Source organism: Methylococcus sp. ANG, from assembly GCF_040730495.1.
In the GTDB taxonomy this organism is placed as follows: domain Bacteria; phylum Pseudomonadota; class Gammaproteobacteria; order Methylococcales; family Methylococcaceae; genus Methylococcus.
Genome location: NZ_CP160399.1, coordinates 456,928 through 513,017, shown reverse-complemented (window position 1 = coordinate 513,017; position 56,090 = coordinate 456,928). Strand labels below are relative to the sequence as shown.

Annotated in this window: 55 protein-coding genes and 1 pseudogene (2 of these 56 only partly in view); 28 read left to right on the top strand and 28 right to left on the bottom strand. The window is 65.1% G+C overall.

Features of this window, described 5'->3' with window-relative positions; translation table 11 throughout:
• Positions 1-1,235 carry the 3' portion of a cation:proton antiporter gene (locus ABZN20_RS02435; protein WP_218806540.1) on the top strand. It extends 505 nt beyond the left edge of the window, so 1,235 of the gene's 1,740 nt are visible here — the last part of the coding sequence; its start codon lies off the left edge, out of view; it ends in the stop codon at positions 1,233-1,235.
• Positions 1,236-1,368: 133 nt separating this feature from the next.
• Positions 1,369-1,740 (top strand): annotated as a pseudogene (locus ABZN20_RS02430) (GIY-YIG nuclease family protein); the annotation flags it as partial.
• A gap of 28 nt (positions 1,741-1,768) precedes the next feature.
• On the opposite strand, the gene pta reads toward ABZN20_RS02430, so the two are convergent.
• Both pta and ABZN20_RS02420 read right to left on the bottom strand, forming a co-directional pair.
• Entirely contained in the window at positions 1,769-3,871 is a 2,103-nt protein-coding gene (pta, locus tag ABZN20_RS02425; protein ID WP_367026638.1) for a phosphate acetyltransferase, read from the bottom strand.
• A 2-nt stretch (positions 3,872-3,873) separates the two neighbouring features.
• Complete coding sequence (locus ABZN20_RS02420) at positions 3,874-4,842, bottom strand: hypothetical protein (protein ID WP_367026637.1); 969 nt, start codon at positions 4,840-4,842, stop codon at positions 3,874-3,876.
• A 402-nt stretch (positions 4,843-5,244) separates the two neighbouring features.
• On the opposite strand from ABZN20_RS02420, the gene ABZN20_RS02415 reads away from it, so the two are divergent.
• The 12 genes from ABZN20_RS02415 to ABZN20_RS02360 all read left to right on the top strand — a co-directional run bounded on the left by ABZN20_RS02415 (position 5,245) and on the right by ABZN20_RS02360 (position 13,527).
• Positions 5,245-5,991, top strand: coding sequence for a 4'-phosphopantetheinyl transferase family protein (locus tag ABZN20_RS02415; protein ID WP_255556388.1), 747 nt, complete (start codon positions 5,245-5,247; stop codon positions 5,989-5,991).
• A gap of 89 nt (positions 5,992-6,080) precedes the next feature.
• A complete protein-coding gene (locus tag ABZN20_RS02410) occupies positions 6,081-6,290 on the top strand; it encodes a cold-shock protein (protein WP_218806536.1) in 210 nt (69 codons plus the stop codon).
• Positions 6,291-6,503: 213 nt separating this feature from the next.
• Positions 6,504-6,836 (top strand): hypothetical protein, encoded by a 333-nt coding sequence (locus ABZN20_RS02405; protein ID WP_218806535.1) that lies wholly within the window; start codon positions 6,504-6,506, stop codon positions 6,834-6,836.
• 86 nt (positions 6,837-6,922) lie between these two features.
• A complete protein-coding gene (locus tag ABZN20_RS02400; RefSeq protein WP_218806534.1) occupies positions 6,923-7,951 on the top strand; it encodes an AAA family ATPase in 1,029 nt (342 codons plus the stop codon).
• A complete protein-coding gene (locus ABZN20_RS02395; RefSeq protein ID WP_218806533.1) occupies positions 7,948-8,787 on the top strand; it encodes a DUF58 domain-containing protein in 840 nt (279 codons plus the stop codon). Before ABZN20_RS02400 ends, ABZN20_RS02395 begins: the two co-directional genes overlap by 4 nt.
• 9 nt (positions 8,788-8,796) lie before the next feature.
• The gene (locus tag ABZN20_RS02390; protein WP_218806532.1) at positions 8,797-9,690 is read left to right on the top strand and encodes a hypothetical protein; all 894 of its coding nucleotides are present in this window, start codon (positions 8,797-8,799) and stop codon (positions 9,688-9,690) included.
• Positions 9,687-10,664 carry a vWA domain-containing protein gene (locus ABZN20_RS02385; RefSeq protein ID WP_218806531.1) on the top strand — a complete coding sequence of 326 codons (978 nt, stop codon included), beginning with the start codon at positions 9,687-9,689 and terminating at the stop codon, positions 10,662-10,664. The genes ABZN20_RS02390 and ABZN20_RS02385 overlap by 4 nt, the downstream gene beginning before the upstream one ends.
• Positions 10,658-11,212, top strand: coding sequence for an MxaK protein (locus ABZN20_RS02380; RefSeq protein WP_218806530.1), 555 nt, complete (start codon positions 10,658-10,660; stop codon positions 11,210-11,212). Before ABZN20_RS02385 ends, ABZN20_RS02380 begins: the two co-directional genes overlap by 7 nt.
• A complete protein-coding gene (locus tag ABZN20_RS02375; RefSeq protein WP_218806529.1) occupies positions 11,209-12,135 on the top strand; it encodes a vWA domain-containing protein in 927 nt (308 codons plus the stop codon). The genes ABZN20_RS02380 and ABZN20_RS02375 overlap by 4 nt, the downstream gene beginning before the upstream one ends.
• Positions 12,122-12,337 (top strand): DUF2905 domain-containing protein, encoded by a 216-nt coding sequence (locus ABZN20_RS02370; protein WP_218806528.1) that lies wholly within the window; start codon positions 12,122-12,124, stop codon positions 12,335-12,337. The genes ABZN20_RS02375 and ABZN20_RS02370 overlap by 14 nt, the downstream gene beginning before the upstream one ends.
• Positions 12,338-12,433: 96 nt before the next feature.
• Complete coding sequence (gene trmB / locus ABZN20_RS02365) at positions 12,434-13,174, top strand: tRNA (guanosine(46)-N7)-methyltransferase TrmB (protein WP_218806527.1); 741 nt, start codon at positions 12,434-12,436, stop codon at positions 13,172-13,174.
• Between the two features lie 68 nt (positions 13,175-13,242).
• A complete protein-coding gene (locus ABZN20_RS02360) occupies positions 13,243-13,527 on the top strand; it encodes a HigA family addiction module antitoxin (RefSeq protein ID WP_218806526.1) in 285 nt (94 codons plus the stop codon).
• A gap of 7 nt (positions 13,528-13,534) precedes the next feature.
• Here the strand turns inward: ABZN20_RS02360 and ABZN20_RS02355 are convergent, their stop codons facing one another.
• From ABZN20_RS02355 to ABZN20_RS02340, 4 genes are all read right to left on the bottom strand, one after another.
• Complete coding sequence (locus tag ABZN20_RS02355; protein ID WP_218806525.1) at positions 13,535-16,429, bottom strand: EAL domain-containing protein; 2,895 nt, start codon at positions 16,427-16,429, stop codon at positions 13,535-13,537.
• 136 nt (positions 16,430-16,565) lie between these two features.
• The gene (locus tag ABZN20_RS02350) at positions 16,566-17,144 is read right to left on the bottom strand and encodes a YggT family protein (RefSeq protein WP_218806524.1); all 579 of its coding nucleotides are present in this window, start codon (positions 17,142-17,144) and stop codon (positions 16,566-16,568) included.
• A gap of 3 nt (positions 17,145-17,147) precedes the next feature.
• Complete coding sequence (gene proC, locus ABZN20_RS02345) at positions 17,148-17,972, bottom strand: pyrroline-5-carboxylate reductase (protein ID WP_218806523.1); 825 nt, start codon at positions 17,970-17,972, stop codon at positions 17,148-17,150.
• A 70-nt stretch (positions 17,973-18,042) separates the two neighbouring features.
• Entirely contained in the window at positions 18,043-18,732 is a 690-nt protein-coding gene (locus tag ABZN20_RS02340; RefSeq protein WP_218806522.1) for a YggS family pyridoxal phosphate-dependent enzyme, read from the bottom strand.
• 53 nt (positions 18,733-18,785) lie between these two features.
• Here ABZN20_RS02340 and ABZN20_RS02335 point away from each other — a divergent pair, with 53 nt between their 5' ends.
• Both ABZN20_RS02335 and ABZN20_RS02330 read left to right on the top strand, forming a co-directional pair.
• Complete coding sequence (locus ABZN20_RS02335) at positions 18,786-19,820, top strand: type IV pilus twitching motility protein PilT (protein WP_218806521.1); 1,035 nt, start codon at positions 18,786-18,788, stop codon at positions 19,818-19,820.
• Between the two features lie 14 nt (positions 19,821-19,834).
• Positions 19,835-20,956 carry a PilT/PilU family type 4a pilus ATPase gene (locus tag ABZN20_RS02330; protein WP_218806520.1) on the top strand — a complete coding sequence of 374 codons (1,122 nt, stop codon included), beginning with the start codon at positions 19,835-19,837 and terminating at the stop codon, positions 20,954-20,956.
• Positions 20,957-20,989: 33 nt separating this feature from the next.
• Here ABZN20_RS02330 and ABZN20_RS02325 read toward each other — a convergent pair whose 3' ends face one another.
• The 7 genes from ABZN20_RS02325 to metH all read right to left on the bottom strand — a co-directional run bounded on the left by ABZN20_RS02325 (position 20,990) and on the right by metH (position 29,849).
• Positions 20,990-22,771, bottom strand: a complete 1,782-nt coding sequence (locus ABZN20_RS02325) for a VWA domain-containing protein (protein WP_218806519.1) — start codon at positions 22,769-22,771, stop codon at positions 20,990-20,992.
• A gap of 10 nt (positions 22,772-22,781) precedes the next feature.
• Entirely contained in the window at positions 22,782-23,204 is a 423-nt protein-coding gene (locus tag ABZN20_RS02320) for a protein YgfX (RefSeq protein WP_367026636.1), read from the bottom strand.
• Entirely contained in the window at positions 23,198-23,455 is a 258-nt protein-coding gene (locus tag ABZN20_RS02315) for a succinate dehydrogenase assembly factor 2 (RefSeq protein WP_218806517.1), read from the bottom strand. The genes ABZN20_RS02320 and ABZN20_RS02315 overlap by 7 nt, the downstream gene beginning before the upstream one ends.
• Positions 23,452-24,234, bottom strand: a complete 783-nt coding sequence (locus tag ABZN20_RS02310) for a succinate dehydrogenase iron-sulfur subunit (RefSeq protein WP_367027526.1) — start codon at positions 24,232-24,234, stop codon at positions 23,452-23,454. Before ABZN20_RS02310 ends, ABZN20_RS02315 begins: the two co-directional genes overlap by 4 nt.
• Positions 24,235-24,266: 32 nt before the next feature.
• On the bottom strand, positions 24,267-25,676 hold the full coding sequence (locus ABZN20_RS02305) for a class II fumarate hydratase (protein WP_218806516.1): 1,410 nt from the start codon (positions 25,674-25,676) through the stop codon (positions 24,267-24,269).
• A 236-nt stretch (positions 25,677-25,912) separates the two neighbouring features.
• Complete coding sequence (locus ABZN20_RS02300; protein ID WP_218806515.1) at positions 25,913-26,146, bottom strand: glutaredoxin family protein; 234 nt, start codon at positions 26,144-26,146, stop codon at positions 25,913-25,915.
• Entirely contained in the window at positions 26,136-29,849 is a 3,714-nt protein-coding gene (gene metH, locus ABZN20_RS02295; protein WP_218806514.1) for a methionine synthase, read from the bottom strand. Before metH ends, ABZN20_RS02300 begins: the two co-directional genes overlap by 11 nt.
• A 192-nt stretch (positions 29,850-30,041) precedes the next feature.
• On the opposite strand from metH, the gene ABZN20_RS02290 reads away from it, so the two are divergent.
• The 12 genes from ABZN20_RS02290 to ABZN20_RS02235 all read left to right on the top strand — a co-directional run bounded on the left by ABZN20_RS02290 (position 30,042) and on the right by ABZN20_RS02235 (position 39,041).
• Positions 30,042-30,434: a hypothetical protein gene (locus ABZN20_RS02290; RefSeq protein ID WP_218806513.1), complete on the top strand. Its 393-nt coding sequence runs from the start codon at positions 30,042-30,044 to the stop codon at positions 30,432-30,434.
• Positions 30,435-30,444: 10 nt separating this feature from the next.
• Positions 30,445-30,885, top strand: a complete 441-nt coding sequence (locus ABZN20_RS02285; protein ID WP_218806512.1) for a hypothetical protein — start codon at positions 30,445-30,447, stop codon at positions 30,883-30,885.
• 46 nt (positions 30,886-30,931) lie between these two features.
• Positions 30,932-31,144: a DUF2970 domain-containing protein gene (locus ABZN20_RS02280; RefSeq protein WP_218806511.1), complete on the top strand. Its 213-nt coding sequence runs from the start codon at positions 30,932-30,934 to the stop codon at positions 31,142-31,144.
• Between the two features lie 81 nt (positions 31,145-31,225).
• The gene (sdhC, locus tag ABZN20_RS02275; protein ID WP_218806510.1) at positions 31,226-31,642 is read left to right on the top strand and encodes a succinate dehydrogenase, cytochrome b556 subunit; all 417 of its coding nucleotides are present in this window, start codon (positions 31,226-31,228) and stop codon (positions 31,640-31,642) included.
• A gap of 5 nt (positions 31,643-31,647) precedes the next feature.
• Positions 31,648-32,028, top strand: a complete 381-nt coding sequence (gene sdhD / locus ABZN20_RS02270) for a succinate dehydrogenase, hydrophobic membrane anchor protein (RefSeq protein WP_218806509.1) — start codon at positions 31,648-31,650, stop codon at positions 32,026-32,028.
• A gap of 5 nt (positions 32,029-32,033) precedes the next feature.
• Positions 32,034-33,821 (top strand): succinate dehydrogenase flavoprotein subunit, encoded by a 1,788-nt coding sequence (gene sdhA / locus ABZN20_RS02265; protein ID WP_218806508.1) that lies wholly within the window; start codon positions 32,034-32,036, stop codon positions 33,819-33,821.
• 123 nt (positions 33,822-33,944) lie between these two features.
• Positions 33,945-34,523 (top strand): DUF2726 domain-containing protein, encoded by a 579-nt coding sequence (locus tag ABZN20_RS02260; RefSeq protein ID WP_218806507.1) that lies wholly within the window; start codon positions 33,945-33,947, stop codon positions 34,521-34,523.
• A 2-nt stretch (positions 34,524-34,525) separates the two neighbouring features.
• A complete protein-coding gene (locus tag ABZN20_RS02255; RefSeq protein ID WP_218806506.1) occupies positions 34,526-34,867 on the top strand; it encodes an arsenate reductase in 342 nt (113 codons plus the stop codon).
• Complete coding sequence (gene dapE, locus ABZN20_RS02250) at positions 34,864-35,997, top strand: succinyl-diaminopimelate desuccinylase (protein ID WP_218806505.1); 1,134 nt, start codon at positions 34,864-34,866, stop codon at positions 35,995-35,997. The genes ABZN20_RS02255 and dapE overlap by 4 nt, the downstream gene beginning before the upstream one ends.
• 388 nt (positions 35,998-36,385) lie before the next feature.
• Complete coding sequence (gene sseA, locus ABZN20_RS02245; protein WP_218806504.1) at positions 36,386-37,240, top strand: 3-mercaptopyruvate sulfurtransferase; 855 nt, start codon at positions 36,386-36,388, stop codon at positions 37,238-37,240.
• Between the two features lie 11 nt (positions 37,241-37,251).
• The gene (gene atpD / locus ABZN20_RS02240) at positions 37,252-38,637 is read left to right on the top strand and encodes a F0F1 ATP synthase subunit beta (protein WP_218806503.1); all 1,386 of its coding nucleotides are present in this window, start codon (positions 37,252-37,254) and stop codon (positions 38,635-38,637) included.
• A complete protein-coding gene (locus ABZN20_RS02235) occupies positions 38,634-39,041 on the top strand; it encodes a F0F1 ATP synthase subunit epsilon (RefSeq protein ID WP_218806502.1) in 408 nt (135 codons plus the stop codon). The genes atpD and ABZN20_RS02235 overlap by 4 nt, the downstream gene beginning before the upstream one ends.
• Positions 39,042-39,264: 223 nt before the next feature.
• Here the strand turns inward: ABZN20_RS02235 and ABZN20_RS02230 are convergent, their stop codons facing one another.
• The 15 genes from ABZN20_RS02230 to ABZN20_RS02160 form a co-directional block, all read right to left on the bottom strand.
• Complete coding sequence (locus ABZN20_RS02230; protein WP_367026635.1) at positions 39,265-39,435, bottom strand: hypothetical protein; 171 nt, start codon at positions 39,433-39,435, stop codon at positions 39,265-39,267.
• 400 nt (positions 39,436-39,835) lie between these two features.
• Positions 39,836-41,227, bottom strand: coding sequence for an IS1380 family transposase (locus ABZN20_RS02225; protein ID WP_367025178.1), 1,392 nt, complete (start codon positions 41,225-41,227; stop codon positions 39,836-39,838).
• Positions 41,228-41,336: 109 nt separating this feature from the next.
• Positions 41,337-41,606: a hypothetical protein gene (locus ABZN20_RS02220; protein WP_367026634.1), complete on the bottom strand. Its 270-nt coding sequence runs from the start codon at positions 41,604-41,606 to the stop codon at positions 41,337-41,339.
• Complete coding sequence (locus tag ABZN20_RS02215) at positions 41,600-42,031, bottom strand: lytic transglycosylase domain-containing protein (RefSeq protein WP_367026633.1); 432 nt, start codon at positions 42,029-42,031, stop codon at positions 41,600-41,602. Before ABZN20_RS02215 ends, ABZN20_RS02220 begins: the two co-directional genes overlap by 7 nt.
• On the bottom strand, positions 42,028-42,294 hold the full coding sequence (locus ABZN20_RS02210) for a hypothetical protein (RefSeq protein WP_367026632.1): 267 nt from the start codon (positions 42,292-42,294) through the stop codon (positions 42,028-42,030). The genes ABZN20_RS02215 and ABZN20_RS02210 overlap by 4 nt, the downstream gene beginning before the upstream one ends.
• A 72-nt stretch (positions 42,295-42,366) precedes the next feature.
• Positions 42,367-42,762, bottom strand: coding sequence for a hypothetical protein (locus tag ABZN20_RS02205; RefSeq protein WP_367026631.1), 396 nt, complete (start codon positions 42,760-42,762; stop codon positions 42,367-42,369).
• Positions 42,762-43,547 carry a glycine-rich domain-containing protein gene (locus ABZN20_RS02200; protein WP_367026630.1) on the bottom strand — a complete coding sequence of 262 codons (786 nt, stop codon included), beginning with the start codon at positions 43,545-43,547 and terminating at the stop codon, positions 42,762-42,764. Before ABZN20_RS02200 ends, ABZN20_RS02205 begins: the two co-directional genes overlap by 1 nt.
• Positions 43,544-43,840, bottom strand: a complete 297-nt coding sequence (locus ABZN20_RS02195; protein ID WP_367026629.1) for a hypothetical protein — start codon at positions 43,838-43,840, stop codon at positions 43,544-43,546. Before ABZN20_RS02195 ends, ABZN20_RS02200 begins: the two co-directional genes overlap by 4 nt.
• 232 nt (positions 43,841-44,072) lie before the next feature.
• Positions 44,073-44,570, bottom strand: a complete 498-nt coding sequence (locus ABZN20_RS02190) for an HNH endonuclease (RefSeq protein ID WP_367027525.1) — start codon at positions 44,568-44,570, stop codon at positions 44,073-44,075.
• 55 nt (positions 44,571-44,625) lie between these two features.
• Positions 44,626-50,817: a hypothetical protein gene (locus ABZN20_RS02185; protein ID WP_367026628.1), complete on the bottom strand. Its 6,192-nt coding sequence runs from the start codon at positions 50,815-50,817 to the stop codon at positions 44,626-44,628.
• Complete coding sequence (locus tag ABZN20_RS02180; RefSeq protein ID WP_367026627.1) at positions 50,801-53,275, bottom strand: transglycosylase SLT domain-containing protein; 2,475 nt, start codon at positions 53,273-53,275, stop codon at positions 50,801-50,803. Before ABZN20_RS02180 ends, ABZN20_RS02185 begins: the two co-directional genes overlap by 17 nt.
• Positions 53,276-53,535: 260 nt before the next feature.
• Positions 53,536-53,859: a KilA-N domain-containing protein gene (locus tag ABZN20_RS02175; RefSeq protein WP_367026626.1), complete on the bottom strand. Its 324-nt coding sequence runs from the start codon at positions 53,857-53,859 to the stop codon at positions 53,536-53,538.
• A 225-nt stretch (positions 53,860-54,084) separates the two neighbouring features.
• Positions 54,085-54,888, bottom strand: coding sequence for a phosphoadenosine phosphosulfate reductase family protein (locus tag ABZN20_RS02170; protein ID WP_367026625.1), 804 nt, complete (start codon positions 54,886-54,888; stop codon positions 54,085-54,087).
• Positions 54,885-55,514, bottom strand: a complete 630-nt coding sequence (locus tag ABZN20_RS02165; RefSeq protein ID WP_367026624.1) for a hypothetical protein — start codon at positions 55,512-55,514, stop codon at positions 54,885-54,887. Before ABZN20_RS02165 ends, ABZN20_RS02170 begins: the two co-directional genes overlap by 4 nt.
• A gap of 45 nt (positions 55,515-55,559) precedes the next feature.
• Positions 55,560-56,090, bottom strand: the 3' portion of a protein-coding gene (locus ABZN20_RS02160) for a hypothetical protein (RefSeq protein WP_367026623.1). It continues 102 nt past the right edge of the window; 531 of the gene's 633 nt are visible here — the last part of the coding sequence; its start codon lies beyond the right edge, outside the window; it ends in the stop codon at positions 55,560-55,562.

Here is a 56,090-nt window from a genome sequence, read left to right as displayed (position 1 = left end):
TCCTGGTGCCCGCGCTGGCCGGAAACAGCGAGCACGCTCTGCACGAGCAACTGCTCCATGTCGTGGAAAAGGGGGGCATTCTGGTCGTGATACTGGTAGGCGCCGGCAAGTGGCTGCTGCCGCCCATCTTCCATGAGGTCGCCCGGAGCCGCTCGGAGGAAATCTTCGTCCTGACGGTGCTGGTCATCATCCTGCTATCGGCCTGGCTGACGCAGACCTTCGGCCTGTCCATGGCCCTGGGCGCATTCCTCACGGGGGTGATGCTCGGGGAGGGCGAATTCCGCCATCAGGTGGAAGCGGACATCCGCCCTTTCAAGGACATTCTGATGGGCGTGTTCTTCGCCAGCGTCGGCATGCAGATCGATTTCGGCCTGCTCGTGCAGGAAGGCCGCATCGTCCTGCTCGGCATCGCACTGCTGATCTTCGCCAAAGCCGCCGTCATCACCCTCGCCGCCCGGCTGATGGGCGAGTCGGCCACGACCGCGAGCAAGACCGGCATCATCCTGGCACAAGCCAGCGAATTCGGGCTGGCCCTGATCACGCTGGGGGCGCAATTGAACGTGCTCGCGCCGCGGATCGCCTCGCTGGCGCTGGCCATCATCGTCGGTAGCCTGATCCTCGCACCCTGGCTGATCCGCTACAACTTCGAGATCAGCCAATGGATCGGCCGGCTCGCCGGCCAAGATGTCTCGGGCCGCGACCGCGAGATGAGCCGGATTCCGCCGCACCTGTCCGACCACATCATCCTCGCCGGGTACGGACGGGTCGGCCAGATGATCGCCAAGTTCCTCAAGAACAACGGCATCCCCTTCATCGCCCTGGACCCGGACGGCAACCGGATCAAGGAAGGGCGCGCGGCGGGCGATCCTGTGATCTACGGCTCCTGCGCCCGAATCGACCTGCTGCGGCGCTGCCACATGGAGCGCGCCCGGCTCGCCATCCTGACCTTCAAGTCGCTGAGCGAAGCGCGCCGGATCATTACCCAGATACGCCGCCAGGGCTATACCCTGCCGATCGTCGTACGCACCCAGAACGAAGCAGACCACGCCGCACTGATCGAGGCCGGCGCCGATTACGTCATCCCGGAAATGCTGGAGTCGAGTCTGGTGATCGCGGCCGAAGTTCTGAACTTGCTGGGCTATTCCAAGACCGTGGTGCAGCCCCAGATCGACGCAGAGCGGGCGCTGCATGCACAGGTCAAGGAATCCTCCGCGCCGGATCGGGAGGATGGATAGCTACGGCGAGACCGGATTCGGTCTCCCAGTTGCATTGACCGTCGTTCCGGCAGGGAATGCCGGAACCCAGTGACAGGGAGGTTCGCACGGGCAGGCCGCACAGACGACTCAGACAAAACAACCCTGCGTCTATCTCCTCGCCAGCAAACGTAACGGCACCCTGTATGTAGGCGTGACTTCCGATCTGATCCGCCGCGTGTATCAGCATCGAAACGAACTGGCCGACGGATTTACCAAGCGATATGGCGTCCATGAACTGGTCTGGTACGAGGTTCATGAACGCATGGAGAGCGCGATTCTCCGCGAGAAACAGATCAAGAAGTGGACTCGTGGCGCGAAAATTAACCTGATTGAACGCGCCAATCCTGAGTGGCGAGATCTCTGGCCAATTCTGGCGAGTCCGTCCGTGGAACCTGGGTTCATGCCGGGCTGTCCTGCCCGGCACCCTTCGGGCCAGTGCCAATCCGCTCCCGGCGGATTGGTCCGGCACTCCCTGCCGGAATGACCTCATTACGAGCTTCGGTCGCGCCTTCCTACCTGCTGGCCATGGCGTCCTGCGCCTGAATCGCCGTAATCACCACCGTGTTGACGATGTCGGCCACGGTGCAGCCGCGGCTGAGATCGTTGACCGGCTTGGCGAGGCCTTGCAGGATGGGGCCGATGGCCAGCGCTCCGGTTTCGCGCTGCACGGCCTTGTAGGTGTTGTTGCCGGTATTGAGGTCGGGAAACACGAACACCGTGGCGTGGCCTGCCACCGGCGACCCCGGCATTTTCTGGGCGGCGACGCCGGCATCGACGGCGGCGTCGTACTGGATCGGCCCTTCCAGCAGGAGGTCCGGCCGGCGTTCGCGGGCGATACGGGTCGCTTCCCGGACCCGCTCGACGTCCGCCCCTGCCCCCGAGGCCCCGGAGGAATAGGAGAGCAGCGCCACCCTGGGCTCGATTCCGAAAGCCTTCGCGGTGTCGGCCGAGCTGATGGCGATCTCCGCCAATTGTTCGGCATTGGGGTTGGGATTGACCGCGCAGTCCCCGTACACGACCACACCGCCGTCCAGGCACATGAAGAACACCGACGACACGATCGAGCAGCCGGGCCGCGTCTTGATGATCTGCAGGGCCGGCAGGACGGTATGCTGAGTGGTATGAACGGCACCGGAAACCATGCCGTCCGCATCGCCCCGGTAGACCATCATGGTGCCGAAATAGGAGACGTCGAGCAGGCAATCGCGGGCGGCATCCAGCGTCATACCCTTGTGCCGCCTCAGTTGGAAATAGGTTTCCGCATAGGATTCGCGCCGGCCGTCGGTGGCCGGGTCGACGATGTCCAGAACCGCGGGGTCCAGGGGAATGGCGTGCCGCCTCAGCGCTTTTTCGACCTCCTGCCTGGAGCCCAGCAAGGTGAGCCGGACGGCCTCGCGCTCGATCAGGAGGGCGGCGGCGCGCAACACCCTGGAGTCGGTGGGTTCGGGCAGCACGATATGGCGTTTGTCGGCCTTGGCGCGCTGCATCAGGTTGTAGGTGAACATCCGCGGCGTGATGCCGTCGAAGCGGACGTTGCGCACCTGGGATTCCAGGCGTTCCGCGTCGACATGGTCGTTGAAGGCGGTGATGCTGCGTTCGATCTTTCCGCGGTCGCCGGCCCTGAGTTTGCTCTTGACCTGGAGCGCCCGGGTCGCGGTCGTATAGGTATCCGCGGACACTGAAATGATGGGCAGGGAATCCGGCAGGCCCTCGATCAGGTTCAGAATCGAAGGTTCGGGTCGCTGGCCGCCCGACAGCAGCAGGCCGGCCAGCGACGGATAGCGGGCCGAACGGTCCGCCTGCAACATCCCGATGATGATGTCGCCCCGGTCTCCCGGCGTGATGACCAACTGTCCTTCCCGCAGCCAGGTGAGGGCATGCTGCAACTGCATGGCCGCGACCAGATAGCCGGAGACGAGCCCGTCGAGGCGGTCTTCGCCGCTCAGGATTTCCGCTTCCAGCCGGTCCGCGATTTCCCGCACGGTGGGATTCCCGAGCCTGGCGTCGAAAGGAAGGACCGCCTTCAGCCCGACCCTGTCGCCGAAATGTCCGGCCAGCGCTTCGCGGCAAGCCTCAAGCGCTGCCGGATCGGCCTTGTTCAGGAATGCCCCGGCCACCCGCCCGCCACGCTCGCGACAGGCGTCCACCGCGATCGCCAACGGATGCACCGCCTCGTCCAGCGTTCTTCCCAGGGCGCTGCCGACCATGAGGATCGGCGCGCCCAGATTGCGCGCGATCTCGCAATTGAGCTCGAACTCGAGGGAAGCCATCTCGCCGAGATAGTCCGTGCCCATGCAGACGATGAAGTCGCAGCCCGCTTCGAGCTTCTTGTAGGCCGCGATGATCCGTTCCAGCAGTTCGTCGGTCCGGTTTTCGCTGAGCAGGGCCTGCGCTTCCCGGTAAGTCAGGGCATAGGACTCCTCGTAGCGCTGCGGCAGAGCGAAATGATCGAGCACGAGGGCGATGTCTTCGTCGCGGACGCCGGCCTCGGGGATCACCGGCCGGAAAAATCCGACCCGCGTGGTTTTCCTCAAGGCGAACTCGGTCGCGCCGAGCGCCACCAGTGCCTTGCCGGCGTCGGCTTCGGTCGCCGCGACATAGAACGCATGGCTCATGTTTACATACCTTTCGACGGAAAATCCGTTTGAATTTTAGGAGCGGCGGTTCTCGCGAATTCCGCCAGAGCGAGCCCGATCGCCGAGGCATCCGCGCCGGACGGGCAGCCGTCGAGCAGCGCCTTTCGCGCCCGCGGGCCGAAGCCCCAGCATGCCCCCAGCGCGGCGAGCAGGGCCGCGATCGCGTCCCTGCCGCCGGCGGACAGCCGCTGGTTCGGCGCCTTGCCTTCGAGACGCAGCTCGCTCTCGACCAGGATAGCGCGCAAATATTGAAGGCTGTGGACGACATGGGTATTCATGTCGCTGACCAGGTAGTCGAATCGCGCCGAAAACACCGGATCGGTCAGACGCCCTTCGAAACAGCCCGCATCGAGCGCCGCGGCCATGGCGAGGAAGAAGGCCCGCTGCCCGGCATGGCGGGAGCTGTCTTGGAAGAACTTGCACGCGTGCTCCAGGTCGTGCACGAAGAATTCGAAACCGTTGGGCTTGGACAGCACCGGCTCGAGCATCCGCGGATAGACGGCCAGCAGGGTCACCGGCCGCTCTCCCCTGCCTTGCATGGCGAGCACCTCCCGTGGAGAGGGGATCCGCTCCGTGAGCCGCAGCGCCCAGCGGCCTTGAAGCCAGGCCACCAGCGCCGCCGGTACGGCCGGAATCACGCAGCGGAACTGGTAACGCTCGAGACGCCCGCACAGAGCCGAGGTCAGGACATCGCCCTCCAGGCGGTCCAGGAGATCGAGCCAGCCCTCGGCCGAAGGCCGGGGATCGAGCCGGCTCTTGCGCGAGGTGAACCGGGCTCCGTGCAATGCGATCTGCCAGATCAGGAAGTAGCCGGCGGCGTACTGGGCATCGCCAATAGCACCGTTGCGCCAGCGGCCGGCCAGCGCGCCGATCCCTCCGCGAAGCAGACGCTCGGCGGTCAGAGCGCCAAGGTCGGGACCGGGATCGACGGACACGGACTGGCGAGACATGTGAAACTGGCGCGCTCGCCGCGGGCCAGGAACGGCACACGCCAGCCCCGCGTTGCGCGCACCGCAGTGAAAACACGGCGGTCGCCGATCAGTCCGGCGAGGATGATGTGGTCGTGACGGCGACGCACCGCGGTTGCAGAAGCCATGGGGATAGCGGAATCCTTGTCAGGGACGAGCTTGGAGCGGGATATCCTCCGGAATTGTACGGCCGGAGACAAGCTCGCCATCCGCTTCGGCCGGAAATACAATTCACCGCACCAAATGCCGGCGCCCCTCTCTGCAATCCCTTTGGAACCGAGAAACTTACCCACGCTCAGCGTTACCGAGTCCGACGCTCCTGCACCTTCGCTCGCGGGGCTCGAGGCCGGCCAAGTCCATGTCTGGCACGGAGAACCGAGCGGCTTGGCCTCCCTGGTTCAGAACTGGCTTTCCGAAGAAGAAGCCCTCCGCGCGGCCCGCATCGGTATGGCCGCGGCGAGGGCCCAGTTCGTCATCGGGCGTACGCTTTTGCGCTATGTGCTCGGCCATTATCTCGGCCGCGAACCGGCATCGCTCGGCTTTGCGATCGGCCCCCACGGCAAACCGGCGCTGCGCGGCGAAGGCGCTGAACCGGACCTTCAATTCAACCTCAGCCACTCCGGCGACGAGATCGTGCTGGCGCTGGCCTGGCGATCGCCGGTCGGGATCGACGTCGAGGCACGGCGCCCCCTGGATCGTCTCGATGCGCTGGCCCGGCGCTGTCTGGCGCCGAGCGAACAGGCGGAACTCGACGGCCTTGCCGGCGCAGCGGCGACCCGCGCCTTCTTCCGCTTCTGGGTGCGCAAGGAGGCATTGGGCAAAGCCTCGGGACGCGGCATGGCGCTGGGCCTTCGGCACTGCGTGTCCAGCCTCGCAGGCCCGCCGCGCTGGCTCGAGATCCCGCCGGAATTGGGTCCCGCCGGAGGCTGGTCGCTCGCCGAGCTTCCGGTCCGGCAAGGATTCGACGCCGCGGTCACGGTGCGCGCGGCGAACGCCCGGTATTACTGGGGCGGGATCGGACTCGACGGCGAAAATCCGAAGTTTGAAAACCTCAAATCGCTTCTGTATGCTACGCCGGACTGCGTATTGGGAAACGCGGCAGCGGATTCATCGCGGTACCCTTCCCGGTAAAGCTACTGGCGCCATCGATCTCCTGCTACCAGTTCACCCGGTCGCCGTCGGCAGCGGCATAGTTCGATCCACACTGAGAGATGAGAGAGATGAGTCAAGTTCAGCAGGGCACCGTTAAATGGTTCAATGAAACGAAAGGATACGGCTTCATTCAGCGCGAAAGTGGCGCCGATCTGTTCGTCCACTTCCGCTCCATCCAGGGCGAGGGCTTCAAGACCCTGAAGGAAGGCCAGCGGGTCAGCTTCGTGGAAGTCCAGGGCGCCAAAGGTCCGCAGGCGGATCAGGTCAGCGTCATCTGATTTCCCGAACCGGATGTCTCCGAAAAACAGGCCCTGCGGGGCCTGTTTTTTTACATGCCGTTTCCCCGCGGGGTGCGAAGCCTGAGCCCCAAGCTGTGCTAAAATGCCACCCATTTTGAGGTTGTGTCCCGCTCCGCCCGCAATCCGCGCCCGGAGGCCGGACCGATATGCATACAAGATTCGATTAGAAAAATCCCGGGAAGGGCAAAACACATGAAAATCAATCTGATATTGGCTTACGCGTTCAAGTTCGTCACCTTCGTGTTCTTCAGCTTCACCATTCTGGTCTATGCCGGACTGTTGATCCTGCTGCCGCTGGACATCATGTTCCAGATCATCCGCATCTTCGCGGGCATCGGCTTTCCCACGGTCATCGCCGCCCTGGTCGGCATCGGCGCCCTGGGCTATGTCGGCTACAAGGTCTATCTGGCCCCCGCCCTGTACAAGCTGGTGTTCGACGTCGGCTACCAGTTGATCGAATTCACCCGCTTCCAGTTGAAGCGTTTCGACGACCTCATCGCCGCCGAACAGGCCGGCAAGAGCTGAGCGCTCCGGGTCGTCCCGACGTTTCCCCGATGCCCGGCGCCGCCGGGCATCGCTCGTTTTGAGACCCTGCACTTTCCGGATTCGCCATGTCCGCTGACCTGAAACAATCTCAACTCGCCGACTGGCGCCAGCGCGCCCTGGCCTTCGAGCGCGAAGTCGGCAAGGCCGTGATCGGGCTGGAGCGGCCGATCCGCCACATCCTGATCGCCGTGTTCGCCCGCGGCCACGTGATGCTCGAGGGCGATGTCGGCGTGGGCAAAACCACCCTGCTGAGGGCCGTGGCGCGCTGCCTGGGCGGCGCCTACGAACGCGTCGAGGGCACCATCGACCTGATGCCGAACGACCTGGTCTACCACACCTACATCAACGAACTCGGCAAGCCGCAGGTCGATCCCGGCCCCGTGCTCAAGCACGGCGAGGAGCTCTCGGTCTTCTTCTTCAACGAGGTGAACCGCGCCCGCCCGCAGGTGCATTCGCTGCTGCTCCGGATCATGGCCGAACACGCCGTGAGCGCCTTCAACCGCGAGCATTTCTTCCCCTACCTGCAGGTCTTCGCCGACCGCAACCGGGTGGAGAAGGAGGAAACCTTCGAGATTCCGTCGGCGGCGCGCGACCGCTTCATGATGGAACTGCACATCGAGACGCCGGCCGACCCGGCGCTGCGCTGCGCCCTGATGTTCGACCCGAAGTTCCACGACGTCGACCGCCTGCTCGATACGCTGACGCCGGGCCTCCTGCCCTACCGCGAAATCCCGCAGATCGCGCCCGTCATCCAGCAATCGGTCACGGCCAGCGAGACCCTGCAGCAGTACGCGCTAGACCTGTGGGAAGCCACCCGCCGCCCGGCCGACTACGGGGTGAAACTGGACGGCGTCGACATGGACCGGCTGATCCTGGCCGGAGCCAGCGCCCGCGGCGTGAGCATGATGATGCGCGCCGCCCGGGTCTCGGCCTGGCTGGACGGCCGCGAATACGTCGTGCCGGAGGACATCCACGGCGTGTTCCGCGAGACCATCGCCCACCGCGTGTTCTTCAATCCGGTGTACGAACTGCGGCGGACGGCGCTGATCGACGAACTCCTGGACGGCATCCGCCAGAAGGTAGCGGCGCCGTGATCCCGGAGTTCCACTACCGGGTCCGCTGGCGCGCCGCCGGGGCGCATCCTGGCCACCACGCCAGCCATCAGACCGGCGGCGGCTACGAATTCGCCGGCCACGTGCCCCTCTCGGCCTTCCCGGACCCGCGCAACATCGACGCCCATGCCACCCTGAACGATCCCTTCGGACAGCTCATGGTGAAAACCTTCCGCCAGCGCAGCGCGATTCCGGTGTTCGTCCTCGCCGACCTGTCGGCCTCGATGGGCTTCGCGGGCAAGGCGCAGGTGCTGGCGGAATTTGCCGCAGCCGCGGCTTATTCCGCCTACCGCAGCGGCGACCCTTTCGGCCTCATCGTCTGCGGCGAGGCCATCCGCTGGGACCTCTGCCTGCCGCTGCGCTGGCACAAGGGCGGATTGCCGGCCGACACGGCCGAAGGTCTCGCCAGGGTCCGGCCGGGCGCCCGCAACGCCGCGGCGCTGGAAGACGCCGTGCCCCATCTCGGCCGCGGCAGGGCGCTGGTGCTGCTGGTATCCGACTTCCATCTGGACGATGCCTTCCTGGAATCGCTGCTCGACGCTCTGCGGCCCCACGACGTGGTGCCGGTCGCCGTGTGGAGCCGGGCCGAATACGATACGCTCCCCGACTGGGGACTGATCCATCTGCGCGATCCCGAGACCGGCCAGCGGCGGCGGTTGTTCATGCGCCCCACGCTCAGACGGCGATTCCGGGACGCGTTCCGGGCGCGGCGAGACCGCCTGCGGGAGCTGGCCGCCCGCCACGGCGCCCGCGAGCCGTTCCTGCTCGAGGACCGCTTCGACGCCGACGCGTTGACCCGGTATTTCTACGAGACCTGAAGCGGCACCATGCGCAAGTTAGCCCTACCGCTCGCCATCATGCTCGCAGTCGTCGTGGCCTTCGCGCTGCTGATGAAAGCGAACGACGGGGCGGCGCCGGCCAGGTTCGAGAGCCAGGACGATCACGCCGCCACCCACACGATGGGCGATCTGATCGTGCGCGACATCGTCGTGTCCACCGGTCCCGGCGTCCACATCGATCCTGCCTCCCTCCCCGCTCCCGGCGCGATCAACGAATGGGCGGAGATCCGCGAGGTGAAAACCGATTCGACCGATGAACAGACCCGGGTCCGCGTCACCTACCAGGTCTTCCACGGCGTGCGCGGCCCGGAAACCGCCGAGCTCCCGCCGTTGCGGTTGCGTTTCGAAGGCGCCGGCGGTTCGCCCGACGTCGAAGCGCCGGCGCTGCCGGTCAGCTTCATGCCGCTGATTCCGCCCGGCATTCCCGACGAAAAAGTGGTGATCCGAGCCACGCGCCCGGCCGAACCGCGACCGTTTTCGCCTTACGGGCAATGGCTGGGTTTCGGCCTGGGTCTGGGCGGTGGCGCCGGCATCTACCTGCTGTGGCTGCGCGGCCTCCTGCCGATGCTCGCCGGCCCGCTGCCGTTCCGCCGCGCCTGTCGCGAATTGCAGCGGCTGGCGAATCAGCCTTCGCCGGGCCGGACCGCCTGCCTCATCCTGCACCGGGCGCTGAACGAAACCGCCGGGGAGGCGGTGTTCGGCAACCGCCTAGAGGCCTTCCTGGAGCGCCATCCCGAATTCGCCGGCATCCGCGATGAGCTGGACGAATTCTTCGCCCTGTCCCGCGGGGTGTTTTTCGCGGAAGCCGCCGATGGCGATGCTTATGCCCGTTGCCTGAAGCTCGCACGGCGGGCCCGCCAACTGGAGCGGAAGTCCTCATGAACTTCGGATTCGCCTCCCCCTGGTGGCTGCTGCTCGGCACCGGCGCCCTGCTGCCCTGGCTGCGTCCGGGCCAGTCCGCAGTGGACTACTCCTGCGCGGCCATGATCCCGGAAGACCGGCTTTCCGCCGCCATCGACCGCGGACTGCGTGCCCTGGCTTCGCTGGCGCTGCTGGCGCTCGCCGCGGGCATCGCCGGCCCTTACGCGCTGGAACAATGGGAGGAGCGGCTGGGCACCGGGGCCCACATCGTCCTGCTCATGGACCGCAGCAGCAGCATGAACGAAAACTTCTCGGGACGTTACCTCGGCGGCACCGCCGGCGAATCCAAGAACGCCGTCGCCCGCCGGCTGCTGTCGGACTTCGTGCGGCGGCGCGGCGACGATCTGTTCGCCATGGCCGCCTTCAGCGCAGCACCGCGCTACGTGATGCCCTTGACCCAGGACCGCGAGGCGGTGCTGGCCGCCATCGACAGCATCGGCGACCGCGGCCACGGCATCACCAACATCGCGCCGGGCCTCGCCATGGCGCTGGATTTCTTCAACGGCAAGCCCGCGACCGGCGCCCGCATCATCCTGCTGGTCTCCGACGGCGCCACCCGCATCGAGGAGGAATCGCAGGACATGATCCGGCAATGGTTCCAGGACAGCCAGGCGCGGCTGCATTGGATCTATCTCCGCAGCAAGAACAGCGCGCCGCTGGGGCGGGCACCCACGGGGTCCAGCGAGGATGCCTCGTCCGAATACCTGCTGCACCAATACTTCCAGAGCCTGGGGGTACCCTACACGGCCTACGAAGCGGAGAATCCGCAGGCGGTGGAAGACGCCATCGCCGACGTCGGGCGGCTGGCCAACCAGCCCCTGCGCTACCTCGAAAAGGTGCCCAGACAGGACCTCTCCGGATGGTTCTACGGCTGCGCCCTGATCCTGCTCGTGCCCCTGATCGCCGCCAAATCCCTGGAGGTGCGCGCATGGTGACGAAGGTCAAACTGCGCGAGAGCGCCGCCTCGGCCGTCCTCGTCCTCGGCTTGGGAATAACCGGATGGTCCGGTTACCAGCTGTTCGTCGTGGCGCGGGAGAATGCCGCCATCGACGATCCGCGGAACGTTTCCCTGGACGAAGACACGGCGCCGGAAGTGGTCCTGGCCAAGGCGCAGGCGCTGGACCTCGGGGGCGACTACCAGGAAGCGCTGAGGCTCTACCACACGATCCGGAACGACCCGGTCCCGGCGTTCCGGCAGCGGGTCCATTACAACATGGGCACGATCTATCTGCGCGAGGCGGCCGGCCTGTGGAACGCCCGTGGCGTGCTGGAATACGCCCGCGTCAATGCCCTGGTGGCGATGGCCAAGGAAAATCTGAAGGAAGCCCTGCGGCTGAACCCGGACGACCAGGACGCGCGCTTCAATCTGGAATACGCCTTCCGTATCACTCCGCCGCCCAAGGAAAAAGAAAAGGCCAACTGGCAGGGCACCAAGTCCTCCGTGTTCTCCACCCTGCCGGGCATACCCGGAGGCGGCCCATGAAGCCGCGCTTCGGCCGGTCCTTCGCCGGGCTGGCGGTGGCCGCGCTGCTCACCCTGCTGGCCTGGGCCGATCCCCGGATTCCGGCGGAACGGCCGGTCTTCCGCTACCTGTTCGTGCTCGACATCACCCAGAGCATGAACGCCCGCGACTACCACCTCGATGGCCTGCCCGCCGATCGGCTGGGCTTCGCCAAGGCCGCCCTCCGCCGTGCCATCGCCGACCTGCCCTGCGGCTCCGAAGCCGGTCTCGGCCTGTTCACCACCCAGAACGTGGAGCTGCTGTTCGAGCCGCTGGAAGTCTGCCGCCATGCCGGCGTGATCGAGGACGTGCTGGAACACGTCGACTGGCGCATGGCCTGGGCCGCCGACAGCTTCATCGTCCAGGGGCTCAACGCCGCGCTGCGCATGGTGAAGAAGCGCGATCCGGCCTTGCGGCTGGTGTTCCTCAGCGACGGCCAGCAGACGCCGGACGATCCGGTCAGACCGGAGCTCCAGGTCAAGCCGGGTGACGTCCAAGGGCTCATCGTCGGCGTAGGCGACGTCAAGCCGGTGCCGGTGCCTCGGCTCGACCGGGAAAACCGCCCACTGGGCTTCTGGGAAAAAGCCGACATCCTGGCGCCTGTAACCACCACGGCCTACCTCGACGCATCCAGCGACACCACTCACCGGCGCGGAAACGACGGCAGCCTGTATCTCTCCTGGCTGCACGAGACGGAACTCAAGGAATTCGCCAACACGGCCGGGTTGGGCTATCTGCGGCTCGATGCACCGGAAACGCTGGGCCGGGCGCTGCGCGATCCAGGACTCGGCGAGCTGCGCCGAGTACCCACCGGCATCGGCTGGATGCTCGCCCTCGGAGCCTGGGTGCTGGTACTCTGGCCGCATCTCGCTCCGGACCGGAGGGTTCGCCATGTCTCCGCCTAAGCTGCTGATCGTCATCGGGCTCGGCATCGCCGCCCTGGGCGCGCTGCTGCATTTCGCGCCCGGATTGTTCGGCTGGTTCGGGCGGCTGCCGGGCGACATCCGGCTGGGCGATGAAAACCGCTACGTCTTCATTCCCATCACGTCCATGATCGTGATCAGCCTCGTCATCAGCCTGATACTGAACCTGTTCTTCCGGCGCTGAGACGATAGGGCTTTGGGAGAGGAGTTTCGGTCCCCGAAAGGTCGCGACCTGAAGGCCCTCCCCCAAGCTGGCACGATCCTTCCGAACTTTGAATTCATGACCGAACCCGAGAACCCCTCCCCGCCCCGCCGCATCCGCAGCTTCGTGCTCCGGCAAGGCCGCATCACCGCCTCTCAGAAGAATGCCCTGGAAAACCTATGGCCGCGCTACGGCCTGGACCCGGACGCGCCGTTCGACCCGGTGGCCGTATTCGGCCGAAGGGCGCCGCTCACCCTGGAGATCGGCTTCGGCAACGGCGAGAGCCTGGCGGCGATGGCACAGAGTCTGCCCGAAGAGGACTTCATCGGCGCGGAAGTCCATCCCCCCGGCGTCGGCCATCTCCTGATCGAGCTGGACCGGCGCGGGCTGGAGAACGTCCGGGTATTCCGGACCGATGCCATCGAATTGCTTGAAAAGCGCGTTCCGGAGTCGAGCCTGGCGCGCATCCTGGTGTTCTTCCCCGATCCCTGGCACAAGAAGCGGCACCACAAGCGCCGCCTGATTTCGCCGGAATTCGCCCGGCTGGCCGCCTCCCGCCTGGCGCCGGCGGGCGTGTTCCATGCCGCCACCGACTGGGAGGATTATGCGATGCAGATGCTGGAGGTATTGAACGGCTGCGAACTGCTGACCAACCAGGCACCGGACGGGCGCTTCAGCGAACGCCCGCCGTACCGCTCGCTGACCAAGTTCGAAAGCCGCGGCCAGCGGCTGGGCCATGGGGTGTGGGATCTGGTTTACCGGCGCCGGAGCGGTTCCGCACCCGATAGCGGTGCGAACGGTACCGGCCACGGCGCCTGATTTTCCGTTTCGAGGACGAAAAACGCCGATGTGGTCGATTATCTGGACTATCACTGAGGAGCCAGACCATGCGTATGCACAACCCTCCCCATCCAGGGGAGATCCTGAAGGAAATGTGGCTCAAGCCGGCGAATCTTACCGTCACGGAAGCTGCATCCGCACTCAACGTATCCCGCAAGACGCTGTCCGAATTGGTGAATGGTAAAGCCGGCATCAGTCCGGAAATGGCTCTGCGGTTGGAAATGGCGTTTGGCAAAAGCGCGGAAAGCTGGTTGGCGCACCAAGCCGCCTACGACTTATGGCATCTGGGACAAAGCAAGAAGGCGCTGGGGGTGCGGAGACTGGCCGCCTGATGCGTGTTTAGGCGACCGGAAAGGATGATGCGCGCTCCAGCCACGGCACGACCTCGGCCGCCGGTATCGGACGGCTGAAATAGAACCCCTGCACCTCGTCGCACCCCGCCTCCTCGAGGAATTCGAGCTGCTCCGCCGTCTCCACGCCTTCGGCAAGAACCTTCAAGTGCAGTTGCTTCGCCAGTGCGATGATGGCCCGGGTGATTGTGGCGTGGTCTTCCATGCGCGTCACGTCGCGAATGAAGGACTGGTCGATCTTCAGCTTGTCGACCGGAAAACGGTGCAGGCGCCCGAGTGAACTGTAGCCGGTGCCGAAGTCGTCGATGGAAAAACGTGTGCCGCGCGCCTTCAGTTTCCGCAACGTTTCCGCCATTCGCCCCGCTTCGCGCATCACCGCGGTCTCGGTCAGCTCGAGTTCGAGGAAATCGGGCGCGAGTCCGCTGGAAGCCAGCAATGCTTCGAGCTGCTCCAGGAAATCGCCCTTCTGCAACTGCAGCGGCGACAGGTTGACCGCGACGGGAACGATGCTGAGGCCAGCGGCCTGCCACTCGCGCTGCTGGCGGCAGGTTTCTTCCAGCACCCACCGGCCGATCTGATTGATGAAGCCGGTTTCTTCGGCCACCGGGATGAAACGCAGCGGCGGCACCCAGCCCATCTCCGGATGCCGCCAACGGATCAGCGCTTCCAGGCCGACCAGCCGGCGGGAAGACACCTCGATCTGCGGCTGATAGTAAAGCCGAAACTCCCAGTTCGACACGGCCTGGTGCAATGCGGTTTCCAGGGCAAGCCGCTCGGCGGCCACGGCGCTCATCTCCGCCGAGAAGAATTGGTAGGTGTTGCGGCCCAGAGACTTCGCATGGTACATGGCGACATCCGCGCTCTTGATCAGACTCTCCGCGTCGGCGGCGTCGTGGGGATAAAGGCTGATGCCGAGGCTCGGCGTCACGACGAGTGTCTGGCCGCCGACGGCATAGGGTTTCGCGACGGCCGACACGATGTCGTCCGCGACATGAGCCGCCCGCGTCGCATCGCAGTTCGCCAGCGCGATGATGAATTCGTCCCCGCCCTGGCGCGCCACGGTGTCCCCCAGGTCGGCATTGGCCTTGAGACGGTCGGCCACCTGCAGCAGCAGTTGGTCGCCCACGCTGTGCCCCAGCGAATCGTTGATGGTCTTGAAATGATCCAGATCGAGCACCAGCAAGGCGATCCGGCTCCGGTCCCGTTCCGCCGCTTCGATGAGCTGGTCCAGCCGTACCTGGAAGAAGGCCCGGTTCGGCAGACCGGTCAGGTCGTCGTGATAGGAAAGGTAGCGGATCTGCGCCTCGGCCTGCTTGAACTCGGTGATGTCGGTAAAAATGCTGACGTAGTGCGTCGTGCGGCCATCACCGCCCTTGACCGCCGATATCGACTGCCACGCCGGGAAAATATGGCCGTCGCGGTGCCGGTTCCAGATTTCCCCGCTCCAGTAGCCTTCGGTCCGCAGCGTGTGCCAGAACTGGGCGTAGAACTCGGCATCGTTCTGTCCCGAGTTCAGCAGCCGCGGATTCTTCCCGAGCGCCGCCCCGGACGGGTAGCCGGTGATGCTCTCGAAAGCCTGATTGACCGACACGATCGTCCCCTGGGCGTCGGTGATCATCACGGCGTCGCGGGTATGGCTGAACGCCACCCCGGCCAGGCGCAGCTGCTCTTCGGCGCGCTCGCGTCCGGTCACCTCGTACAGCGATAGGACCAGATATTCCACCCTTCCTTCCCCATCCAGGATAGGCACCAGACTCCAGTCCCAATAGGTCGTTCCCCGCTCCGGCTGATCGGGAAATACGAATGGCCGCGCGAACGTTTCGTAGCGGATTCCGCTGCGTACGACCTCCTCGAAGATCGAAAGGGCCTCGGAAGGATAGAGTTCGAAATGGTTGCGGCCCGCGAATTCGGAAACGTCCCGGCGGCATGCGCGCGCATAGGCGGGATTGACCCGGACGAAATTGAAATCGCGGTCGAGGATGGCAAGGCATCCCACGTTGTGGTTGAACACCGCCTCGGCGAGATCGAACCGCTCCTTGTTTTCCTTTTCGACCCGCCGGCGCTCGGTGATGTCGCGGGAAATCGCGGCGACGCCGGCCGTCCGGCCCGCGGAATCGTGGAACGGAAACACGGTCTGGGAGACCGGAAAGGCCGTTCCGTCTTTCCTCCGCCGGACCGATTCGAACTGGACGAAATGCTCGCCTTGCCCGACGCGGGCGATGAGGTTCCGGACCTCTTCCCGCCGGTCGGGAGGACAGAGACGTGTCACGGACTGGCCGATGATCTCGCCCGCGGAATAACCGTAAATCCGTTCCGCCGCCCGGTTCCAACTGACGACGATCCCTTCGAGGCTGGCGCCGATGACCGCATCGTCACTGGCTTCCACGATGGCCGCCAGCAGGCGGCTGCCGTCCTCCAGCCTGCGCTGCTCGCTGATGTCCTGCACCGTCCCCACCGACCGCAGAGGCCGGCCGACATCACCGTAAAAGGTTTCGCAGCGTTCCCGGACATATTTGATGCGGCCGTCCGGCATGAGCAGCCGATGGACGATTTCGTAGGGCTGCCTGTCGGCGGCCGAGCGGCGGTAAGCCGCGTCGACCGCCTCCCTGTCGTCGGGATGCACGAGGGCGAGAAACGCCTCGTAGGACGCTCCGAACCGTTCGGGATCGATCTCGAAAATCCGGAAGACCTGATCCGACCATTCCAGCCGGCCTTCCGCCACATCGAGTTCCCAACTGCCGAGATTGGCCACCCGCTGCGCCTCGCGCAGGTGGAAAGCGCTCCGCCGCAGTGCTTCCTCGGCCCGCTTGGGCGTCATCCGGAACGCGCAGGCCAGCGCGGTTAGAACGAAAGCAACACCCAAACCAAGGATCAGGTAGTCCATTTGCCGCCGCCATTCAGGTGTCCGCCCCGCGCATCCTGCCCCGGCGCGCTCCTCGGACGTCTGGGTTTTCCTTCAGCCTCTTCCGGGAGAAGAGGCGCCATCGTCTCTCGCCGGAACAGGGCCGGCCGTTGCCGCGTCAGTTCAAAAGCGCCGCCAACTGCTGGAGCGGCGGCAGGATCAGCATCCTGGCCAACTGGATGCCGATCAGCGGCACGAGCGGGGAAAGATCGAGCCCGCCGGCCGGCGGCAGCAGGCGGCGGCTGCGGCGCAGCAACGGCTCGGTCAAGCCGGTGAGGAGGGAGGCGGCCGGATTGTAGGGCATCCGCCCGAACCAGCTCAGCAAGGCGCGGGCGATGATGCAGAAGAAAAAGACGTTGAATACGAGATCGAGCAGATCGTGAACCGACCACACCGCCAGGGCCGCAACCGAAACGGCGGCTGTGCCCTGAAGCAGAAACACCAGATAGCTTGCCAGCATCTGCAGCGCCAGCATCAGGACCAGCGAGGCGGTGTCGACCCGGCCAATGGCCGGAATGAAACGCCGCAGCAGCCTGAGCGGCGGATGGGTCACCTTGACCAGAAATTGCGATATGGGGTTGTAATAGTCCGCACCGGTCCATTGCAGCAGGAACCGCAGGACCACGGCGAGAACGTAGAGGCCGAACAGTGTTTCCACCAGAAACACCGCGGGATTGACGAGATAGCCCAAGTCCATCACTCAAGCCCCCAGTTCCCGTGCCAGCTCGATCGCTCTGGCGTGAGCGGCCGATACGGCATCCCGCACGATCTCACGCAGCCCTCGTTCCTCGAACACGCCGATGGCCTGCTCGGTCGTCCCTTTGGGGGAGGTGACCCGCTGCCGCAGCTGGGCCGGACCTTCTTCGGACTCGATGGCGATGCGGGCGGCCCCGAGCGCCGTCTGCTGCACCAGGAGGCGCGCGGTCTCGGGATCGAGACCCAGGCCGGCCGCGGCGTTTTCCATCGCTTCCATGAGCAGGAAAAAGTAGGCCGGTCCGCTACCGGAAATCGCCGTGACGGCGTCCAACGCTTCCTCCCGCTCGACCCAGACGGTCACGCCGACGGCACGCAGGATGCTCTCGGCCTCGCTGCGCTGGGCCGAGGCCGTCTTGCCGTTCGCATGCAGGGCGGTCGCGGAACTCTTGACCAACGCGGGAGTGTTCGGCATGCAGCGGACGATGGCTTGGCCGCCGCCGAGCCAGCGGTCGATGGCGGACTCGCCGACGCCGGCCGCGACCGACAGCACCAGCGGCCGGGTTTCCGCAACGATGTCCGCCACGCCTTCCGCCACTCCGCGGAGGATCTGCGGCTTCACGGCCAGGACCAGGATTTCCGCCAGCCCGGCCACCCGCCGGTTGTCTCCGCTCACGTTCACGCCGAATTTCAGCGAAAGCGCGTCCAGCTTGGCCTCATCCACATCCGACACCCAGATATCGCGAGCCGGGTAACCGTCGGCCACCAGCCCTCCCACCAGGCTCGAGGCCATATTGCCGGCCCCGATGAACCCCAGCGTCTTGTGTTTCATTATCCCTGCCCTCCCGACTGAAAAACTTCAATTATCATAATTTGCTGCATGCCATGCCGGAATCCTAAGCTCACGCCTTGGCGCGCGGACGGCGGCCGAAAATCGCGGTTCCGATGCGCACCAGGGTTGCCCCTTCCGCCACCGCCGCCTCCAGGTCATCGGACATGCCCATGGACAGCGTATCGAGTTCCGGCATGTCCAGTCCATCCATCAGTTCCCGCAGGCGGCGGAAAGCGGCGTGCTGCTCCCCCACATCGGCGGTCGGCGCCGGAATCGCCATCAGGCCCCGAAGGCGCAGCCGCGGCAGGGCGGCGACCGCATGCGCCAGCCCGGCCAGACCGGCCGGCGCCACGCCGGATTTGGTCGACTCCCCGCCGATGTTGACCTGGATGCAGACATTCAATGGCGCCATTTCCTCCGGGCGCTGGTCGCTGAGGCGCTGGGCGATTTTCAGGCGGTCGATTCCGTGCACCCAGTCGAAGCGCTCGGCGATGGGCCGAGTCTTGTTCGACTGGATCGGACCGATGAAGTGCCAGAGGATGTCGAGATCGGCGAGGGCGTCCTGTTTCTCCATGGCTTCCTGCAGATAATTTTCGCCGAACTCCCGCTGGCCCAATCCATAAGCCGCGCGCAACACCGCGGCGGGCTGGGTTTTCGAGACGGCCAGCAGCCGCACCGAGCCTTCCGGACGGCCGCAAGCCAGCTCCGCCTCCCGGATTCTCCACCGCACCGCCTGCAAATTCTCCTGGAGTTCCAGCATCCCACCCACCGTTGGCTATACTTTCCGTTCCGAATTTTACCCGACTGCGCCCGATGGATATCGCCGAACTGCTCGCCTTCTCGGTCAAAAACAAATCCTCAGACCTGCACCTTTCCTCGGGGCTGCCGCCGATGATCCGCGTCGACGGCGACATCCGGCGCATCAACGTGCCGCCGCTGGAGCACAAGGAAGTCCACGCCCTGGTCTATGACATCATGAACGACAAGCAGCGGCGCGACTTCGAGGAATTCCTGGAAACCGACTTCTCGTTCGAACTGCCCGGCGTCGCGCGTTTCCGCGTCAACGCCTTCAACCAGGACCGGGGCGCGGCGGCCGTGTTCCGGACCATTCCATCCAAAGTCCTCACGCTGGAGGAACTGGGCTGCCCGAAATTCTTCCAGGACGTCACCCGCCAGCCGCGCGGACTGATCGTGGTCACCGGACCCACGGGGTCGGGCAAGTCCACCACGCTGGCGGCCATGATCGACTACATCAACTCCAACGACTATTCCCACATCCTGACCATCGAAGACCCCATCGAATTCGTGCACCAAAGCAAGAAATGCCTGATCAACCAGCGCGAGGTGCACCGCAACACCTTGGGCTTCAACGAAGCCTTGCGCTCGGCACTGCGCGAAGACCCGGACGTGATCCTGGTGGGTGAAATGCGCGATCTCGAAACCATCCGCCTGGCGCTCACCGCGGCCGAGACCGGCCACCTGGTGTTCGGCACCCTGCACACCAGTTCCGCCGCCAAGACCATCGACCGCATCGTCGACGTATTCCCCGCCGCGGAAAAGGAGATGATCCGCTCCATGCTGTCGGAATCGCTGCAAGCCGTGATTTCGCAGGCGCTCGTCAAGAAAGCCGGCGGCGGCCGGACCGCGGCCTGGGAAATCATGGTCGGCACCCCGGCCATCCGCAACCTGATCCGGGAGGCCAAAGTCGCCCAGATGTACTCGACGATCCAGACCGGCCGCAAGGACGGCATGCAGACCCTGGACCAGCACCTCCAGGAACTGGTGGAAAAAGGGGTCATCACCCGCCAGGTCGCCCGCGAAATCGCCGTCAACAAGGCCGCGTTCTAGCCCGGAGCTCCACCATGGAATTCGAATCGCTGCTCAAACTGATGGTGCTGAAGAAAGCGTCCGATCTCTTCATCACCGCGGCCAAGGAGCCCTGCATGAAGGTCAACGGCACCATCGTGCCGCTGTCCAGCACCAAACTGAGCGCCGAACAGGTGCGCCAGCTCGTCCTCGGCATCATGAACCAGCGCCAGCGCGACGAGTTCGAAAACACCAACGAATGCAACTTCGCCCTCTCGGCGGCCGGGCTGGGCCGGTTCCGGGTCAGCGCCTTCGTCCAGCGGAACAGTCCCGGCATGGTGCTGCGCCGGATCGAGACCGAGATTCCCACCGTGGAACAGCTCGATCTGCCGTCCATCCTCAACGACCTGGTCATGACCAAGCGCGGCCTGATCCTGTTCGTGGGCGCGACCGGCACCGGCAAGTCCACTTCGCTGGCGGCGTTGCTCAAGTACCGCAACGAGCACTCCAGCGGCCACATCATCACCATCGAGGATCCCCTGGAGTTCGTACACCCGCACGCGGGCTGCATCGTCACCCAGCGCGAGGTCGGCATCGACACCGAATCCTACGAAGTCGCGCTGAAGAACACTCTGCGGCAGGCACCGGACGTGATCCTCATCGGCGAGATCCGCACCCGCGAGACCATGCAGCAGGCCATCACCTTCGCCGAAACCGGCCATCTCTGTCTGAGCACCCTGCACGCCAACAACGCCAACCAGGCGCTGGACCGCATCCTCCATTTCTTTCCGGAAGACATGCATCCGCAGCTGTTCATGGACCTGTCGCTGAACCTCCGCGCCATCATCGCCCAGCAGCTCGTCAAGCGCGCCGACGGCAAGGGACGCTATCCGGCGGTGGAAATCCTCATCAACACGCCCCTGGTCTCCGACCTGATCCGCCAAGGAGAGGTCCACAAGCTCAAGGAGGTCATGAAGCAGTCGCGCGAACTGGGCATGCAGACCTTCGACCAGGCGCTGTTCGAACTGTTCAAGGCGGGCAGGATCGGCTACGAGGATGCCCTCTACTCCGCCGACTCCAAGAACGAAGTGCGCTTGATGATCAAGCTCAGCGAACAGGGCGGCATCGACAAATACGCGCCCAAGGACGACTCCATCCAGATCGTCGCCAACGAATAGCGGAAGTGGCCCAGGCGCTCGCCCTCGATACGGCTACTTGCAATGTTCCGGCTTCTCGGCATCCTTCGCGGCCTGCCGCACCATCTGGTCCAGGCTCATGCCCGACCTGGGGGTGAGTACGTCGCCACCCGTGGCCCTCGCGATGCAGCTCACGGCGCCGTCACCGACGATGTCCACCACGTTGATCTTGAGTTTGGGCTTGGCGGCTTTGACCGCCGCGGCGATGGAGCAGGGGTCCGCGTTGCAACTGTCCTTGCCGTCCGACACGACGACCATGACCGCCGGCGCCCGCACGCCGTCCACCTTGTTCGCGGCCCGCACGATGCCGTTGCCCAGCGGCGTGCCCTTGCGCGGAATCAGGCCGTTGACCCGCCGCAGGAGCTGCCCCCGGCGGGCGCCGTCGTACATGCCGTAATCGGAAGCCTCGGGGCAGTCCTCCAGGACCACCAGCCCGACGTCGACGTCGCCCGGCAGGCCGGTCACGACGTTGTTCACCGCGCGCTGGGCCGCCATCAGCCGGGTGGGGCCGCGGCCGGCCTGGGTGATCGATTCGTAGGCACCGATGAGGTCCGCACAGACCACGGGGGCGAGCATCCCGCTGTCCATCATGCAGCGCTCGAAGCGGGCGATGAGCTGGGCGCTGTTCCCGTCGAGGACGGCGGGAATGCGCATGCTGCCGGAAGCATCGAGCACGATCGCGACGTCCGGCGCATCCTCGGGGGGGCGTTCACCGGGACAGGGCGGCAGGCCCTCGGCTGGCTTGACGGGGTTGGGCGAGGCTTCCGGAATAGGCGAGACGGCGGGCGGCGAGGTCGTTTCGGCGGTCTTGGCGGGCAGTTTCTTGCCGCAGGCGGCCAGTTTGTCGGCGAGCCTCCCCTGCAACGCCGCCAGCCTGGCGCGCAACCGGGCCGACTCGGCGCTCAGTTTGGCGCCGCTGCACTTTTCCAGCGCGGCTCCCAGCTCCCGCTGCAGTCCCGCGAGTTGGCCGTGCAGTGCGTCACGCTCCTTCGACAAGGCGTCCAGCGCTGCCTCGTCCCGGCAAGTCTCCAGGCTTCCGGCCAACTCGGCCGTCAGCGCCTCCAGCCTCCCGGCCAACAGTTCCCCTTCCTGCGCCAAGGCGTCACGCTGGGCCTCGAGCGCGCATTGGCCCAGGGCACGCGCCAGATCGGACTGGCGTTCGAGCAGGGCACGTCGCAGGCCGTCGCCGGCCTCCCTTTCGGCAGCGAGCATGGCGGCGTAATCCGGCCCCCAGGGCGGCCAGCGCCACAAGTCGAAACGGAAACCGGCCCACCCCAGAGCGGCGGCCAGAATCAGGCCGGCCATGGCCAGCCACAGCCGGCGGAAAAGCTTCGCCGACGACCGACCGGAAGCCGAAGCGGCAGGCTCAGTCCGTGTCGCGGCACCGTAGCCCCAGAACGTCAGTACTGGCTGGCCATCGACTACATAGACCGCGGACTCATCGGGAAAACCCGCCGCCAGGCGCATTGCATCAGCCAGGTCCGGATCGGCGGGAGCCAGCCGCTCCGCCAGCGCCAGCATGGCCTGGATGCGGTCCTCCAGCAGGTTGCGCGCACGCCGTAAGGCCTCCCCGCCCAGAGCGTGCAATGGAACGGGCTGGCCCGCCAGCGAGGTGTACCAGTCGATCCATTCGCCGTCCCCGCTCGGCACGGGCTCGGCCAGGAGGGTTGCGGCGGCGGGCGAGAGATGACGCCGCATCGCATCGGACAAGCGGGCGTGCAATGCCGCATCCGGCCGACCGGCGGGCGGAAGCGGATGGGCGGCGGCGGGGGAACGGCAGATGCGGAGACGGCTCATCGGCGCTGCTTCAATGGAGAAGGCCGGCGTTCCGGCTTTGTTGCGACATCGCGCCGCAGCGCAGCTGGACGCGGAGGCGGCGATAGGTTTCGGCGTCGACGCTGTCCCTGAACACGGGGACCGCAACCCGGCCGTGCGCCGTCGAGAAATGCAGCACCACGCAGAGGGAGGACGCGAAACTCGAGCCCATCAGCTTCGCCGGGTACGTCTCTCCGCCGGAAGAAATCAAGCTCCAGCCGCCCGTGCCGTCGAGACGCGCGCCGAAACCCCGGCGACCCCGGAGGAGCGCGGCGTAGCCCGCCAGGCCCATGGTGACGCCCAGCTTGGCCGGCAGCGGAATTCCCGCGATCCAGATGCCGGCGCAAGCCAACAGGCCGACGGCGCACGTGGCCAGCGAATGAATACGCGAGGGAACCGGTTCCACGGTCAGCATGCCGCACGCTCACCGGTGGCGAGAGCGCGGAGTTTGGCCGCCATGGCGGCCAGCGCCGGATCTTCGGGACGGGCTAGGCCGGTCAGGCAACGCCAGAGTTCGGTGTCCTGCATGTCCAAGAGGCGCTCGAACGCATGCCGCTCGGCGGCGTCCGCATGCCGGTAACCGCCGTCCACATAAAGCGCGAGTATCCGGTCCAGTTCGGCCATCCCCCGGCGGCAGCGCCACAGCAGCCGGCCCTGTCCGTTCATTTTTGGCGCTCGACCAGCAGCTTCTTGATCTCGGCGATCGCCCGCGCCGGATTGAGGCCCTTCGGGCAGGCCTCGGTGCAGTTCATGATGGTGTGGCAGCGGAACAGCTTGAAGGGGTCTTCCAGCGCATCCAGGCGCTCGCCGGTGGTTTCGTCCCGGCTGTCGGCGATCCAGCGGTAGGCCTGGAGCAGGGCGGCCGGCCCCAGGAAGCGGTCGCCATTCCACCAGTAGCTCGGGCACGCGGTGGAACAGCACGCGCACAGGATGCATTCGTGCAGGCCGTCCAGCTCGGCCCGCTCCGCCTTGCTCTGCAGGCGCTCACGGTCCGCGGGCGGCGGGGTCTGGGCCTCGATCCAGGGTTTGATCGAAGCATACTGGGCATAGAAATGGGTGAGATCCGGCACCAGATCCTTGACGACCGGCTGGTGCGGCAGCGGATAGATCCGGACCGGTTCGCCGCAGTCGCTCAAGGGCTTGGTGCAGGCCAGCGTGTTGCGGCCGTCGATGTTCATGGCGCAGGAACCGCACACGCCCTCGCGGCAGGAGCGCCGGAACGCCAGGCTACTGTCGATCTCGTTCTTGATCTTGATCAGGGCATCCAGCACCATCGGCCCGCAGCGGTCCAGGTCGATGGGGTAGGTGTCGAGCCGCGGGTTTCCACCCGCATCCGGATCCCAGCGGTAGACCTGGACGACCTTCACGCGCCGGACGCCTTCCGGCGCCGGATAAGTCTTGCCCGGCTGGACCACCGAATTCTTGGGCAGATTGAACAGTCCCATGGCGCTGTCCGTCATGCTGTCGAGGCAGAGGATCAGCCCGCCCCGCCGGTCGGCACGCCGTGGATGCCCCCGGTGGTCAGCCCCACCGGATCGAGCAGTCGCTCCAGCTCTTCGCGGGCCATGCCGGTCATTTCCATGGCCACGTCCAGGATCGGCCGCCCCGTCCGGTAGGCGGCCTTGGCGATTTCCGCCGCCTTCATGTAGCCGATGACCGGATTGAGCGCGGTGACCAGGATCGGATTCGTCGCCAGAGCACGGCGCAGATTGTCCTCGCGCACCCGGAAATCGGCGATGGCTTTGTCGGCCAGCAGTCGGGCCGTATTGGCCAGCAGCTCGATGCTCTGCAGTAGGTTGTAGGCGATCACCGGCAGCATCACGTTGAGTTGGAAAGAACCCGACTGCCCGGCCACCGTGATGGTGGCATCGTTCCCGATCACCTGCGCCGCCACCATGCAGGCGGCCTCGGGAATCACCGGATTGACCTTGCCGGGCATGATGGAGCTGCCGGGCTGGAGCGCGGGCAGCTCGATCTCGCCCAGGCCGGCCAAGGGCCCGGAATTCATCCAGCGCAGATCGTTGGCGATCTTCATGAGGCCCACGGCAATGGTCTTGAGCTGGCCCGACAGTTCGACCGCCGCGTCCTGGCAGCTCAGGCTCTCGAAGAACGAATCGTTCGGCCGGAACGGCAGGCCGGTGGCATCGGCCAGGGCTTCGGCGAAGCGGGTGGCGAAAGCCGGATCGGCGTTGATGCCGGTGCCCACCGCCGTGCCGCCCTGCCCCAGCTTGTACAGCCGCGGCAGGCTGGCCCGCAGCCGGTCGACGCCGTTGGCGACCTGCAGCGCCCAGCCGGAAAGCTCCTGCTCCAGCCGCACCGGCATGGCGTCCATCAGATGGGTGCGCCCGGTCTTCACCACGTCCGGATGCGCCGCGCCCTTGTAGCGTATCGTCGCCGCCAGGTGTTCCAGTGCCGGGATCAGATGTTCGTTGACCGCCAGCGCAGCGCTGACGTGAATCGCCGTGGGGATGACGTCGTTGCTGCTCTGGCCCATGTTGACGTCGTCATTGGCGCTCACTGGCGTTCCCGCGCGCCGGGAAGCCAGCGTCGCCAGGACTTCGTTGACGTTCATGTTGGTGCTGGTGCCGGAACCGGTCTGGAACACGTCGACAGGGAACTGGTCGGTATAGGCTCCGGCAATGACCTCCTCCGCTGCCGCCACGATCGCCTCGCCCTTGGCGGTCTCTAGATGCCGCAGCGCCATGTTGACCCGGGCCGCGCACTGCTTGATCCGGGCGACGGCACGGATGAACGCCGGCGGCAGAACCAGGCCGCTCACCGGAAAATTGTCGATGGCGCGCTGGGTCTGCGCCGCGTAGAGCGCGGAGGCCGGAACCCGCAGTTCGCCCATGCTGTCTTTTTCGATGCGATAGTCGTTCTGACTCATGGCCTCTATTCCCCTTCGATTCAGTCATGCCGGATCGGACTCCGGCATCCAGTTCCCAAAGCTTGCCCCGGACTTGATCCGGGGGATGGGAAGTATGCCGGACCCGCATTGCGCTGTGTGGTGCGTGGATTCCCGAACTTGCCTTCCATGGCCCTGGGTTCCGGCTTCCCGGCCGGAACGACGCCCGCTATGCCCAGGATTCTCCCTTCCCCATGGAACCAGTCCGCACGTAGTCATCAGCCTCCAAGAAACCGCCGCACCGCTTCGGCGTCGAACGGCCAGCCCAGCTCGCGCCCCGCGCCGTCCCGCAGCACCGGAATCCGGATGCCGTACCGCTGCGACAGATCGTCATCGCCGGCGATGTCCACCGCCGTCGCCGCCACCCCCAGGCCCGCCAGCACCGACTCGGCCTCCTCGCACAGATGGCAGCCGGCGGTGCCGTACAGGCTCAAGCCGGACTCAGTCGGCATCGTAGCCCAGACTCGGCGCCAGCCAGCGCTCGACCTCGCGAACCGCCATCCCCTTGCGGCGGGCGTAGTCCTCTACCTGGTCGCGGCCGAGCTTGCCGACGTTGAAATACTTTGCCGACGCGTGCGAGAAATACCAGCCGCTGACCGAGGAAGCCGGATACATGGCGAAGCTTTCGGTCAGCGAGATGCCGGTGTTGGCCTCGGCGTCCAGCAGGCGGAACAAAGTGGCCTTTTCGGTGTGGTCGGGGCAGGCCGGATAGCCCGGCGCCGGCCGGATGCCGCGGTATTCCTCGGCGATCAGCTGATCGTTGCCCAAGGATTCCTCCGGCGCATAGCCCCAGAACTCCCGCCGCACCCGCCGGTGCATCAGCTCCGCGAAGGCCTCGGCCAGTCGGTCGGCTAAGGCCTTCAGCATGATGCCGCTGTAGTCGTCGTGGGCCCGGGCGAACCGCTCCAACTGCGCCTCGATGCCGTGCCCCGCGGTGACCGCGAAGCCGCCCACGTAGTCCGTCACCCCGCTGCCGACCGGCGCGATGAAATCCGCCAGGCAGTAGTCGGGCTGGCCGCCCGGTTTCTCCTGCTGCTGGCGCAGATGGTGCAGCACCGCCAGCCGCTCGGTACGGCTGTCGTCGGTCCACAGCACGATGTCGTCCCCTTCCGAATTGGCGGGGAAGAAGCCGATCACGCCACGGGCGGTGAGCCAGCGCTGCTCGATCAGGAGCGCCAGCATGGCGCGGGCATCCTGCAGCAGGGTGCGGGCATGGTCGCCCACCACCTCGTCGTCCAATATCTTCGGATAGCTGCCGGCCAGCTCCCAGGTATGGAAGAACGGCGACCAGTCGATGTAGTCGGCGATCTCCGCGAGCGGGTACGAATCGAACACCTCCAGCCCCAGCAGGCGCGGCTTGGGCGGCGCATAATGCGCCCAGTCGGTGTGGAAAGCTCGGCGTCTCGCCCGCTCCAGGCTCAATAGAGTCCCCTGCGCCCGCCGTCCAGCGTGATGCTGCCGCACCTCCTCGTATTCCTTGCGCACCCTGGCGGTGAATTCGTCCTTCAGGTCTGCGCTGAGCAGGCTGCTCGCCACACCGACGCTGCGCGAGGCGTCGGTCACGTAGACGGTCGGCCCACGGTAATTGGGTTCGATCTTCACGGCCGTATGCGCGCGGGAGGTCGTCGCGCCGCCGATCATGAGCGGGATTTCGAACCCGAGCCGCTCCATTTCCCTGGCGACGTGCACCATCTCGTCCAGCGAGGGCGTGATCAGGCCGGACAGGCCGATGACGTCGACGTTCTCCTCACGGGCGGTCTGCAATATCTTGTCGCAAGCCACCATCACGCCCAGATCGACCACCTCGAAGCCGTTGCACTGCAGCACCACACCGACGATGTTCTTGCCGATGTCGTGCACGTCGCCCTTCACCGTCGCCATGAGGATCTTGCCGTTGGAGCCGGAGGCGCCCCCGGCCTTCTCGGCGTCCATGTACGGCATCAGATAGGCCACGGCTTTCTTCATCACCCGGGCCGACTTGACCACCTGGGGCAGGAACATCTTGCCGGCGCCGAACAGGTCGCCGACCACGTTCATCCCGGCCATCAGCGGCCCCTCGATGACGTGCAGCGGTCGCTCGAACTGCCGGCGGGCCTCTTCCGTATCGGCCTCGATGAACTCGTCGATGCCCTTGACCAGGGCATGCTCCAGGCGCTTGTCCACCGGCAGCGCGCGCCAGGCCAGGTCGGCCTTGCGTTCGGCCACGGCCCCCTCCTCGCCCCGGTAGCGGTCGGCGATGGCGAGCAGGCGCTCGGTGGCGTCCTCGCGGCGGGCGAGGATGACGTCCTCCACCGCGTCACGCAGTTCCTCCGGCACCTCTTCGTAGATGGCGAGCTGGCCGGCGTTGACGATCCCCATGTCCATCCCGGCACGGATGGCATGGTACAGGAACACCGCGTGGATGGCCTCGCGCACCGGGTTGTTGCCGCGGAACGAGAACGAGACGTTGGAGACGCCGCCGGAAATCAGCGCATGCGGCAGCCTCGCCTTGATCTCGGCCACGGCCTCGATGAAGTCGAGACCATAGCGGTCGTGCTCCTCGATGCCGGTCGCCACCGCGAAGATGTTGGGGTCGAAGATGATGTCTTCGGCCGGGAAGCCGACCTGTTCAGTCAGCAGTTTGTAGGCCCGCTCGCAGATCTCGACCTTGCGCGCGCGGGTGTCGGCCTGGCCCTGCTCGTCGAAAGCCATGACGATCACCGCCGCGCCGTAGCGCCGCACCAGCCGTGCGTGGTGGAGGAAGGCCGCCTCGCCTTCCTTGAGCGAGATCGAGTTGACGATGCCCTTGCCCTGGATGCACTTGAGCCCGGCTTCCAGAATGTCCCACTTGGACGAATCGATCATCACCGGGACGCGGGCGATGTCCGGCTCCGAGGCGATGAGGTTGAGGAACTGCACCATCGCGGCACGCGAATCCAGCATGCCCTCGTCCATGTTGACGTCGATCACCTGGGCACCGCTTTCGACCTGCTGGCGGGCGACTTCCAGGGCCTCGTCGTATTTCGCCTCGCGGATCAGGCGCCGGAAAGCCGCCGAGCCGGTGACGTTGGTGCGCTCGCCGACGTTGACGAACAGCGAATCCGCCGTGATGTTGCAGGGCTCCAGCCCCGCCAGCCGGCAGGCCGGCGGAATCTCGGGAATGCGCCGCGGCGGGAAATGCTCGACCGCATCGTGGATCGCCTCGATGTGCGGCGGCGTGGTGCCGCAGCAGCCGCCAACGATGTTGAGAAAGCCCTGTTCGGCCCAGTCGGCGATCTCGCGCGCCATCGCCTCGGGCGATTCGTCGTATTCGCCGAATTCGTTGGGCAGGCCCGCGTTGGGATGCGCCGAGACGTGGGTGTCGGCGATGCGGGAAAGTTCTTCGATGTACTGACGGAGCTGCTTGGCGCCGAGTGCGCAGTTGAGGCCGATCGAGATCGGCCTGGCATGGCGCAGCGAATTCCAGAAGGCTTCGGCGGTCTGGCCCGAGAGGGTGCGACCGGAGGCGTCGGTGATGGTGCCGGAGATCATCACCGGCAGGCTGTAGCCCTGTTGCTCGAAGAACTGCTCGACCGCGAACACCGCCGCCTTGGCGTTGAGGGTATCGAAGATGGTCTCGATCAGTATGATGTCGGCACCGCCGTCGACCAGGCCACGCACGGCCTCGGTGTAGGCCTCGACCAGTTCGTCGAAGCTGATGTTGCGGAAGCCCGGATCGTTGACCGAGGGCGAAATCGAGGCGGTCCGGCTGGTCGGCCCCAGGACGCCCGCGACGAAGCGCGGCCGGTCCGGCGTCTGTCGGCTCATGCGGTCCGCCGCCTGCCGCGCCAGCCGGGCCGAAGCCAGGTTGATCTCGTAGACCAGCGCCTCCATGCCGTAATCCGCCATGCTGATGCGGGTGGCGTTGAAGGTGTTGGTTTCCAGGATGTCGGCGCCGGCTTCGAGATAGGCCCAGTGGATGGCCTCGATCACGTCCGGACGGGTCAGCGACAAGAGGTCGTTGTTGCCCTTGACGTCCTGCGGCCAGTCGGCGAAACGCTGGCCCCGGTAATCGGCCTCCCCCAGCTTATGGCGCTGGATCATGGTACCCATGGCGCCATCGAGAAACAGGATGCGTTCCTTGAGCAGACGTCTTAGGAGCGAGGAACGCTCCGCTGCGGTAACGAGAATGGTCATGATCGACAGCCGAGGCGAAAGCGCTCCATTGTATTCGCTTGGGCGCCATGGATAAACTTGGCGGGTTCCTTGCCAGATGCGAGTCAACCGGGAGACAATTGATAAGGAACTTTAGGAACGGACTTGAGCGCCTCCCCGACGAACGGAAGGAGAGACGCCATCCCGCAACGGGCACTTATGAGGAGGATCGGAATGAAGCGTTTTTCTACCCTGGCGGGCATCGCGCTGCTCGCGGGACTGTCGGCGGGCACCGCAGCCGCCGACGTTTACCTGAAGGATGCGAGCGAAATCGTGGGAATCTGGCAGCTCGAAACCGTGTCTTCCTCGCTGAAGGGCCCCAGGATCGAGGAAAACCGGACATGGGAATTCCGTGCCGACGGCGTCATCGTGACCTCGGGTTACAACCGGCACCTGAAGATGAACGACGTGCACGAATGGAAATACCAGATCGTGAACGGCAAGATTTCCGCCGACGATCCCGGCCGCCCCGGCAAGACGATCGATTACGCGGTCCAGGAAATGACCGGCGACGGCATGATATTGAAAGGAGGAATAGAAGGTTTCTATTTCTTCAAGAAACGCTAGGAGAAAAACAATGAAAATCAGCGACTTTTTGGAATTCAGCGAAGTAGACAAGAAACTCTGGATCGGCATCGCCGGCGTTAGCGCCATCGTCATCATCCTGCTGTCGGTGTTCGCCACGACCTCTCCGTTCTACTGGGTCGAACGCTTCGTGATCACCATCCTGGAAATGTTCGTACCGGGCTATCTGATCGTCAAGCTCTTCTTCGACAAGGTGGCGTTTTCGGACCACCCGGTCGCCGACAAGTTCATCGTCTCTCTAACTCTGTCCATCGCCACGGTTCAGACGCTTTATTTCCTGAGCACCTACGTGCGCACTTACGGCCTGAACGTGGACGAGGACGTGATCAGCAGTGACAAGATCGCCGTGGGCATGGTGTTCCTGGTGATCGCCGGCGCCTTCGGAATCAAGTACTATCTGCTCCGGAAGAAGTCTTCCACTCCGGCATCCTGACCGACGGCTCGAACAGGGACGTTCCGCCGCGAACCCGACACCCAGCATGTCCGACACTCAAGACAAACCCAATCTGCTGCAAGTGATCGCCAGCACGCTGGCCGGCGCTTTCGGCGTACAGAGCGAAAAGAACCGGCTCCGCGACTTCCAGCACGGCTCAGCCAAGGCGTACATCGTGGCCGGCATCATCGGAACGGTCGTTTTCGTCCTGACGGTGTACGGTGTGGTGAAGCTCGTTCTGAGCGGCGCTGGAAAGTGACGCCGGCGCCATGAACCTCCGGCGCGATCGCGAGCGGGCCGCACGCGGCGGCGCCTGAGCCGGGAGGATATCGCGCCGCCCATGGAGAGAATGAACACCGAGCCGCCCCGCCCGTCCGTCCGCGAACGTCCGCTTTCCCCTCACCTCCAGGTCTATCGCCTGCCGGTCACCGCGTTGCTTTCCATTACCCACCGGATCACCGGCGTCCTGCTCAGTCTGGGACTGGTCGGACTGGTGCTGGTGCTCATGTCGGTGGTACAGGGGCCGTCGGCCTATGCACCGGTCCACGCGTTCCTGTCCGGCATCGTGGGCAGAATCCTGCTATGGGCCTGGATCGCCGCTCTGCTTTTTCATCTTTCCCATGGCATCCGCCATCTTGCCTGGGACACCGGACACGGTTTCTCGCGGGACTCCCTCACCTATTACGCGCTGGGCGAGCTCGCGGCTGCGCTCGTGCTGGTACTGGCCGTCGCCGTCGCCACCATCGCCCGGAGCTGAACCCGATGAAAAACTACAGGACCCCGCTCGCCCGGGCCCGCGGCCTCGGCTCCGCCCGCGAAGGGCTGCACGACTGGTGGCGGCAGCGGGTGACGGCGGTAGCCCTGGTCCCGCTGGGACTCTGGTTCGCCTTCAGCGTGGCCCTGCTTCCTTCCGCCAGCCATGCCGAGCTGGTGGCATGGATCAACGTGCCCTGGAATACCCTGCTGCTTCTGTCTTTCATACTGATCGTCTTCTACCACACGATGCTCGGCTTGCAGGTCGTCATCGAGGACTACGTCCATCTCGACTGGCTCAAGCTGGTCGGCATCCTCGGCATCAAACTGGTGGTTTCCTTCCTCACGCTGGCAGCGGTCTACGCCATCCTCCGCATCGTATTCGCGTAGCTGACATGAGCAAGGCCTACGAAATCGTCCGGCACACCTACGATGCCGTCGTGGTCGGCGCCGGCGGGGCGGGATTGCGCGCCACCCTGGGAATGGCCGAGAAGGGCCTCAAGACGGCCTGCATCACCAAGGTATTTCCCACCCGCAGCCACACCGTGGCGGCGCAGGGCGGCATCAGCGCGGCGCTGGGCAACATGGGCGAGGACGACTGGCGCTGGCACATGTACGACACGGTCAAGGGCTCGGACTGGCTGGGCGACCAGGACGCGATCGAATACATGTGCCGCGAGGCCATGCCGGCGGTCATCGAGCTGGAACACTACGGCGTTCCGTTCTCGCGCACTGAAAACGGCAAGATTTACCAGCGCCCCTTCGGCGGCATGACCACGCGCTACGGCAAAGGCGTGGCCCAGCGCACCTGCGCCGCCGCGGACCATACCGGCCATGCGATCCTGCAGACCCTGTACCAGCAGTCGCTGAAACACGAAGCCGAGTTCTTCGCCGAATATTTCGCACTCGACCTTCTCATGGATGAAGGCGAATGCCGCGGCGTGCTGGCCTGGCGTCTGGACGACGGTACCCTGCATCTTTTCCGGGCGCACATGACCCTGCTCGCGACCGGCGGCTACGGGCGGACCTATTTCTCGTCCACCTCGGCCCATACCTGCACCGGCGACGGCAACGCGATGGCGCTGCGGGCCGGCCTGCCCTTGCAGGACATGGAGTTCGTCCAGTTTCATCCCACCGGCATCTACGGCGCCGGCTGCCTCATCACCGAGGGCGTGCGGGGCGAGGGCGGCTATCTCACCAATTCCGAAGGCGAGCGCTTCATGGAGCGCTACGCCCCGCATGCGAAGGACCTCGCCTCGCGCGACGTGGTCAGCCGCGCCATGACGATCGAGATCCGCGAAGGCCGCGGCCTCGGCCCGGAAAAGGACCACCTGCACCTGCATCTGGAACATCTCGACCCGGCCGTCATCCACGAGCGCCTCCCCGGCGTCGCCGAGACCGCGCGGATTTTCGGCGGCATCGACGTGAACCGTGAGCCGATCCCGGTACTGCCGACCGTGCATTACAACATGGGCGGCGTTCCCACCAACTACCGCGCGGAAGTCGTGACCCTGAAGGACGGGAATCCGGAAGCCGTGGTGCCGGGCCTGATGGCGATCGGCGAGGGCGCCTGCGTCTCCGTGCACGGCGCCAACCGGCTGGGATCGAACTCGCTGCTGGACCTGGTGGTGTTCGGGCGCGCAGCCGCGCTGCGCTGCGCCGAATTGATCCGTCCGCGCCAGATGCACAAGCCTCTGCCCGAGGGCGCCTGCGATGCCGCCCTGGCCCGCTTCGACCGCCTGCGCCATGCCGATGGCAGCCGCCGCACCGCGGAAATCCGGCTGGACATGCAGCGCACGATGCAGAGCCACGCCAGCGTGTTCCGGACCGGCGAGGTCTTGCGGGACGGCGTGAATGAGCTGAAGCGGATCATGGAATCCTTCCGCGACGTGTGCATCCGGGACCGCTCATTGATCTGGAACACCGACCTGCTCGAAACCCTGGAGCTGGAAAATCTTCTGCAGCAGGCCATGGTGACCGTCGCCGCCGCGCTCAACCGGGAGGAAAGCCGCGGCAGCCATGCCCGCGAGGACTTCCCCGAGCGGGACGATGTCAACTGGCTCAAGCACTCGCTGCTTTGGCTCGATGAACGGCACGAAACGGCCGTAAGCTACCGGCCGGTCCACCTCCATACTTTGACCTCCGACGTGGAGCCGATACCGCCCCAGAAGCGGGTGTATTGAGCCGCCATTCGCGCCGCGGAAAAACACTGCTTCCCGAATTTTCCCAGCCTTGCGGGAAATCGCGTCTCGGCTCTGGTATCTTTGTCCGTTCCCCGAATCTCCCGGCGTCGACTCGGCATCCCGATGAATTGGCTTTGGTACCTCTATGGCGCGGCGGCTCTCCTGGCCGTCAGCTGGCTGATACGCGCCATCCCCCGGCGCAAGCTCAGGCGCGCCCGCACGCTTCCCTGCCAAATCAAGCGGATCCTGTTCTCCCCGGAAGAACATGCCTTGTTTGCCGTCCTGAAAAGCGCGGTCGAGGACGAATTCGAAATCTTCGCGAAAATCCGGGCGAGCGACATCCTGTCTCCGCATCGCGGCATCAGCCGCAAGGAGGCGGGCAAGCTTTACCAGTCGATGGCGGGCCGCCGCTTCACGTTCGTGCTCTGCCACAAGGCCGACCTGTCCGTCGCCGGAATCGTGGAGCTGGGCGAGCACGGGGCGGGACGAAAGGCTCAGGAAACAGACGACCCGGTCGCGCTGCTGTGCCACGCCGCCGGACTGCCTTTGATCCGCGTCCCGGCCAGCCCGTACTACGACACGGGCGAAATCGCCCGGCAGGTCCGGGACGAAATCCGCCGGGAACCCGCGATCGTCCACGGCGACAGCGAGGGCGGCCGGATCGAGCCGCGGATATCGAACCTCGAAGACCTCAAGTTCTGAACATGGCCACCCTCACCCTGTACGGCATCGCCAACTGCGATGCCTGCCGCAAGGCGCGCCGAACCTTGGAAAGCCGGGGACGCACCGTGCGCTTCCACGATCTCCGTACCGACGGGCTGGACCATCTGCTGCTCGAACGCATGGAGAGCGGCTTGGGCTGGGAGGACCTGCTCAACCGCCGCAGCGCCACATGGCGCGCGCTTCCGGAATCCGCCCGCATGCCGCTCGACCGCGCCCGCGCGCTGGAACTCATGCTGGAACACCCGACGCTGATCAAGCGCCCGGTCATCGAAGACGCGGGCAAATTCTTCCTCGGCCTTACCGACCTCCCGTCCGCGCCATGAGCGATACCCTGAATCTCGCCGTCGAGTTGATCCGGCGCGAGTCCGTCACCCCCGAAGACGCCGGCTGCATGGACCTGGTGATCGAACGGCTGGCACCGCAAGGCTTCCAGGTCGAATGGCTGAATTTCGGCGACACCAAGAACCTCTGGCTCCGGCGTGGCGACGCTGCGCCGCTCTTCGTGTTTCTCGGCCATACCGACGTGGTGCCGCCGGGCCCCTTGGAAGACTGGTCGTCCCCCCCTTTCGAGCCCGAAATCCGCGACGGCAGGCTGTACGGCCGCGGTGCGGCCGACATGAAGGGAAGCGTCGCGGCCATGACCACGGCCTTGCAGCGCTTCGTCGCCCGCCGTCCCGGGCACCGGGGTTCCATCGCCGTCCTGCTGACCAGCGACGAGGAAGGCTCGGCCCACAACGGCGTGGTCAAGGTGGTGGAGGTCCTGAAATCGAGAGGCACGGCGATCGACTGGTGCCTGGTCGGCGAACCTTCGAGCTTCGATCTGCTGGGCGACGTCATCCGGGTCGGCCGCCGGGGCTCCTTGTGCGGCGTGCTGCGGGTTCTGGGCGTGCAGGGCCATGTCGCCTATCCGCATAAGGCGGACAATCCCATCCACCGCTTCGCTCCCGCACTCCACGAACTGACGTCCGAAGTGTGGGATGAAGGGAATGAATTCTTCCCGCCCACCAGCTTCCAGGTCTCCAACATCCGCGCGGGGACCGGTGCGGACAACGTCATTCCCGGCAGGCTCGAGCTCCTGTTCAATTTCCGCTTTTCGACCGAACTCACGGTGGAGGACATCCAGCGGCGGGTGGAAGCCATTCTCGACCGCCACGGCCTGCGCTACGAGTTGAGCTGGCGGTTGTCCGGCGCGCCCTTTCTGACCCGGGAAACGGAGCTGGTGAGCGCGACCCGCGACGCCATTGCCGCAGTCACCGGCCGCGGTACGCGTGCCGACACCGGCGGCGGCACCTCCGACGGCCGCTTCATCGCCCCGACCGGCGCCCAGGTGGTGGAGCTGGGACCGCTCAATGGCAGCATCCACAAGATCGACGAACACGTCGACCTCGACGACCTCGAAGCGCTGTCCGCCATCTACGAACGCATCCTCGACAATCTGCTGGCCTCGGCCTGACCCCGCCGAAGCGGACCGCGGCCAATGCGTTTTGTTCAGTTAACAATGAATTGCTATATACCGACATTGTCAACACAATGCGATCTCTATAACCTAGAGCCGTGTTCCACTTTCAAGGCTCGAGGTATTTCTTATGACTGCTCTCGAACTTGTCCTGTTCACGGCGGTCTTCGGCACCTTCGCCGGCAGCGTCGGCTATTGCTGGAACCATTACCGCTCGCTCGGAAAATAAGCACCGGGCCCGATTTCGCAAACATCGACGGTCTCCTCCTCGTGTGCCATAGAGCTCACGCTTGACCCGCCACTTCGGCGGGTCTTTTTTTGCCCGCCGGATGGGCGGACGGCGATGGTATCATCCCGAAACCCTTCGTGATTTCAGGAACGCTCCATGCCCGACACCGCTTTCCCTCCCCTCGTCGAAGCCCGCTGGCTGGCCGAGCACCTGCACGATCCCCGGGTCTCGGTGGTCGACGCCAGCTTCTTCATGCCGGCCCAGCAGCGCGACGCCAAGGCCGAGTTCGCCGCCGCCCATATTCCGGGCGCCCGGTTCTTCGACATCGACGCGATTGCGGACACCGCAAACCCCTTGCCTCACATGCTGCCTACCCCGGAGTTCTTCGCCGAGCAGGTTGGCCGGCTGGGCATAGCCAACGACAGCCATGTCATCGCCTACGACGGCAACGACTTCATGGCTTCGGCCCGCGTCTGGTGGACGTTCCGGGTGTTCGGTCACGATCGCGTATCGGTGCTCGACGGGGGGTTCCGGTCCTGGCGGGACCAGGGCCTGCCGGTGTCTTTCGAAGACTCGCCCCGCACTGAACGCGAATTCCGGGCCGGCTTCCGCCCTGAACTGGTGTTAGACCTCGAGGCCATGAGGAAGGCGACAACGGAACGGACGATCCAGGTGCTGGATGCCCGCTCGCCCGGCCGATTCGCCGGCACCGAGCCGGAACCCCGGGCCGGCCTGCGCTCCGGCCACGTACCGGGCAGCCGCAACCTGTTCTTCAAGCGGCTGATCGACGAAACCAGCCATCGCTTCAAACCAATCGCCGATTTGGAGGCGCTATACCGCGAAGCCGGTATCGACCTCAGCCGGCCGGTGGCTGCCACCTGCGGAACCGGCGTGACGGCCTCGATCCTTGCACTGGGGCTGTATTTGCTGGGACGCTCCGATACCGCGGTCTACGACGGCTCATGGACCGAATGGGGCGGGCGGACCGATCCCCCCATCGAAACCGGCTGAACGCTTCCGGCATGTCGGCCAAGCCGGAGCAAGCCCCGGTCATCGGCGCCATTGCCGAGGTTCACGGCCCGGTGGTGGTGATCGCCTGCCAGACGCTGCCGCCGCTCCGGCAGGCCCTGTACAGCCGGATCGATCATGAAACCTATCTGTTCGAGGTCCACCAGCACCTCGATGAAAGCCATGTCCGGGCGGTGACGCTGCACCGCACCGCGGGCCTGCAGCGCGGCATGGCGGTCCATGATCTCGGGGCGCCGCTGCAGGTCCCGGTGTCCGCCAACTGCCTGGGCCGGCTGGTGAACCTGTTCGGCGAACCGCTGGACGGCGGCCCACCGCTGCCTAACTCGGAATACCGCAACGCCCACCGCCCCCCGGCACCGCTGGCCGAATCGCTCGCGGCCGGTGAAACGCTGGAGACCGGCATCAAGGTCATCGACCTGCTCTGCCCTTTCGCCCGCGGCGGCAAGACCGGCCTGTTCGGCGGTGCGGGCGTAGGGAAAACGGTGTTGATCATGGAATTCATGCACGCTGTCATCGCCCTGCACCGGGGGGTCTCGGTCTTCGCCGGCGTGGGCGAACGCATCCGCGAGGGCCACGAACTGTGGCGCGAACTGGCCGAGGCCGGCGTCCTCGACAAGTCGCTGCTGGTGTACGGGCAGATGGACGAGTCGCCCGGCGTCCGCTTCCGGGTGGGACTGACCGCCCTGACCTACGCCGAATACCTGCGCGACACATTGCACACCGAAGTGCTGTTCCTCGTCGACAACGTGTTCCGCTTCGTCCAGGCCGGCAGCGAGATTTCCAGCCTGCTGGGCCGGATGCCCGCGACCGTGGGCTACCAGCCGACCCTGGCCACCGAGGTGGCGGAAATCGAGGAACGCATCACCTCGACCGCTGCCGGAGCGATCACCTCGGTACAGGCCGTGTACGTGCCCGCCGACGACATGACCGACCCCGCCGTGGCCGCCATCCTCAGCCACCTCGACACCACCGTCGTGCTGTCGCGCGCCCAGGCGGGCAAGGGCATCTATCCGGCGATCGACCCCCTGGCCTCCGGCAGCCGGCTGATGGACCGGCATGTGATCGGAGACCGCCATTACACGATCGCCCAGGGAGTGCGGGAGCATCTGGCCCGGTACCGCGAGCTGGAAGACATCATCACCATGTTGGGGATAGAGGAGCTGTCGCCGGCGGACCGGCTCGTCGTGCTGCGGGCGCGCAAGCTTCAGCGCTATCTGACCCAGCCATTCTTCGTCACCGCCCAGCATACGGGGCTTGCGGGCGTCAGCGTGCCGCTGGAAGCCACGCTCGGCGATTGCGACGGCTTTCTGGCCGGGCGCTACGACGATTTGGCGGAAGAGGATTGCTACATGCGCGGAATGCTGGAGCGCGGCGCATGACGGCCTTCGCGCTCTGTCTCCGGGACACCCACCGCTGCGAGGAGCTGAAGGATATCGAAACCTTCGTCGGCGCGGACGACACGGGCAGCTTCGCCGTCCGCGCCAGACACGCGCCGCTGATCGCGGCCCTGGGGTTCGGCCTCGCCCGGTTCAAACCCGCCGACGGCGGCTGGCGCTATCTCGCGGTGCCCGGCGCCATGCTGAACTTCACCGACAACCGGCTGCAAATCCTCACCCGCCGGTTCTATCTCTACGACGACTACCGGATCGCCGCGGCGGCGTTGCGGGAGGAACTGGAAGCCGAGGAAAGGTCGCTGGCGGAAACCCGGGCCAGCATCCGCGCCCTGGAACAGCACATGCTGAAACGCCTGTGGCAACTGCGGCGCGAGGGAATCAAGCTTTAGATCACCAGGGACCGCCCCAGTAGCCGCCGCTCAGCGACCCGGCGCCCATGTACCCGCCACCGACGCCGTATCCGTAAGGGCTGGCATAAGGCATGCCGTAGTAATAGTAGGCGGCAAAGCTATTGATTTGCCTAATAGATGGTTGATCCAGCAGAAGTTTTGATAGTCCTTGATCGGACCCGTTCGATCGGTTTGAAACGCAAAGTTGTCACAAGAATTGGCACTACTTAACGTGGTCCTTGAACCACATCACGAGCGCTCCGAGCGGAGCGCCGAGTAGCACGAGTACGCGCAGAGCTTTGAGCACTGCGTCAGCACGCTCCCACTGCTTCTCGAGGTTGGTCACCTTCTGCTCGATTGCGTCGAGCTTGTCCCAGATCCGTTGCTCGTCCATCACAAATCACATTTGAGTTGTACCGAGGTCGGCACTTGGACAGGCGCCGACCAGTCGATGACGGGGAGTAAGGAGCATTGAGCCGCGCACCCGATCAGCCCCCCGGCCATTGCGAGACCAAGCCCCCAGCGAGAAAACCGACGAGCCAGCACGCAGCCCCCAGGCAAAAGGCTTGAACTGCAGTTAGCCCGGATGTTTCATAAAAATGCCCCCTGCGCCCGATAGCTTGGCCAGCTGCCTATTTTTTCAGTCCACCGAACTGACCTACGCCCCCCATGAGGCATGGGCAGCCCCTCGACCTGCCTCTTTTCGCGGGGGTGGTGGCCGGAATCCAGACACTGGACGCAATCAACCCTCCGAGTCCTGCCGGATCCTCCTCGGTTGAGGGTGACGGCGCGCTTCAGGCCATGGCCGGTGGTCGGACGAGATAGAGTATCTCGGTGACCCGGTGCAACAGCGCCTTCACCGGACAGGCGCTCGGCAAGTGCAACTTGATCCGGTCCTTGTACTGCACCACCCGCACCGCCAGCTTGAACAGCTTCAGGATGAGGGTCATGGGCTGCGCCTTGGCCAGTTCGGTGTGGCACAGGGTGTGCTCCCGCAGGCTGTGGATCAGGCTGTAGGCGGCACAGGCATAGAACAGGCGCAGGTGGTTGGCGAGGAAGGCATGGTCGGCGGTGCGATCACTGGCCAGATCGTTCTTCACCGCCTTGATGAAGTTCTCGTCCTGGCCGCGTGCGCAGTACAGATCCCGGTACAGCGCCTCCGGCGTCGGGTCGGCGAGCGAGGTCACGACGAAGCGCGGGTTGTCCCCCAGGCCCATGACCTCGGCCTTGAGCACCACCCGATAGGCCTTGGGCCAGGAACCGGCCTGGTAGGCCACCTCGTCATACAAACGGGTCGCCGCCGGCTCGGGCTGTTCGGCGCGGCGAGCGAAATCACAGCGTTGCGCATGCAAGGCGCGCGTCTTGGCAAGCAGCGGCTCGGCCTTGGGCGTCAGCACCTGGTTGCCGGCCAGGCCGAAGAGGAAATCCATCCGTGCATCGGCTTCGCACAGGGCCATCAACTCCGGGTTGGCGAAATGGCCATCCCCGCGCAGGACGAGGTGGGTATCCGGCCAGGCCTGGCGCAGGCGGCGCACGACCCGCTGGAGGATGGCGGCGTTCTCGCGCCCGGTGGGGCGTTTGCCGGGCCGCAGCACGGCGGTGATGAACTTGCCGGAGAGGCCCTCGAACAAGAACAGCGGCAGATAGCAGTGGCTGCCGTAGTGGTGATTGTAGAAGGCCAGTTCCTGCTGCCCGTGGGTGCGGTCTTCGGAGTGGTCCATGTCCAAGACGATGACCGCGGGCGGGGTGGTGTAGCTGGCGATGAAGGCATCGACGAAGGCGCGGGCCAGGCGGTAGATGTCCTTGCGGGAGACTCCGTTCTCCAAGCGCGAGAAGGTGGGGCCGGAAGCCAGGGCGTTGTCGGCATCCAACGGCGCCCGCTCGGCCGCCAGCTTGAACACGGGATCGTGGCGCAGGCTGTTGGCGTCGTTGCCGTCGGCATAGCCGCAGGCGGTCTGGAAGATGCGCTGACGCAGGAGGTCGGCCAAGCTGTGGGCGATGTAGGAAGGGTGCCGGCGATCCTGAATGGCCGAGGCCAGACGGGCGATCAATCCGGTCTGCCGATCCACGCCCTGCAGGAGGAGGGCGCCGAAGTCGCTGGACACCGCGCCGCCTTCGAAGTCGGCACGGACGGTGAAGCCGGCGACGGTGGGAAAACGGAGCTGGGTCGGGATAGAATCACTCATTGGGCGGTCTCGTTTAGGCTTCGTACGAAGCGTTATTGGCGCAACTCCAATTATATCAATTGGTTAAGCGAGATTCGCCCACTTTCTTGAAATATCCGGGTTAGGTAAATCACGAGGCGTTCCTCCGAACGATGATGAGCGCGAGCTTCACGAACGCACCCAGCACTGTGCTGGTGTTGCCGGCGACGAACGCTTTGATCTGCTCCTTGTTTCCGTCGTTGATGAAACTCTGCAGCAGGGCTGAGGCTTCCGCGTGCTTCTCGATCTTGTCGATCGCCTTGCCCTCCAGAGCCGTGACCACATTGATGAGACGCTGCCACTGGTCCCAGGAGATACCCAGGAGGATGGAAGCGAGGATCTTCAGTGCGAGGTTCAGCATGTCCACTTCTCCATAGCGGATTTTACTTTCGCGAGGTACCGGTCGCCGGCCTTCGAGGGCTTAGAGTTACCGGTGTTGTAGGCACGGATGGCGCCATCAGTCAGGCCGAACCGACGGATCAGCCCGGCGAGATGCAGGCAGCCATAGACGACTCCGAGCGGGCCGCATAGCGTTTCGAACTGACCCTTGAAGCCCAGCTCTCGGGCCACGGCGCCCATTACCTGCATGGGACCGTAGCTCGTAGACTGGCCGATCCGCTCCTGGTTGTTGGTGATCTTGCCCCAGAACCAGCGATAGCCTGGCTCGCGGCGCGTTGCGTCCCACCGGCCGGACGATTCCACTTCGATGATGGCCAGTACCCACGCGGCGGGAATATCATTCGTGCACGCGGCCTGGATAGCCACGCGCTTCATCTCCGCGTTCATCGCTTGCCTGCCTCCTTGTTGCTGGCCCGATGGATCGCATCGACCACGATGACCCCGAGCACCCCGAGGCCCTGGGCGACTGCGGCGATGTCCGTGCCCGTGGCGTCGACGTCGTAGCCGAACGCCCGGGCCAGCCCCACGCCGGCGGTCAGCAACGCGGTCAGTGCCGCGATGAGGCTCGCGCGCTGGCTCCACAGGCGTGAGTTCTGCAGGCTCTTTCCGGCCTGCATGCACTCGTAGAGGTATTTGATCTTGTCGAACATCCTTGTTCTCCAGTTGGGAGGTCGATCACAACCCCGGCGCTACGCCGTCAGGGCTGGTTAGGGTGATGGAAATCATGGGTCTGGTATCTGAGATGCCGCGATGAACAACTCGTCCAGTTGCGCGTCGGTCCACCCCAATATCTGGGCGACTGCCGCAATGGTCGGAGACTGGCGTTCGAATTCCATCGCATTATTGAACGCGTTGCGGTAGATGCTTGGCGATGCAGGATCGTTGATCACACTCTCGACCTGAGACAGTACCCCGGCATCCTCAAGCGCCTGGATTGCCTTGAAACGGCTCACGGTTTGCGGTACTGCCGGCGTGGTCTGAGGCCATTTGTGCTTGGCGAGCAATTGGGTAACTGCGGTAACGCCAGGGTCGGAGTTTACCAGCGCCAACTCTGCGCTATCCGCTAGCACGGTGTTAACGATGGTATTATCCGTGGCGATGAGATAATAGGTTGCCATTAGTAGTAAAACCTCAAGAATCCAGGAGAACCGTAGCCGCCATTTATATTTGCGGGAGTCACCGTATCACCGCCGCCGCCGCCGCCGCCGCATCCGTAGCCGCCAGCGTTACCGCCTGCCACTCCTGAATTACCACCAAGACCCATAGTACCGAAAGGGCCTTCGCCGCCGTTACCGCCACCGCCGCCATTGGCGTCACCGGTGCCGCCAATAATAGACTTTGCGCCATTCGCGCGATGCGATAAGCTGCCGTTGAATGTCAGAGCACCGCCCGCACCGGCTGCGATCACAAATCTATTACAGGATGCCGTCATCGGCATCGACGTGGAAGAGGAAGTGTCCAGGTTTATTTTTGATGCTATTGGTCCAGCGCCCGCACCACCTGCCGCGCCAGCCACAGAGCCGCCCCACCCCCCACCACCACTTGCCCCGCTAGTAGTCGATGCCGATACACCAGATAGCCCTGCGGGCAGCGTTAATGTGCCGAATAGCGAACCGGTAAGGGTCGTGCTACCACCGTGCGTGGCTGGCGCAGCGCCCGCTCCGATGGTATACGTAAGCACCTCGCCCGGCACCACTGGGAGCATCGTTTGTGCGGTCCACGCTGCTGCCCCGCCGCCGCCGCCGCCGCCACCATTGAGCGATCCCCGTCCGCCGCCGCCGCCGCCGCCCGAGCCATCGACCAGAATAGCGTGGACACCCGCCGGGACGACCCAGGAGCCGCTCGTCGTGAGGTCGATGCGGCGGGAGAAGCCGCCGTTATTTGCTTGGCTAGCCCAGGTCATACCATCACCTCATACGAGAACGGGGAGCTGCCGGACACCCGCGTGAATCTGATAGCGGCAACCCGGCGCAGCAACACGTCGAGAGCAGAAGCAGCGGTAATGTCACCAAGCGCCCACGGGATCCATTCGCCCGCTTCGAGAGTTTCGACGCGTTCGACGTTTCCTGCACCGTGGGCTATAGCGACTTTGATCGGGGGAAGTTGCCGGCTGAGGTCGACAACGCGAGGTGCAGCGTCGGAGACAGTCTCCTGCGCTCGCAGTGGCAGGCCGATGTAATCAGATTGCGTGGTCATGGAGATCCTTCTCCTTTAGATAGTCCTGTCCGAATTATCCCAACCCCTGGCTGGGGCTGCATCAATCCTCTTCGTCCCGAACGCCGAGCCCGAGCCGGAGAACAGGGAGCGATGCGAGCGAACGCAGGACGGCTCGGGCACCAAAGACGATCACTGTCACGCAAAGCGCGGTCGCGCAGCGTCGGGAACGCCGTCAGACACAGCGCGTCGTGGGGCTCATCGCAGTTCTGTCCTACGCCGCTCGAAGGGTGGGGCAGAACGTATGTAGAGCGGCTTTGGCCCTCAAATAGGCTTCGTGCGCGTCCTTCACGTCAACGAAATAGCCGAGATGATGCTTGCGCCCGCCGCTACTGATTTGTGCTTGCCACTTCTGGGTCCGGTGGTTGTATGTAGTGCCGGGTAGCCCAGTGCCGCGCCGACGAGACGAGGCCACATTCTGCATATTCTCGGCTCGAGTGCATGTCCGGAGGTTCGTCAGGCGGTTGTTCAACCTATCCCCATCGATATGGTCGATGTCGTCAGCCGGCCATATGCCGTGAATACTCAACCGAGCGAGTCGGTGGGCCCTATATCTTCGTCCGTCGACACTGATTTGAAGGTAGCCGCGCCCGTCGACACGCCCTGCGGGGTCACCGGGTCTTCGCCCTCCGCGAACACATGCCCAGGTAAAAAGCCCCGTCTCCGGATCATACCGGAGTAGATCGAAAACACGGTCTTGAGTCGGGTGCATAGAGTAGTCCTGTATACGAGCGGGTTTATTCTCTCCGCTCATTGTCGGGGCTGCATCACTCTTCTTCGTCACGCACTCCGAAACCAAAATTTTCGCGTAGGGATCCGCGAACTCCAGCTCGCAACCAGGGTACTTGCGCTACGACTGGGACAGATTGCGGGATGTATTCATCAGCCGTTCGGGTCATCACCAACATCGCGTGAGAGACAGTCGGCCCCGCCAGTGCTACGACGCTCGCTTGACCGTGAGTACTCGCGTCAACTGCCGTTTCGCCCAGCGAGAGGTAGACCGAAGGCTGAGTGGCGAGGAACACCCGCCACATCTTTTCCTGAATGCTCGGTGGTTCAGGCGCGCGCTCAACGGCGGGGAAGAGCCCGCGTCTCAGGAATTCCTTTATCTCAAGGCCAAGCGCTGCGAGCGGAGCGGTACAGACGAAGAACAAACCAACTGGCACCGCAGAGGCGAGCAGGTTGGGCCGCTCCTTCATGCGCTCCCACAACAGGCGAAGCACGATGTTGTGGTACTTGAACATGAAGCTCTTGAGCTGAGCGAACAATTTGAATCTTGGGTCAGAGGCCCACCAGGGTGTGAACCCCTGCTGGTCGTGGATGTGTGCCTCGTTGACGAACTTGTGCAGCGCAAGCTGCAGCGTCGGATCTTCTTCGAAGCGCGCCGCCGTAGCGATCCGCGGCGTCAGATCCGGGTGCAGCTCCTTCAGCCGTTTGAGCGACTGCTCGTCGCCAGCCGCGGCTTTCTCGCCGTGCGCGCGAATGTAGTTCTGCCCCAGCCGTGAGGCGAACATCAGCGTGGCCTTCGACAGCAGGTGCATGCCGTTCGCGTGGAAGAACAACTGCGTGATCTTCCGACTGGCGCCGGCCAGCGGGTCGCCCGACGTCATGTCCATCATCAGCGCGTGGTCGGTGAAGTCGTCCAGGTACAGGCCGATCGCTTTCAGCAGATCGAGCTGCGTCTTGCGGTCCTCACCCCTGACCAGTTCGCTCGCCGTCTTCAGTGCCAGCCCCAAGTCTTCCCCCCGCCAGGCCGCGACGCCCACGTCGCCGAACGATGCGAATGTTGACCACGCCATGGTGCGCAGGGTCTCGTACATGAGCAGCCGCCCCGTCCATTTCCGCAGCGCCGGGTTCGCCCCGACGCTCAGCGTTCCGAACAGCGCCGGCAAGCGCCGAGTCATCAGCTCTCGGTAGTCTTCCTTTCCGATCTCCCCGTCACGCGCCATCTCCGCCATGCGCAGCTCGACCGCCGCCACCGGCGAACCCATGATCTGCGGGTCCAGTCCGGCTTCAATGAACCGCTGTTCCCAGTACTTAGCCCGAGGCCCTGAGCGTTGGTCCTTCGGGATGCCGGTCGCCCACTGCCACACAGCGCGTCGTACGCCGAGCCGAGTGTAGGTGTTCAGTACGTTGACCAAGTCGCGCGAGACCCAACGGTTCAGCCCGTACTGCTGATACTCGGCATCTGAGAACGTACGACTACGCGCGAAGCGGAAGCTCTGGCCGCGAAGCCCGGAGGCCTCTGCGTCCGGGTCGAGGGAGAACAGGCTGTCAGGCTCGCCCGTCATGATGCGGTTATACTCGAACTCGGCCGCTTCTCGCGGGGACCGAAACAGCACAGTGTTACCGGCCGGGTCCGTACGCGCCGGCAGCTCAGGACGTGCGGCGAAGATCCGCTCGAACGTGTCGAGCGCTTCGGCCTTACTGTCGTCCAGGGCCACGACGTCCCACATCTTCGGGAAGTAGTTCCTGAGCTGCCCGACTCGCACCCCTCGTCCGTGCATGTAAGCCAGCATGCGTCGGAAATACTTCCTGATCTCCTTAGCTACCGGTGTGAGCTGATCGTACGGCCGCCCGTTCAAGAGCCCGTCGACCGTCGCCTTGTAGTCCGGATGCTCGGTGTCGATCCACTTCCCCCAGTCTCGACCGGCCACCGTCGCCATCGGCTTCGTCGGCAGCATTCCCAGGATCTGATCGACCTGCGGCATCCATACCGCTAACGTCCGCTTGATCGCGGTATGGATCGGCGCGGTCATCGCGCGGGTGCCGGCGACCATCCCCCCGCCAACGTTGGTCATCGGAATGATCGCCATGTCACGCATCGCTTTGCCCGGCTCCGGCGCGATCATGTCGGCCAGCGCCGGCAGGAACTGCCGAACCCGCGCCGCGTCGGGCGTGAACACCAGCCGCGACATCTTCTTGATCCCTTCCGCGTTCTCCTTCGCCTTGCGGTAGTAGCGATCCGCTACCTGGTGCTGGCCGATGGCGGTCTTCACTCGCGCGTCGGCCCAAGTCTTCGCGGCTTCCCATTTCGCCAAGCCGGCCGCTTCCGCCTCGGCCAGACTCATGTCATGGAAGCGCACACTGCCCGTCTGCAGCGGCAGACCAGCGTAAGGGTTGGCCAGGTTCTCCGCCCACATTCGCTGCATGCTCGTACTCTGTACCGGCATGCGCCCGTGGACGCCCACCATGGTGGAGAGGAACTGGTCGAACTTCGGGTACTTCGCGCGGAACTCCCGCTCTTGGCGCGCGGCCGAAGCCCAAAGCGCTTTGAGCCGGGCGTAAAGCGAGTTCATCGCGTCTTTGAGCCGGCCCGTCAGCGCGCTCCGGTGGCGGTACCACTCGGCGAACTTCTCCGCGAAGGTCTCCTCGAAGCTGTCCGGGTACCGGCCGCCGTCGGTCAGCTCGTCGTAGAGATGCGCTTGCAACTCAGGGCTCAGCCCGTCGTACCAAGCGCGGGCCACGACGTGACCGATCTCGTGGGTCAGGATCGGCGCCCACCGGCCTTTCAGCGCGTGGTCGCTTAGGATGATGACTGGTGCCCGCCGGCCGACGTCGGCGTAATGTTGGTTGTAGATCGTCCGCGCAGCGAAGGACTGATCGCTTAGCGCTTCGCGCAAGGCCTGTGCCTCTACCAACCTGTCATCGACCCCGCGTTCGAGCACCCGGATTTGAACCTCCAGGCCCTTCTTCAAGCTCGCACGCTTTTTCTCCTCCGCGCGATCTTTTGCAACGGCCGATTCAAGCCCGGCGAGCTTTCCTCGGAGCTTTTTCACCCCCTTTCGCATCACATCTATACCATCGGTCAATTCGCGGATCCTCTGCTCCAGATCCCGCTGTGCGATCACCTGCGTGTTCAGCTTCAGGCCAAGGTCGTCGTAGACTTTCTGCACGAACCGCGTCACGCGTTCCGGCACGCTCGGGCTGGTGACTTCGCGCGTCTCCGTTCGCGGCAGCTCGACGTCGCCAGCCGCCCGCAGTAGGTTAAGCTGCCGGGTTACGACACTGAGGTGTTCGCGCTCGTGCTCGTCGAGCGGCATCTTCGCGCTCAGCGTTTGGAGCGAAGCCCTGTCCGCTTCGAGCTGAGCGATCAGGTCTGCGTTCGAAGGACCGGGAGGTAGCGCTACCTCCTGAGTGGCGCGGATTTGTGGCGTCGAGACGCGAGTGCCGAGCGCGGGGAGCGCGGATACGTCCTGGCCGCTGACCTGCGAGTGACGAGGCGCTTGGTACCTCTGCCGCTCCTGGTCACCACGCGCGAGTTCAGGGTCGAGCACAGGGTCGTGGAGAGAGCCGACGGTCTCCACATTCCCGGTCTTCCGGTCGACCCGCAGCTCGATCGGAGATAGCTCACTGACGACGCTGTTCTCACCAAAGCCCGAAGGCTCCCCATCCTTGACAGGCCCGCCCGCCTCCAGCGACGTGTCCGGGCGCAGTGCGTAGGTCAGCGTCTCCATCGCTTTGTCCGAGCTGCCGACTACGTTCAGGCGCTTGACGCGGTTCTTCAGTAGGAACTCTCGGATCGCATCGGCCGCCTCATACCCGTCGTGCTCGGCTGGAATCCAAAGCGTGGGCTTCCCATTGGGGAGGCGCGCCGAAAATCCCTTCACCCCTTTCGGCGGCGACTCCAAATCGAACACGATGTTCGCCTGCGCCCTGCCCGCGCCAACTTTATGCGGGAGCCCGACTTCGCGTGCAGCGTAGGCTGCCAGCCCCTCTTTCTCCTTCCCGTAGAGTTCCCGCACAGGCAGCGAGGTGTCGAACGTAGCGCTCGGTCGCTGGTCTCCATAGCGATACTCGGCGCCGGCCTTTCCGAGCTTCGTCCGCACCCAGGCGTCAGGGTTCTTCGCGGCCTTCAGCTCCGGGAACGTGAAGCCCTTCGCCTGCAGCAGGCCGAGGCCGGCCATCGCATTGATCGCCGGGTCGTCCGTATGTCCGGGGATCTGCCGGCCGATGGCTTCCAGTCCGCGCGGGTTGAGGTGGAACTTGGCACCGCCTTCTTCGCCCGGAAGATGAGCGACGATCGCGCCGCGGTCTTTCTTGCCATACTCGAACGCGCCGCGAATCGCGTGGAACATGGACGGAGAATGCAGCTCGGAGTCTTCGCGCACCGCGCGGTCGGGAAATTCCACGACTGCCCGGCCTGGACCGGCCTTGCTCGGCGGCGTGATCTGCGCCATCGGGTACAACGCGCGGAGCGGGCGCACTACATTGTGCTGCCCGAACGAAGTCTCGACCCGACCGGTCGGCCCGCCCGTCAGCGACAGGCGCTCTTCGAACGGGTTGGTACTCGACGTGTCTTCGTCGTCCGGGTTGAAATCGTAGGAGATCGTGGGCGCGGCTTCGTGCTCCGAAGCCAGCGCCCCGAGCTCTTCGCTTAACAGCGACCCCTGCCCGGTTTCGGCGGCATCGGTTTCTTGCTGGGTTTCTTCGCCATGGACTGCTCCTTGCAAGTTGGTGAGATGTTTCGCTGTGGTCTCCGGCGTGATCGGCTGGATCTCCACCGAGCCGCCCGGATTCTGTGCCGCGGCTTCATCCGTCGCGCGTTGTGTTGCTGCTGGGTTCTGCGTGTCGACGACAATGTTGGTTGCCTGGACGCCGTCGGCATTGCGCCCGATCACCTCGGCGTCGCCCGTCGCCGGGATCCCCTCCGCCGCTCCGTTGAACAGCAGCCGGCCCTGAGTCTCAGGGCTTAGCGCTCCGGTCTGAGCAACTTCGTCCTGAGCCTCGGCGGCTTTCGCCGGGTTGGTCGTCACCAGCGTGCCGGCCGGACCAGCGTCGACGACGTGGCTATTCTCAGGAATATCCTCCGGCGCGACGCGCCCTTCAGAATGCGGCGTGACCAGTACCGCGTCACGCGAGCTCTCCGGGTTCTTCAGCGCTTCGAGCTCCGCCTGATACTCGGAAGACGTAGAGGGGGGCGGTACGGTATCTGGTGCTTTCGCTTCGCCGGAGACATTCGCTCCCAGGGCCGGATCAACCGGTCGAGCTTCCAGATCTTCAGGAGGCGGGGCTTCAGATCGTCCCACTTCCGCGGGCTGCGCAGCAGCATCGTCCAACCGAACGGGACTTTCACTCTGCGGTCGCACTGGCGGTACAGGTGAGCCCTGACCGCTCTCGGGGTTCTGGGGGGTTGGATTCGCACGCAGTCCTCCTATGAGCCCGGCGCCGGCCCCCGGCACGCCGCCGACCACGGCGGTAGCGACGGCGGTCTCGGCCAGGCGTTTAGTGATGTCGTCGGTGTTCTTCGCGTATTCCGGCTGCGCGTGGACGCGGTTAGCTATCGCCAGCCCCTCCTGCGCCAGCTCGGCCGGCTCTTCGGCCGCCAGCCCGCGTGCCGCGCCGGCAGCCGTACTCAGCAGGACGCGCTTCGCGGCCGACGACTTGGCGCTGGCCGCTGCCGCTTCGCGCGTCGCCGAAGCGACCAGCCCTCGGCCCAAGCCTTCGAGGCCGGCCACGTCCAAGGCGCCTGCGAACTCGGCCAGCACCGGCGTAAGTGCGTCCGGCTGCAGCCCGTTTTGGCGCAGCTCGTTCAGCATCTCGCCGCCCTGCGCGGCGCTCGAAGCCTGAGCTGCGCCGATCCGCGCGCCGAGCGCAGCCCGCGCGCCGAGCGCAGCCCGCGCGCCCAGTCCGCCCAGCCCGCCGCCGGCCGCCATCAGCCCGAGGTTCGGCACCTGTTCGCCCAGCGTCTGCTGGGCATAGTCGACCACGTCGCTGAGTGAGTGGATGTTTTCGTACGAGCGGAACCGGACGGGTACGGCGGCAGCCCGCGCGGCGGCATAGTCGGCGCCCGCCGTATCACCGGCTACGGCGCGGAGGGCGGACTCAAGACCTAGCGCGCCGCGCCGGATGCCGGCGGATACGTCCCGCCCGGCAGGGCGTTTCTCCGGCAGGGGTACCTGCTCGCCGCCCAGGAAGTCATCGGCGCCGAGCGCCGAGAAGTTATCGCGTAGCGCCATAGACGGGCATCTTCGGCAAGGCATCGGGGAGCCCGCTCAAACCTTTGAGCAAGCCGCCGACAGAACGGATGTTATCGCCCGAGGGCAGTCCCGGTCCTTTGTCCGGGTGGGCCGCGCGGAACTCCGTGCGCAGTTTTTCGAGCTCGCGCTTGGCCGCCCCACCGAAGAACTCGGAGCCGGCAGACCGGTGCGAAGCAGCGATGAAGCTGAACACGTCGTCCGCGCTGACCTTTCCTTTGGTCTTCGCACGAACGGCGTCGTTGACCGGGTTCGGATCCTGCTCGTACTTGAGCGTCGCCTGGATAGCCTCGTCCGCCCCCATGCCTTTCGAGATCAGCGCAGTCGTCATGCGCAGCCGGTCGGTCATCCCGCCCGGTGTGGTTGGCGCCGCGGCCTCGGACGCTTTGGTCAGCGGCAGCACCACGCGGTTGACGTAGTCCTCCGCGCTGTCCATCGTGCCTCCGCGGTACTGGTTGCGCCAACGGTTGCGGTAGTAGAGCGGGCCGACCAGATTGTCGGCGACGTACTCCGGGTCGCGCTGCTGCAGCGCCCAGGCTTCGCGCGTAGCACTGGCGGCTGCGCCCTTGGCCGCATCGTCGGTCTGCGCGATCGGTCGTTCGCCATTCGCCGCGATGAACCCGTTGAGCGCCCCGAAGATCGTGTAGCCTTCCGTCGTCAACGGCGTCACGTCGTCCTGCTTCACCCCGGCGGTCACCGCAGGCTTGACATCGTCGAACGTCGCCGGCTTCGGCGGCTTGGCGCCGGCCAGCGCCTTCGTGCCGCTGATGCGGCCATCGGCGAAGTCAGCCTCGAGCAGCCGGGCGCGCGCAGCATCCTGTTCCTCGGGCGAGCGCGGGTTCATGATGGCCTGGCCCAGCTCGCCGCGTACCCGCGCGCGGGCGTCCGGCCCCATCTTTGCGTACATCGGGACGAATCGCTCCGGCTGGCGGAAGTGTCCGCCACGAGACGCGTAGTCGTCAGCCGCCTGTTCCAAGCGCTTGGCCTGCACCTCGTCGGGCTTGAGCCCCGCGGCGCGGAGCTGCGCGCGCTCGGCCAGGGTCATGGGTGCCGGCGCTTGGGGCTCAGCGCTGGGACTCGGTGCTGGGGTCATCGCCGCGCGGACTTTGCCCGCGTACTCGGCGGCCTCCTTCGGCAGCGGCTCGCCGGAGCGCAGTGCTTTCATCAAAGCGCCCGGCCCCAGGTTGTACGCCGTCAGCGCTTTGTCAGTGTCGCCACCGAACATCTCGTGCAGGTCGCGCAAATACCGTGCAGCGCCCTGGGCGGCTTGCGCCACGTCGTGTGGGTCGGTCACGCCGTACTGGTCGGCCGTCGCCGGCATGAACTGGAACGCGCCGCGCGCGCCCTTCGGGCTGACCGCGTTCGGGTTCAGCCCGCTCTCGACCAGGCCGACGGCCTTGAGCAGGCGCGGGTCCAGGTTGTTGTCAATCGCCGCCTGGGTGATGGCGGCGTCCGCGTCGTGCGGAGTATCGACGCTTGGTCCTCGGTACGCCGGCTGCTGGCCCGTCAGCGCCTGCTCTACGCCGAGCGCCTGCTGGTACTTCTGCGCCTGGTCCTGCGCGTTTCGCGCTTGGTCCTCGGCCAGCGTCCGGGCCAGGGCCGAGCCGAAGTAACGGTTGGAGAGTTCGTCCTGCGTCGCAGCACGCGCGGCTTGCACTTGGTGCTCAGCATTTAGCGCTGCGCGCTGAAGGCCGGTGTCGACGCCGCCGAACGACTCGTTGCCATAGGGGTCGGTGGTGATCTTGACGCCGTTGGCGCTCAGCGCCGTCTTCGCCAGGCCGGCCGCTTTGCCCAACTCGCCCAGATCAAGCCCTTGCTGAACGGCGAAATCCTCAACGGACCTGCGTTCCTCGGGAGTCTTCGCACTGCGGAGCATGGTGGCGAGGCGGTTAGCCTGCCCAATCATCACGCTGCGATCTACCTCCTTGGCGAATTCTGGGTCGTTCCCGTGCAGGTCCGACATGATCGCCGAGTGGATACCCGACAAGTTCATGAGGTGAACCGGAGACTCGGGACCGTTGCCTCGGTCGGTCGTGGCTGGTCCCTCGCTGATGACGTTGCCGTCGCTGTCCAGCCACTGAAGCTGGGCCGCATGAATCGGTTGCCCTTGCTGATCCGTCCCGACTTGGTGGAACCCCGCCACCTGCACTTTATCAACGCGCGGATCGGTAATGCCTTGCTTGAGATACTGCTGATAAACCGGGGAGTTGATACCCTCGAGAAAGAGCGGATCCTTTAGAACCTCGCCTTCGTCCCGCGTGATGACCTTGCCATCCGGCCCCCTCGTGAAGTAAGCTCCGGCTATCTTGCTGACTGCAAGGCGGCGCTCCTTCTGCTCCGAAGATTCGCGCCGTTGCCTGGCGTGGTCCTGTAGGGCCACAATGTCGCGGTAGGCGCCGAGTGCGGCACCGATCGGGTTACCGAGGTCGTATAAAGCCATGAAGAACTTCCTGTTCTTAGTAACTGCATTATTTCCGGTAGTAGCCGTTGCTGCGACCTGCGAAGAAGCGAACCGGGTTAGCGCATTCAAAGTAGACTGCGCAGAGGACCGAGAAATATATCGCCGCCTCGCGGACTCCGACCAAGTTCAGGAAAACGCTCGTCAACGATCTGAGATCTACAGCACTTGGTCGACGGGGCCACGAGGTGAGTACAGGCAATTCTTAGTCATACCTGACGACCAGGGCCGGCCCGAGCGGGTCACGCCTGGGATTCAACCTTACTGAGTCGAGCGGGGGGCTGCAAGCATGTCGGACCAAGACCTTCTACCGGGCGAGACGCTTCCGTGGACCCCCTGCGAAAAGCGGCACCTGGAGTTCCTCTACCTCCCCACAGAATCCCTGGAGGAGTGCGCCGCCAAGCTTCCTCATTCAACAGGGGCAGCACGTCGAAGCTCCACTTGAGGTGGAACGCCGGGCTGATCCACATCGCGTAGGCGTAGACCAGTTCCTTGCAGACAAAGGTGCCAAGCCCTTGTTTGGAAAAGATTCCTGGCCGGCCAGGAATGTTGACTTCGTCGACCAACTCTGCTATGTGGGGCAGCGCGAGCTAGTTCGATGGCTGGTGGCGTTTCTCACCTCCAGCGGCCTTGTGCAGATCATTGAGGCAGAAGCGCCCTTCGGCGTCTTGACGAACGCGGACGTCAGCAACGGTGAGTGCGGTATAATTCGATTGCATTTCGGTGTCTCCTGGTAAGACATGGGAATGAAGCGCCGGCCGCGGACCCCCTCTGCGGCCTGGTACGATGCCCTACCGAAACGATTCTGGGGCTGCATCACTCAGCGCTTTCAGCGCAGGAACCAGCTCCTCGCTCCGACGCCCGATCTCATCCCATATCAACTGCGTGCGGATCTGCAGGTCGGCGTACGCCTCCGGGTAGTAGCGCTTGGTAAACTCCAACCGCTCAACTTCGGACGGCGTGTTCAGCCACGCGGTGCAGCGCAGGCAATCCCAGGATGTGTTCAGCCCTTCGCGATAGTGCCGCGGCAGCACCACGCCGTGCGCGGCGAGGTGGTTGTACACGTCCAGGTCGGTCATGTCCCACAGCGGATTGACAATCTCGACCCGACCGTCGCGCGTACCGGACGTCACGGAGACGTGCGCGTCGGACTTCTTCGACCCCCGGAACAGCAGCGTGGTGCCGCTGTCCTCCACCGCTTGCCGCATCGGAACCCAGAGGTTCCGCGCGCAGCACTCGAGGCCTGAGATCAGGCGGGTAGCCGGGCGGTCCTCTTCGGCCAAGAACCCGTCGGCGAACGGCGTGCTCCAGATCGGGACGATGTCGGCCGGCAGCCCGACACGGGCGTGGTACTCGCGAATGGGCGTGGGTGGATCGACGACTGTGAGCTGGAACCCCCACATCTCGCAGAGGTTGTAGACGTAGTCCCGGACATGCTGAGGGATGTCGTCGAGGTCGACGAACATCACGAGCACTCGGTCTTCGTACCCGCGGCAAGCATGAAGAACCGCGACCGAGTCCTTGCCCCCGGAGAAGGAGACAACCGCCCGGTCGTGGCGGCTTAGCGCTTCCGCAACGATCTGCTGCGGCGTCATGCAATCGCTGCCGCCATCGCCAAAGCCATAGCGATGCTCACGCCCATCTGCATGTTCGCTGAGGATGCGGCGGCTTCGTTCGCCCGCTCCGCGTTCCGCGCCTGCAGCGCCGCGGCGGTGCGCTGCTGCGCGAGCGCAGACGCGCTTCCTGCTGCCGCGGCCGCATTCGATGCCACCCCGCGGCCGATGTCCACCGCTTGGGACAACGTGCTGAGCTGCGCGTCGTAAGTGCCGCGCTGCGCCAGGTTGGTCGCGCCCGCGGTGCCCAGCGCTTTGGCCATGTCCATCGAGCGGTCCGCCTGCTGCATGACGTTGGGGTCCACCGCGCTGCCGGAGCGGGACAGGTTCCGCATGAATTGTTCACGGGACATCGCGGCGCCGGTGCGTGCTTGGGCGTTGGCCTGCGCGCCGGCCGCGTTGTCGGCGTTCTGATTCAGCGCCCACTTGAGGGTCTGCTTCTCGAGCGGAAGGTAGAGGTCCTCGAAGTGCTGCTGCTGCCGGCTGAGGATCGTCGCGTTGAGCCCCTTCGCGTCCTTGGCCCCGAAAGGCAGCGCCGGGGTGGTGGGGGCCACTTGCTGTGCCGAGGACTTCCCGTCCAGCAGCTTGGTTGCATCAAGCAGGCTCATTTCACAGGCTCCCGTCCAATCATGCCGCGACCGAAGTTGCCCCAACTAAACGCCTGGTCGCCGTTCGCACCCCACGCGGAGCTCAGACCGCCGCATCCCCGTCTCGATTGCGAACACGATGATCGATGTCATGAGAGGGTCCGCCTCCGCGAGAAGCCGACGCTCCTCGTCGGCGAATATCCGCCGGTCTCTCGCGTTTCGCACTCTCGGTTTCTGCAGTTTCTTCACCGGGTTGTCCAGGCCCTCCACCCCCCACTCCCGCGCCGCTACCGTGTAGAGGTGCGAAAGCGTCGCCAGTTTCAAGCCGACAGTCCCCGGCGCTGCGCCTGCAGCGATCTGCGCGTCGCGCCAAGCGCGAAGATCTTGGACCTGCAGCCTGGTCATGGGCCGGGAGGCAAACGGCTGTCGTTGCAACCAGCGGATCCGCTGCGCTTCCGTGCGGCCGCCCTTCTTGTGGGGGGTGATCTCCGTGAGGTAACGCGCCAAGGCGTCACGCACCGTGAACGTTGCCCAGTCGCCAGGGTCTTTGAACGTCCCGCGGCGGAAGCTGAGCTCGACTTCCGCCGCCCAGGCTTC

Bases quoted from the DNA above. Each gene is read 5' to 3' on its own strand.
- pta (WP_367026638.1), bottom strand. From the start codon at position 3,871: ATGAGCCATGCGTTCTATGTCGCGGCGACCGAAGCCGACGCCGGCAAG.
- ABZN20_RS02420 (WP_367026637.1), bottom strand. From the start codon at position 4,842: ATGTCTCGCCAGTCCGTGTCCGTCGATCCCGGTCCCGACCTTGGCGCT.
- ABZN20_RS02410 (WP_218806536.1), top strand. From the start codon at position 6,081: ATGAGTCAAGTTCAGCAGGGCACCGTTAAATGGTTCAATGAAACGAAA.
- ABZN20_RS02405 (WP_218806535.1), top strand. From the start codon at position 6,504: ATGAAAATCAATCTGATATTGGCTTACGCGTTCAAGTTCGTCACCTTC.
- ABZN20_RS02400 (WP_218806534.1), top strand. From the start codon at position 6,923: ATGTCCGCTGACCTGAAACAATCTCAACTCGCCGACTGGCGCCAGCGC.
- ABZN20_RS02390 (WP_218806532.1), top strand. From the start codon at position 8,797: ATGCGCAAGTTAGCCCTACCGCTCGCCATCATGCTCGCAGTCGTCGTG.
- ABZN20_RS02385 (WP_218806531.1), top strand. From the start codon at position 9,687: ATGAACTTCGGATTCGCCTCCCCCTGGTGGCTGCTGCTCGGCACCGGC.
- ABZN20_RS02380 (WP_218806530.1), top strand. From the start codon at position 10,658: ATGGTGACGAAGGTCAAACTGCGCGAGAGCGCCGCCTCGGCCGTCCTC.
- ABZN20_RS02375 (WP_218806529.1), top strand. From the start codon at position 11,209: ATGAAGCCGCGCTTCGGCCGGTCCTTCGCCGGGCTGGCGGTGGCCGCG.
- ABZN20_RS02370 (WP_218806528.1), top strand. From the start codon at position 12,122: ATGTCTCCGCCTAAGCTGCTGATCGTCATCGGGCTCGGCATCGCCGCC.
- trmB (WP_218806527.1), top strand. From the start codon at position 12,434: ATGACCGAACCCGAGAACCCCTCCCCGCCCCGCCGCATCCGCAGCTTC.
- ABZN20_RS02360 (WP_218806526.1), top strand. From the start codon at position 13,243: ATGCGTATGCACAACCCTCCCCATCCAGGGGAGATCCTGAAGGAAATG.
- ABZN20_RS02355 (WP_218806525.1), bottom strand. From the start codon at position 16,429: ATGGACTACCTGATCCTTGGTTTGGGTGTTGCTTTCGTTCTAACCGCG.
- ABZN20_RS02350 (WP_218806524.1), bottom strand. From the start codon at position 17,144: ATGGACTTGGGCTATCTCGTCAATCCCGCGGTGTTTCTGGTGGAAACA.
- proC (WP_218806523.1), bottom strand. From the start codon at position 17,972: ATGAAACACAAGACGCTGGGGTTCATCGGGGCCGGCAATATGGCCTCG.
- ABZN20_RS02340 (WP_218806522.1), bottom strand. From the start codon at position 18,732: ATGCTGGAACTCCAGGAGAATTTGCAGGCGGTGCGGTGGAGAATCCGG.
- ABZN20_RS02335 (WP_218806521.1), top strand. From the start codon at position 18,786: ATGGATATCGCCGAACTGCTCGCCTTCTCGGTCAAAAACAAATCCTCA.
- ABZN20_RS02330 (WP_218806520.1), top strand. From the start codon at position 19,835: ATGGAATTCGAATCGCTGCTCAAACTGATGGTGCTGAAGAAAGCGTCC.
- ABZN20_RS02325 (WP_218806519.1), bottom strand. From the start codon at position 22,771: ATGAGCCGTCTCCGCATCTGCCGTTCCCCCGCCGCCGCCCATCCGCTT.
- ABZN20_RS02320 (WP_367026636.1), bottom strand. From the start codon at position 23,204: ATGCTGACCGTGGAACCGGTTCCCTCGCGTATTCATTCGCTGGCCACG.
- ABZN20_RS02315 (WP_218806517.1), bottom strand. From the start codon at position 23,455: ATGAACGGACAGGGCCGGCTGCTGTGGCGCTGCCGCCGGGGGATGGCC.
- ABZN20_RS02310 (WP_367027526.1), bottom strand. From the start codon at position 24,234: ATGGGACTGTTCAATCTGCCCAAGAATTCGGTGGTCCAGCCGGGCAAG.
- ABZN20_RS02305 (WP_218806516.1), bottom strand. From the start codon at position 25,676: ATGAGTCAGAACGACTATCGCATCGAAAAAGACAGCATGGGCGAACTG.
- ABZN20_RS02300 (WP_218806515.1), bottom strand. From the start codon at position 26,146: ATGCCGACTGAGTCCGGCTTGAGCCTGTACGGCACCGCCGGCTGCCAT.
- metH (WP_218806514.1), bottom strand. From the start codon at position 29,849: ATGACCATTCTCGTTACCGCAGCGGAGCGTTCCTCGCTCCTAAGACGT.
- ABZN20_RS02290 (WP_218806513.1), top strand. From the start codon at position 30,042: ATGAAGCGTTTTTCTACCCTGGCGGGCATCGCGCTGCTCGCGGGACTG.
- ABZN20_RS02285 (WP_218806512.1), top strand. From the start codon at position 30,445: ATGAAAATCAGCGACTTTTTGGAATTCAGCGAAGTAGACAAGAAACTC.
- ABZN20_RS02280 (WP_218806511.1), top strand. From the start codon at position 30,932: ATGTCCGACACTCAAGACAAACCCAATCTGCTGCAAGTGATCGCCAGC.
- sdhC (WP_218806510.1), top strand. From the start codon at position 31,226: ATGGAGAGAATGAACACCGAGCCGCCCCGCCCGTCCGTCCGCGAACGT.
- sdhD (WP_218806509.1), top strand. From the start codon at position 31,648: ATGAAAAACTACAGGACCCCGCTCGCCCGGGCCCGCGGCCTCGGCTCC.
- sdhA (WP_218806508.1), top strand. From the start codon at position 32,034: ATGAGCAAGGCCTACGAAATCGTCCGGCACACCTACGATGCCGTCGTG.
- ABZN20_RS02260 (WP_218806507.1), top strand. From the start codon at position 33,945: ATGAATTGGCTTTGGTACCTCTATGGCGCGGCGGCTCTCCTGGCCGTC.
- ABZN20_RS02255 (WP_218806506.1), top strand. From the start codon at position 34,526: ATGGCCACCCTCACCCTGTACGGCATCGCCAACTGCGATGCCTGCCGC.
- dapE (WP_218806505.1), top strand. From the start codon at position 34,864: ATGAGCGATACCCTGAATCTCGCCGTCGAGTTGATCCGGCGCGAGTCC.
- sseA (WP_218806504.1), top strand. From the start codon at position 36,386: ATGCCCGACACCGCTTTCCCTCCCCTCGTCGAAGCCCGCTGGCTGGCC.
- atpD (WP_218806503.1), top strand. From the start codon at position 37,252: ATGTCGGCCAAGCCGGAGCAAGCCCCGGTCATCGGCGCCATTGCCGAG.
- ABZN20_RS02235 (WP_218806502.1), top strand. From the start codon at position 38,634: ATGACGGCCTTCGCGCTCTGTCTCCGGGACACCCACCGCTGCGAGGAG.
- ABZN20_RS02230 (WP_367026635.1), bottom strand. From the start codon at position 39,435: ATGGACGAGCAACGGATCTGGGACAAGCTCGACGCAATCGAGCAGAAG.
- ABZN20_RS02225 (WP_367025178.1), bottom strand. From the start codon at position 41,227: ATGAGTGATTCTATCCCGACCCAGCTCCGTTTTCCCACCGTCGCCGGC.
- ABZN20_RS02220 (WP_367026634.1), bottom strand. From the start codon at position 41,606: ATGCTGAACCTCGCACTGAAGATCCTCGCTTCCATCCTCCTGGGTATC.
- ABZN20_RS02215 (WP_367026633.1), bottom strand. From the start codon at position 42,031: ATGAACGCGGAGATGAAGCGCGTGGCTATCCAGGCCGCGTGCACGAAT.
- ABZN20_RS02210 (WP_367026632.1), bottom strand. From the start codon at position 42,294: ATGTTCGACAAGATCAAATACCTCTACGAGTGCATGCAGGCCGGAAAG.
- ABZN20_RS02205 (WP_367026631.1), bottom strand. From the start codon at position 42,762: ATGGCAACCTATTATCTCATCGCCACGGATAATACCATCGTTAACACC.
- ABZN20_RS02200 (WP_367026630.1), bottom strand. From the start codon at position 43,547: ATGACCTGGGCTAGCCAAGCAAATAACGGCGGCTTCTCCCGCCGCATC.
- ABZN20_RS02195 (WP_367026629.1), bottom strand. From the start codon at position 43,840: ATGACCACGCAATCTGATTACATCGGCCTGCCACTGCGAGCGCAGGAG.
- ABZN20_RS02190 (WP_367027525.1), bottom strand. From the start codon at position 44,570: ATGCACCCGACTCAAGACCGTGTTTTCGATCTACTCCGGTATGATCCG.
- ABZN20_RS02185 (WP_367026628.1), bottom strand. From the start codon at position 50,817: ATGGCGCTACGCGATAACTTCTCGGCGCTCGGCGCCGATGACTTCCTG.
- ABZN20_RS02180 (WP_367026627.1), bottom strand. From the start codon at position 53,275: ATGGCTTTATACGACCTCGGTAACCCGATCGGTGCCGCACTCGGCGCC.
- ABZN20_RS02170 (WP_367026625.1), bottom strand. From the start codon at position 54,888: ATGACGCCGCAGCAGATCGTTGCGGAAGCGCTAAGCCGCCACGACCGG.
- ABZN20_RS02165 (WP_367026624.1), bottom strand. From the start codon at position 55,514: ATGAGCCTGCTTGATGCAACCAAGCTGCTGGACGGGAAGTCCTCGGCA.